This is a genomic window from Tessaracoccus sp. MC1756 (assembly GCF_014164735.1).
Classification (GTDB): Bacteria; Actinomycetota; Actinomycetes; order Propionibacteriales; family Propionibacteriaceae; genus Arachnia.
This window is the reverse complement of sequence record NZ_JACJFZ010000004.1, coordinates 227,783-282,120: the sequence shown is the minus strand read 5'-3', so window position 1 is coordinate 282,120 and position 54,338 is coordinate 227,783. Positions and strand designations below refer to the sequence as shown.

Here is a 54,338-nt window from a genome sequence, read left to right as displayed (position 1 = left end):
TCATCGTGGTTGATTTCCTTTGAGAGAGCTTTGGTAGGTGAACTCGAAGGATCCCACGGTGACCGCCCTGCCGTCATCGACGGCCACGGCCACTGTGGGAGCTACACCACTCTAGGGGGCTCTACTAGGAGCGTGAGTTCTGGGACGAGGTAGACACGGGAAAGCTGCCGCGGGAGTGTCGCGCGGGTGCCGCCGGTGCGCGCTTTCGATGCTGTGGTGGATCTGCTCGGCGTCAATCGAGCTATGGATGGCTTCACCGGGCGCAAGTAGCCCCTGCTTCTGCGATGTCCCGCTCAGGGGTCTGGACTTCCCACGCCCTGTCTTGTAACGTTTCACTCGACGTCTCGGCCGGTCCCCGCTGAGACGCGCCGGCGCCCTGCACAAAGGAGTGGCATGCGCATTCAAGACGCATTCGTGACCTCAAAAGCAGCACGGATCAGGCCTCGAGCCCGGTGGCGAGCCCTCGTCTCCACCGTTGTCGGGGCGGCGCTCGTGCTGTCCGGCGCCGTGGCTGCCGCGGTACCCGCCAGCGCCGCCACCAACAGCGCCCCTTCCGCGCCCAGCGGCTTGCGTACCGAGTTGCTGACCGACGCAGTGGTGATTGACACCCGGCAGCCGTCGCTGTCCTGGGTGGTCAACGATCCCGACCCCGACGAGGTCCAGACGGCCTACCGGGTCGCCATCTCGTCAACGAGGGCGAAGGCCGCTGCCGGCGACTACGTCTATGACACCGGGTGGCAGGAATCCGCCCAGTCCACCTCGGTCGCCGTGCCGGAGCTGGGCGACACCCTCGCCGCCAACTCGCTCTACTACTGGCAGGTGCAGACCCGGGACCGGGCGGGTGCCGCCAGCCCGCTGTCGGAACCGGAGCCGTTCAACACCCCGGTGGCCTGGGAGGACAACCGCGGCGCCTGGTTGCAGTACAGCGAACAGGAGATCCCGGAGGAGGCCGACAAGTACCTCAAGGTCCCCAATGGGCAGTCGTCGCCGGGTTCCCTCTTGAGCCTGGCGGACGGCAGCGGAAGCGGCCACGACGGGCCGGCGGTTCCGGGCACGCTAGCCCCGGCCCGGGCCAGCCAGTGGACCAACTACTCCGTCGAGGGCGACCTGTACACGGCCACAGCGCTCGGCGTGGTGTTCCGGCGTTCCGGGACCTCCGACTACATGTGGCAGTTCCGCTCCGAGGCGATCGCGTCCAACAAGAACCAGGTTTGCGCCCACATCGGCACGTCCTACGTCTCGGCGGGCTGCTCGCCGGCCACCATCCCGGCGAACACCTGGGTGGGCTTCAAGATCGTGGCACTGAACAACGTCATCACCACGTACGTCGACGACACTCTGGTCGACACCCGGCGGCTCGCCGGCTCGACCGCGGGCACGATCGGCTTCCGCACCGGCGGATCGGAGAGCGGGCGGGTCGACAACCTCGTCGTTCGCAACCTCAGCACGGGCAGCTACCTGTACGCCGAGGACTTCAGCACCGCCACGGGCAGCGCCAGCTACAGCGGCACCGTCAGCGTCACCGACGGCTACCTCAACGTGCCCACCGGACGCGGCGCCGGCGACGTCCTGACCCTGGGCGACAACGCCAGCCGCACTGGCCTGGCCGCCTACCCCGACCGGCTCGCCCCGGCTGCTGCGTCCGAATGGACGAACTACGCCATCGACGCGGACATCTACGTCACCAGCGCTGCCCTCGGCATCGTCTTCCGGGACGACGGCACGAGCAACTACATGTGGCAGTTCCGGCCGTCCAACAACACCCTCAACTACCACGCCGGTCGCGACTATGCAGGAGCATCACCGGCCAACCCGGCGTCGCCATCCCTGCCGGCCGGCACGCTGACGCTCAACACCTGGGCGCACGTCAGGATCGAAGCCAGCGGCTCGACCATCACGACCTACATCGACGGTGTCCTGGTGGGCAGCGTCACCGATACCAACGCGGCGGCCGGCACCATCGGGCTGCGCACCGGTGGTTCCGAGACGGCCAACGTCGACAACCTCGTTGTCCAGAACCTCGACACCGGACGGTACCTGTACGCCGAGAACGCCGACACGCTTGCCGTCGGCGCCTCGCCGGACTTCCCCAACGTCTCGGTCGAGGTGGCCGGGGTCAGCTCGACAGTGTTCCCGTCCTTCGTGTTCCTGCGGCACGCCTTCGATCTCGAGCAGACTGGCGACATCGAGCGGGCGATAGTCACCGCGACCGGCTACAACACCCAGTCGAGCCTGGTGTCGATGGCCGACCTGTTCGTCAACGGTGAGGCGCTCGGCACCTACCCTGCGCGCAACCACCCCAACGCCCCGAAGGGCAGCGTCCAGTTCTACAACAGCTACGACGTCACGGTGCTGCTGCGCGAGGGAGAGAACGTCCTCGCCTCGCTGGCCTACAACCGGGACGCCGCCCGCGCCGTCCTGCTGCAGCTGACCGTGTGGCGCACCGATGGCAGCAGGGAGGTCATCGCCAACTCCGGTCGCGACGCCGCGAGCTGGCACGGCCTGGACGGCACACCGGTCTTCGGCGACACGCTGCTGACCCGCAACGGCGGGTACTACAGCCAGCACCAGGAGAACCTCGTCGCCGGCAACTACCCGTTCGGGTTCGAGCAGCCGGGCTATCAGGAGAACGATGACTGGCGCCCGCTGCGGACCACCGCCGCGATCAACGGCAACCGGGTTCTCGCGCCGTACGGCGCCGAGAACACCGAACGCCACCTGATGCCTGCGGCATCGGTGGACGACCGGGGCTCCGGAACCTACGTCGTCACCCTCGACAAGGCGATAGTCGGCTCGCTGCAGCTGGCCATCGACTCCCCGGCCGAGCACAGCATCACCGTGAAGTACGCCGAAAGCCTCAACTCCGACGGCTCCATCCGGATGGGCGGGGTGGGGTCCGGGTCGTACCCGCTGTATCAGGAGACCTGGTCACTGAAGCCGGGTGAGCAGACGCTGCGCACCTTCCTGATGAAGAGCTTCCGTTACGTCCAGATCGAGGACTCGCCGGTACCGATCACCGCCGACATGGTGCAGGGCTGGGCGATGCGCACCGCGTTCGACGAGGACGCGTCGTCGTTCACGTCCTCGGAAGCGCTGCTGGACCGGCTGTACGACTATTCCCGGTACTCGATCCAGGCCACCAACCAGGACCTGTGGGTGGATTCACAGGCCCGGGAACGGGGCGCCTACGAGGGCGACATCATCATCAACAATGATGTCGCGACAGCGGTCAGCGCCGACTACGCGCTGGGCCGGCACTCCGCGGAATGGCTGATCGACAACCCGACCTGGCCCGCTGACTACCGGTTGTTCTCGGTCGAGCTCGCCTGGCGGGACTACCTCTACACCGGCAACGCCGACTCGCTGGTGGAGTACTACGACAAGATCAAGGCGAAGCTAAACCCCTCCACCAGCGCCTCCGGGGCCGGCACTTTCGTCCCCGAAGCGGGGATGATCCGGACGCTCGGCGACACGGGCTCGGGCAACCGCGTCCTGGTCGACTGGCCAGTCGGGGAGCAGGACGGCTATCAGTTCCCCAACCCCGGCTTCAGCACCCCCTACAACGCCGTGTATGTCGGGGCCGCGCAAGCGATGGCCAATATCGCAGAGGTGGTGGGACGCGAGGCGGACCGCGCTGCCTGGCAGGAGCGGGCCGACACAGTCAGGGCGAACATGATCGCCAGGCTGTACGACCCGACGGTGGGCGCGTTCGCTGACCACCAGAAGGACGACGGGACGGTTTCCACCCACTTCGCCCAGCACTCCACCGCGTATGCGCTGGCATACGGCGTCTTTGACTCGCCAGAGATGGCCGAGCGACTGACCGCCTTCGTGGCCGGGCAGGGCGGGTTCAGGGGCTCGATCTACGCCTCGTACTTCGTCCTCCGGGGCCTGTTTGAGGGGGCGGACGGCCCCACGGCGCTGAGGTTCCTGCTCAATCCTGACAGCGCCGACCGGCGCACCTATGCCCACGTCCTCGACGTGCTGAAGGCGACCATTTCGCCGGAGGCGTGGGATCCGTCCCTGAAGGCGAACATGACGATGTCGCACCCGTGGGGAGCCTCCCCCGGGGGCGCGCTAGCCCACGGCATGTTCGGGATCGTCCCGACCAAGGCCGGGTTCGAGGAGTTCCAGGTGCGGTTCCAGCCCGGTCCGGTGGCGACCGCGGCAATCACGGTGCCGACGCTGCGCGGGCCGGTTGGTGCCTCGTCGGACACCACCGGTGCCCGGTTCTCCGGAAACGTCACAGTGCCCGCCAACACGACGGCCGTGGTGTCGCTACCCGAGCCGAACCCCGCCTTCGTCAACGTCGAGGTCGACGGCCAGGTGCTGGCCGCCACCAGGGATGGGGACTTCCTTACCGTCCGGGTGGGCTCGGGAAGCCACGCCGTCGCTGTCTCGGCGGAGGGCGCGCAGTACTACGACGTCGCCCTGTCCGGCGCCGCCACAGTTGTGGTGTCCGGGACGGCCGCCACCACCGTGGTGGTGACCGATGAGAGCGGGGCGGCTGTCGACCCGTCCGAAGTGTCGGTGATCTACGAGAGCGCCAACACTGCGGTCGCGACGGTGTCGGACAGCGGCATAGTCACCGCTGTCGCTGAGGGCGACACGACGATCACGGTCACGGTCTCCAACGGAAACCGGATCGGCGTCGCCACGCTGAGCCTGCGGGTGACACCTGCGCCGCGCATCGAGTCGCTGGAGATCAGGGCCGACCTCACCACTGTCGGGGACGAGGACACCCCGCGTCTGGTGGGGATCGCCGAGGACGGTAGCGAGGTGGAGTTCACCGATGCCGAGTTCGAGTCGTCTGATCCCTCGGTGGCCGAGGTCCGGGCCGACGGCGCGGTCAAGCTACTCAGCGATGGTGAGTTCACCCTGAAGGCGCGCACCAGCGAGCACTTCGCCGACCTGGTGGCCGACTTTGACTTCGCGGCCTTCGAGATCACCCCGATCTGGTCGGCGGACTTCGACGACGGCACCAACCCGTTCACCACCGGTCCGGCCAACCCGTCGGTGGTGGACGGCCGGCTGTTCGTCGACAAGTCTAAGAATGCGATGCTGCCGATTGGAGCCGACTGGTCCGACTATGTGGTCAGTTTCACCGGTCAGGCCGTGGCGGGGACGTCCGCCAACCCGCTCGGGGAGGGCATCTCGCTGCTGCTGCGAACGCGGACGAATACTCCGCCCGGCCAGAACTACTACTGGCAGCTGTTCCCGTCCCAGACGATGAAGCGGGGAGCGGGGATCGCGGAGGTGGCCCCGGTGACGATCACCGGCGTGAAGGCGGCGGGTGAGGAGAACAGGATCGCCATCGCCGCCGAGGGCGACAGGTTCATGACCTACGTCAACGGCAACCTGGTCGATGTTTGGACCAATGCTGCCTACCGCGGCGGCACCCTCGGGGTCCGGACCGGCTCCAGTGATGCCCGCTACTACCTGGACGACCTGGTGGTGGGGACGCGCATGCTGACCCACACCCGCGAGTTCACAGCGGCGGCGGTGGCGCCGGTCAACATTGCGGCGCCGTCCATCACCGGAGAGGCCACGCCGGGCGGGCTGCTGATCGCAGATCCCGGACGCTGGGACACGGAAGGCCTTGAGTTCGGCTACCGGTGGCTCGCCGACGGCGAGCCGATCCCGGGCGCGACCGGGCAGTCGCTGACCGTCACTGCGGCGATGTCGGGCGAGGCGGTCACGGTGCAGGTCACCGCCAGTGTGGCCGGACGCCCGGACGGCGTCGCCGTCTCGGAGGCAGTGACGGTGGCGGCATTGCCGACCTGGCAGGCGAAGACTGCCTACACCGTGGGCGATCTCGTGGTGCATGAGGGCCGGGTCTTCGAGGCGCTGTGGTGGACGCAGGCCCAGGTGCCGGGGGCATCCTCATGGAGCGCCTGGTCAGAGGTCGGCGTCACGCTTGGCTGCGAGACCGGGCCGACCAGGCAGTGGGCGGCAAGCACCCAGTACGACGCCGGTGCGGCGGCCGCCTGGGACGGCAAGGTGTGGACTGCCAAGTGGTGGACCCGCAACCAGCAGCCCGGTGGCAAGAACGGGCCGTGGCAGGCGACGGGAACCTGCCAGGCGGCGGCCTGATTGGTGGCTGACCCGGGCAGGCCAGGTTCGCCCCTGGCCTGCCCGGGTGCCGCAGCAGTCAGGCCAGGAATTCGAGCAGCACGCGGTTGTAGGCGTCGGAGTTCTCCAGGATGGGGTGGGCGCCGCCCGGGATGACCGCCAGCCGTCCCCGGGGCAGCTTCTCCGCCAGGCTCTTCGCCGAGACCTGCCCGGTGGCGTCCGACTGTCCGACGATGACGAGGGTCGGGGCGGTGATGGCCTCGAGCCGGGACGAGAAGTCGGCCTCCGCCATCACGTCCAGCACACGGACGAGGTCGTCCTTGTTGAGCCCGGTCTGTTCGAGGCCGCGCACCGGCAGCATCCGCAGGGCGGCCTTCTGCATGCGCAGCGCGAGCTTGCCGGGTAGCAGCAGGGCGCCGGAGACGACCAGCCGGGTGATCCGGTCGGGATGGTCGGCCGCCGCCTGCAGCGCCACCATCGCCCCCAGTTGGTGGGCCAAGACGTGGGCCGACGCATAGCCGGACCGGTCGAGGACGCCGATTAGCTCGGCGCTGGCGGCCTTGAGCGACAACTCCGAGCGCTTGCCCGGCTACTCGATTGATTCACGGATGATGGCCCGTATCGCCGTCAACGCGCTCGAGATGGCGGTGGCCCACCGAGGCCGGCCCGCTGGGGTGATCGTCCATTCCGATAGAGGGTCCCAATTCCGGTCGCGCCGCTCCCGCAAGGCGCTGAAGCGTCAGGGCCACGTGGCTCGATGGGCAGGGTCGGGGCATGTGGCGATAACGCCGCGATGGTGTCGTTCTTCGCGCTACTGCAGAAGAACGTCCTCGACTGTCGATCCTGGGGCACACGAGAGGAACGGGTTGTCTGCAAGATCAAGAACATGTCCCGATTCGACGTCTTGCTGCCGTGCCGACGGCGACTATTGCCAACGTGGCTCTTCATAACTAAGGGTTTGGATCCTCCGGCTTCTAGGGGCACCGTTCGAGCAGCGTTCTTCGGCGACGCAGTCCGCCAATGGGTGGCTCGTAGCACATTCGTAGCACGGCCAAGCCTGCTTCTCGGTAAGATCCTAGTCAAACGCGTTTCGACAGGGGTTCGAGTCCCCTATGCTCCACGGCTGAACTCCCTGGTCAAACATCTGGCCAGGGAGTTTGTGTTCTCTCTCGGACTCAAGCGCCCCAATAGAGACCGCAGGGCTTCCCGTGGAACGTTCGTGGAACGTCATAAGCCCGTGATGGCGGGCAACGGTTCCTTGATCCCGCGCCCGGTGATCAGGCGACCGGGATAGGTCCGGTCTGGCCGGGGAGGGTTCCCGTGGCGCGCTGGCCCGGGGCTGGGGGCCGGCTGGCGGACATCTCCGCCTGACTGGGCAGGAGGTCGTCCCATGGCACGTCCTGCAACACCAGCAAGGTGGTCGTGCCGTGGAGGATGAAGCTGGTGGCGAGTCCGCCGTGGGGCCAGTAGCGCTGCCCGGACTGTCCGTGCGCGCTGACCAGAACCAGGTCCACCCCCTCGTCGGCGGCCAACGCGTGCAGTGCGGCCGCGGGGTCACGGTCGCGGAGCACCCGCACCTCGGTGGGCGACTGCAGCCCTGAGGCCACCTCATCCAGATAGGACTGCGCCTCGGAGATGAACTGGTTGATGGCCCCGTCGACGATCGACTCGACCACGCTCTCGCTGCGTCGATGGATGTACCTGGGCGGCTGCACCACATGGGCCAGCACGATCGTCGCACCTGTCCCGGAGGCGATGGCATCTGCCGCGCCCAGCACGTGCTCCGCCCGCAGAGACCCGTCCATGGGCACCAGGATGCGTCGGTACGACTCGGAGGCCAGCGTCTCATCGGGTGAGTCTGAGCTGAACTGGTAGCCGCGCACGAGCAGCAGGGAAGTGCCGGTCCGCTGCGCCACCTTGAACGCCACAGAGTTGAGGTTCCAGGCGTTCAGGCCCCCCGCCCCGTGGCTGCACAGGGCGATCAACTGGGCGTCCCACTCGCGCGCCACGGCCAGGATGCGGTCCGCAGCGCAGCCCTCCTCCACGCGGGAGACGGGGTGCAGCTCGGTGTCCAGGCCGATCCGCCGCGCGACGTCGTCGAGGTAGACCTCTGCGACGTCGCGGCGCATGCGCCACTCGAGGGGATCGTTCAGGGTGGCCTCGACGTTCTGTTCGAGAACTCGAAGCAGCAGCGTCTGCGAACCTGCGGGAGCGATCCTGGCCACATGCGGCAGGACGCTGGCGGCCAAGGCGGAACCGTCCAGCGGAGCTAGTACGCGCTCGAACATAGTGCCCCCTGTCGTGGAGTGCTTGCCATCGTACGCCTGGCGCCGTCGTCGGTTCGGGGCCGTTCCCTGTTAGTCATCGGTCTGCTCATCCTGCTCCACCTTCCACCCGTCGCCGTCGCGTCGGACCGTCACGTCGATGCGCCGCCCACTGCGACGCACCGTGGCGCGGTACCCGTCCCAGTCGCGCGGCAACTGCGGGGCGACGCGGAGCGTGTTGCCGTCCCAGGAGAGGCCCAGGATGGCCTCCACGCCCACCCGGTAGAGCCAGGAGCTGGACCCCGTGTACCAGGTCCAGCCGGCCCTGCCCACGTGCGGCTCACGGCTGTACACGTCGGCGGCCAGCACGTAGGGCTCCGCCAGGTATTTGGCCACCCCGTCGGCGTCGGCCGTGCGGCGGACGGGGCTGATGAGGTCGAACAACCGGTGCGCGGCGTCGCCGTCACCCGCCTCGGCTGCAGCCCACGCCAGCCAGGCGGCCGCGTGCGTGTACTGGCCGCCGTTTTCTCTGATTCCAGGAAGGTAGCCCTTGATGTAGCCGGGGTCGTCGGGGGTGTGCTCGAACGGAGGGGTCAGCAATAATGCCAACCGGTCCTCCCACCGCACCAGGTTCTCGACGGCGGACGCCAGGGCTGTCGCCGTCCGGTCGCTTCTGGGCGCGCCCGAGAGCAGCGCCCAGCTCTGCGCGATCGAGTCGATCCGCGCTTCTGCCTCCCCTGCCGAGCCGAGCGGGTGCCCGTCGTCGTAGAACGCTCGCAGGTACCACCGGCCGTCCCACCCGTGGGCCTCGACGGCGGCGAACAGCTCGTCCGCCCGGGCCCGGTGGGCGGTGGCCTCGTCCGCGCGCCCCGCGCGCTCGCAGAGATATGCGAACTCGCGGCTGGCCGCGCCGCCGAACCAACCCAACCAGACGCTCTCGCCGAGACCCTCGGCTCCCACCCGGTTCATGCCGTCGTTCCAGTCCCCGGTGCCCATGAGGGGCAGCCCGTGGGCGCCGGAGGTGATCCCGCGCCGCACCGCCCTGCGGCAGTGCTCGAGCAGGTCGCCCTCGCGGTGGGACGCCCGGAACGAGTCGTACCGCTCGGCTTCGTGGGCGGCGAGGGGGGCGCCCCGCAGGAAGGGCACGCTCTCCCGGAGGACGTCGACGTCACCCGTGGCGCGGACGTAGTTCGCGGTCACGTACGGCAGCCACAGCAGGTCGTCGGAGATGCGTGTGCGGACACCGCGGCCGGTGGGCGGGTGCCACCAGTGCAGGACGTCGCCGTCCTCGAACTGGTGAGCAGCCGCCCGCAGCAGGTGCTCCCGGGCGAGATCCGGCCTGGACCACAGCACCGCCATGACGTCCTGCAGCTGGTCGCGGAAGCCATAAGCGCCGCTGGACTGGTAGAACCCGGTGCGCCCCCAGAGCCGTGCGGACAGGCTCTGGTAGGGCAGCCAGGTGTTGAGGAGCAGATCCATGGCCGGGTCCGGCGTCTCGACCCTCACGCCACCGAGCGCCCCGGCCCACAGCCGGCCGACCTCGGCGTGCGTCGCGTCGATCGCCCCTGGCTCGCGTAGCCGTGCGATGGCCTCGGCCGCGGCCTCCGACGAGTCGGCCTGCCCGAGCAGGAACGCGACCTCGTCCGATCCGCCGGGCGGGAGGCTGAGGTGCACCTGCAGCACCGCGCACGGGTCCACCCCGGGCCCGTCGCGCCGCGACAGCCCGATCAGGGACAGACCGGCCGGGCTCGCCAGGCTGCCCATGCGGCCGATGAACCCCCTACGATCGGCCGTCCACCCGTGCAGCGGGTGCGGGGTGGCCACCCACGCCACACGGTCCGCCAGGTCGGTGTGGAACGGGTTCCGGGCAGTGATGGCGCCGGTGGCCTCGTCGTACCGGGCCGTCACGTGATGTCGCGTCGTTTCGTGGGTGCCACCCAGCACCAGGTCGGCGAAGTAGGTGAGCGTGATACGGCGGGGGCGGTCCGCCACGTTGGCCACGTGCACCCGCACCACCACGGCCGCCGGATCCGGGCTGGCGAAGACTGTGGTGGTCAGCCGCAGCGCATGGCTGGAGTACTCGTAGGCGGTGTACCCGAGGCCGTGGCGCACCAGGGTGGGTCGCTCACCGCCGGCCGGTTGCGGGGTCGTCGACCAGAAGGCCCCCGTCTCCTCGTCGCGTACGTACACCGCGTGGGACGCCTGGTCAGCCAGCGGGTCGTTGCGCCAGGCGACCAGCCGGTTCTCACCGCTGTTGACCGACCAGGCGGCGCCCAGGCCCGCCTCTGTGGCCAGGCATCCGACGTCGGGCGTGGCGATCACGTTGGACCAGGGCGCAGGTGTGGTCACGCCCGGCGGGAGGAAGATCTGGTACTCCCGCGCGTCGACGTCGAAGCCGCCCAGACCATTGTCGAACGAGAGCCCGGTGGGGCGGATCACCGATGCGCCGGCGGCGGCGGACAACATGCTGCTCGTCTGGTCCCCGGGTCGAGGATCGAACGGTGGCAGTGCGGCGGGCGCGGGGCCCATCAGGCGTCCAAGCCGGGCGGGAAGGTCGCCTTGGCCCGCGTCGAACACCACACGGGCGGCATGGCGAAGCCACCCGAGCGCGTGGCCGCCGACGTGGTCGCGGTTGAGCATGAACACGCCGCCGCGACGGCCCAGCCACCGGTCGGCGCCCAGCCGGCCGACCACAGCGAGCGCCGAGTCGCGCACGTCGGCCGCATAGCCGGTGGGCTCCTCGTCGACGACAGCGAGATCCACTTCGATGCCGCGGCGTCGCCAGTAGGACTGGGCGCGCAACAGCTGTTCCAGGAGGGCCAGGTCGCCGTCGTCCGCGATGCCGAGGTAGACGATGGGCAGGTCACCTGAGATACCCAACCCCCACAGCGCGCCCAGGGCCTCACCAGGGCCGGCCGCCTCGGGGCCGGCGACCCTCAGGCCCGACGGTGGGAAGAGGAGCAGGCCCAGCAGCCGCTGGGTGTGCGCCAGATCGCCGCCGGCGAAGCCGAGTTCGCGCAGTTCGCGTTGAGCGTGGGCGGCCGCGACGCCAGCGGCGTGCTCGAGGTGCGCCCACACCCGGTAACGGTCGGCGAGCTGGAGGGCCTCCTCGCGACTCGCCGCGAAGGCGGTGACAACGGCCAATCGGACGCGCCCGTGGGCTTCCAAGAAGACCTCCTGCCCCAGCGCCAGCGCGGGGTCCAGGGGCGCCTCGGGGAACTCCTCGACGCCCCGCCACCACCCAGTGCGGTGGTCGAGGGCCCGGGGGCGTGCTGGGGTCCGGTGCCGGCCGAGGAACCTGGCCCGGTCGCTGGTGGAGCGCACTCGGCCCCATTCGGCGCCCTCAGGCTCGGGCCCGCGGACCAGGAAGTGGACGACGAACCGCTCCGCCTCCTCGGCCGAGCGCGGCCTGCGCCGCAGCAGCAGCCCGGGCAGGTCGGGCAGGTCCTCCGCCTCGACGAAGAGCCGGCTGAATGCGGGATGTCGCTGGTCGTCGCCTGCCGGGGCCAGCGCGACCTCCGCGAAGCTGGTCAGCCCGAGCCGGCGGGACTCGGCGGACTCGTTGCGCACGTCGAGCATCCGGATCTCGACGTCGTCCCGGGCGGCGACCGTGATGTCGAGGTGGCTGTGGATGCCGGCGTGTCCCTGCCGGTACTCCGCCCGTGAGGGGCTGAAGACGGTCTCCGCCGGAATGGGCCCGCACGGGCGGGCCGCCGCGGACCACAGCGTCCCACTGGTCAGATCCTGCAGATAGAGCCAGGATCCGCTGTCGTCCAGCGCCTCGTCGGCGCGCCAGCGGGTCAGCGCGACACCCTCGTGGGTGCTGTGGCCGGCGCCGCTGTCGGTCAGCAACACCGTGTAGCGGCCGTTGGAGAGGCAGTGCACGGCCACCGTCTGCCCCTGCGGCGGGCCGACGGTCCACGGCGCGGTGGGCACGCCTCCCGCCGCGTCGTTCCCGGCACCACCCTCGGAGCCTCCGTCGTCCTCGTGCTCCGGCGTGGGCAGTCGGATGCTGCCGCCCTCCGGCACCTGCTCGGCCAGGAGCAGGCTGATGGCCGCCGTGAACGGCTCGCGCGCGAACCGCCTCACCATCCGCGGCCCGTCGAGGTGTGCGGCCAGGGCGAGCATGATCATGCCCTGGTGATGGGCCATGTGGGACCGGACGATGCCGAAGTCGTGGCCCAGCGGCACCCTGGACGGGGTGAAGTCCACCGCCTCGTACATCCCGTAGCGACCGAGGGCACCCAGTGCCTCCAGCCGGTCCAGGTTCTCGACGACGGCCGACGGGTCGTAGGGCAGGCCCAGGACGCTGGCGTAGGGGGCTACCACCAGGTCATCGGCGAGCCCGCGGGTGAGCCCCGCACCCGGCACCCCGAACGCCCGGTACTGGTAGCCGGAGGCCGCGTCGAAGGCGTAGAAGCCGGACTCTGAGATGCCCCACGGGACACCGCGCCTCCGGCCGTAGGCGATGTGGTGGGCCACGATCGCGGCGCAGCTGTGGCCCAGCAGGCTCGCGCGCGGCGTGGGCACCACGAGGGTGGGCATGAGGTACTCGAACATCGTCCCGCTCCAGGACGTGATCGAGTAGTCGCCCGCCAGCGTCCTAGTCATCGGGCGGCCCAGGTGGAGCCAGTGGTCCTGCGGGACGTCGCGCTTGGCGATGGCGATCAGGCTGGCGATCCGCGACTCGGATGCCAGCAGATCGTAGTAGCTGTCGTCGAGGAGGCCGGAGTTGATGTTGAAGCCGATGTGGAACACCCCGCGTCCCCGGTCGTAGAGGAAGCCGAAGTCCATGTCGGCCACCATCGCCCGGGCGCGGGTGGCGAGGGCCTGCAACGAGTCCAAGGTCCGGTCGGCGGACACTGCCGCCTCATCGAGCGACACCGTCAGCGCCAGCGCCCACTCGCGTGCCGGGGGAGGCGCGTCGGCGAGCGCCGCGACGAGGTCGCGGGCCCCGGCGGCGGCCTCGCGGCTCGCCCGAGGCAGGTCGGCCCAGGTCAGCTCGAGAGGCAGAGCCTCGCGGACACGGTGCCAGGCCACGGCCGCCGGGCCGCGGCCGAGCGCGTCCTCCCAGGCCGGATCCGGTCGCGACGACAGCCACGGAAGCGCCAGACCGGCCTCCCGCTCGAGCGCTTCGAGGTGACGCTGGAGGAGACCGGCGTGGAGGCGGAGGGCCGCGACGGCTCCGGGATCCAACCCGCGCCCATGCTCCACCAGGTCCGCCAGGAGCAGCGAGACGTTGGCCCGCACGTCGGCCAGGAGGGCAGGGAGGGCGTCGAGCCAGCTCGTCGGGTCGGCCTCCACCGTGGCCACCCGCCGGTCCAGGCCCGCGAGGTACTCGACGAGGGCCGGCTGGCCGGAGCCCAGAGCCGCGGCACCGTCGCTCACCAGCGCGATGGCATCGCGCAGACCCTCCCAGGCCGCGATGGGCCAGACGGGGCCGTCGGGCAGTTCGTCGCACCCCTGGGCCACGACGATGAGGCAGGCCGCGAGGTTGCCGCTGTCCACCGTCGAGACGTAGCTGGGGGGCAGTGAGCCCAGGCTCCGGGTGTCCACCCAGTTCACCGGATGGCCTCGATAGTGCTCGATGCGGTCCAGGGAGTCGAAGCCCGATTGCAGGCCCGACACGAAGCTCTGTGTGCCGAGGTAGCCGCGGTCGTGCGCGGCCAGCGCGGCGATGAAGTACAGCCCGACGTTGGTGGGGGAGGTGCGGTGGGCGACGATCCCCAGGGGCACCTCCTGGTAGTTGTCCGGCGGGAGCCAGTTATCCTCGGGCCCCACGAACTGCTCGTAGAAGAGCCAGGTCCTGCGCGTCAGGGTGCGTAGCTTCCGGTCGTCGGCGGCGGTCAGGCTGGGCTTGACCCAGCGGTCCGGGCGGCCCACCAGGTAGTGGATGAACGGGGCCGCGAGCCAGGCAACGAGGAATGGAGCCGCTGCCGGCAGCGCCGATGGGCGCAGGAGCACGACGGCGACGCCGAGAGTGAGGGTCAGCAGGGTGGCGGGGAGAGCGGCGCGGACCGCCGTGGTGAGCCGGACGTCCTTGCCCACGAGGCCGACGGCCCCGGCCGCCGTCGTCCACTCGAGGAGGTTGCGCCGCGAGACCTTCATCCGCCACAGGGTGCGCACGATCGCCTCGAGGCTGATGACCGCGTCGCCTGCCAGCCCCGCCAGCTGCAGCCCTGCCCTGCTGAACTGCCGCCTCAGTGGGGCAACGCTCGTCCTCCACAGCCTCGTCCGATCCGCACGGACCAGGGCGGACGCGGCAGTCGCCAGTGCACCCACCACGCCGGCCGCGAGGCCCACGACCGGGGCGAGCAGTGCCAAGAGCGTCCATGCCCAGGGTGACCCGGGCAGCCACAGCCATCCGGAGGCCAGCAGCGCGACGATGGACGCCGGGACGAGGCTGCGGCGCAGATTGTCCGCCATCTTCCAGCGCGCGACCATCGGCAGGGTGTTGGGAGCGTGACCCCGCTCCGTCGGCACCCGCGAACCCAGCCAGGGCAGCAGCTGCCAGTCGCCCCGGACCCAGCGGCTGAGTCGCAACGCGGCCACCAGATAGTTGGGGGGGTAGTCCTCGTAGACGGTGACGTCGCTGACCAGCCCCGCCCGCCCCTGCGCACCCTCGAACAGGTCGTGGCTGAGCAGGGCGTTCTCGGGAACGAGGCCCTCGAGGCTGCGTTCGAAGGAATCCACGTCGTAGATTCCCTTGCCCATGTAGTTGCCCTCGCCGAAGAGGTCCTGGTAGACGTCGGAGACGGCCATGTTGTAGAGGTCGACGGTGGAGTCCCCGGCAAGCGCCCGCGTGAAGGCGGAGCGGCTGGCGCTCACGGGATCGGTCTCGGCGCGCGGCTGCAGGACGGTGTAGCCGGCCACCACCCGTCCCCGCTCGTCGAACGTGGCCTGATTCAGCGGATGTGCCAGCGTGCCCGCGAGCCGCCCGGCGGCGTCAGGGGGGAGCACGGTGTCGGCGTCGAGCGTGATGACGTAGCGCACACCGTCCAGCAGGGTGCGGTCTCCGGCCACCAGCTCGAACGACGTGTCAGTGGCGCCGCGCAGCAGCCTGTCCAGCTCCTGCAGCTTCCCGCGCTTGCGTTCCCATCCCATCCAGGACCTCTGGGTCTCGTTCCACATCCGGCGCCGATGGAGGATGAGGAAGGGGGCGCCGGCGGTTGCGGCGTTCAGTTCGGCGAGGGCGCGCTGAGCGTGCGCGAGGACCTCGTCGTCGCCTGGAGCGGTGGGGCCCTTGGCGTCCGGGAAATCGGTGACCGCGGCGAAGGCCAGGCCCGGATCCGGGTTGCGTAGGTAGTGGGCGCGGATGTTGGCCAGGAGGGAGTCGACGTCCGCCGGGCGGGACACGAGGCCGGGCACCACCACCAGGGTTCGGTGCTCAGTCGGGATGCCGTCGCGGAAGTCGAGCTTCGGCAGCACCCGCGGACGCAGGGTGCGCCCGAGCGCCCAGTTGACGAAGTGGACCGCGGCCGTCAAGGCGGGCACGAGCGACAGGATCGCGGCGGGGACCGCGGCCCACGCGGCCCGGGTGCCCGAGTAGAAGGCGGCGGCCAGCACGAGGGCGGTGGTGGTCACCAGGATCGGGACGAGGTAGGTGGCGGTGGGCCTGCCGAGGAGCGCCCGGCGGACCCGCTCACCGAGCCCGGGCCGGCCGCCGACGGACGTCTCCAGCCGCCGCCGGCCGGCGTCGATGAGGAAGTAGCCCACGTGGCGCTCGCGGGGGGTGGTGGAATCGGCGGCCAGGGCAAGGGCAGCCTGGGCCACCTCGACCTCGGAGCGGCCGGCCGTGCGTGCCGCCTTCTCGATCACGGTCCGGTAGCGGTTCCGGCTGTCGTAGTCCATGACGGGGTAATGGCCGGTGGGGTCGCCGTCGACGAGCATCCGGTGCACGACGCTCAGCCGTTCGGCGGAGGGTTTCCAGTCCCACCTGTCGAGCTTGCGCAGGCTGACCACCGCGGTGGCCATGATGTCGTCGTCGTCCTCGCCTACGGGCGGATCTGCGACGGGTGGCGCGCTCCTCGCCGCGGGGAGCCCTGCGAGTCGCGATGCGGCCCCGATGATCGCCTGCAGCAGCACCACCCGCAGCATGGTGGGCAGCGCCCACACGTCCCCCTGGGTCAGGACGCTGTGCTGCTGATAGAGATCCACGAAGCCGAACAGCTGCTCCGGATCGAGCTGGAGCTCGTCGGCGCCGAGGACGGCCTCGGCCAGTGCGAGGGTCCTCGGGGGGCACGTGGCGCCACCCTCCCTGGCCAGCCAGGGCAGCTCCCGGTAGTACACCGCAGGCAGGTCCTGCCGCACCTGGCCGAGGGCCTGTTCGATCAGGTAGTAGTTGTCGAGGAACCACTCCGACCCCGACGAGGGCGTCTTCGCCCCATCGCTGGAGAGCGCCGATCGGGCCGCGCGTAGCGTCCGAAGGAGTTCGGGGAAACGGGCCGGCAGGTTGACAGGACTGCCCCTGCGTGTGGTGGTCAGGACCTCCGCGTGGGCGCGGCCAAGCGCCGTCGCACTGCCATGTTCAGTTATCACCGCGTCCCCCTTCGGAGGCCTTCCACCGATGGTAACCCGTGCGGCGTGTCGGCCGGGGTGACGGGGTGAGGTTCAGCGCCATAGCTCGGCCGGGGTGGCCTCCGCTATGCCCTGATTCAACCCGCGACCAGGTGCGGCCACCCGGTCGAGAAGTAGTCGACGAACGCCTCGCCCACGCAGTTGTCGCGCAGGACCTCCTTCGTCACCGGGAAGGCGGGCCCAGGGTAGTCGGGGTCCGCCAGGATCCGCTCCGCGATCCGCTGGTCGGCGACAGCCGCCCGGCCGATGGTGACGAAATCGGCGCCCGTGGCCAGCGCCGCCACGGCGGCCGGTCCGCTGCCCACTTTGCCGGCGACCCCCAGGCGCGTGGAGCCGCGGGGGAGTTCGATGAAGTGGCTGAGCAAGGGCGCCGCCCCTGGCTCGGCATCCTCGGGGAGCTTCGTGACGTCCCACAGGGACAGTTCCAAGTGGTCGAGGTTGCCCTCGGACATGAGCTGGGCGCTGAGCTCCGCCATCTCGGCGGTGTCGAGACCTAGTCGTTCGGTGGAGATCCGCAGCCCCAGGTGGAAGTCAGACGACGTGGCCGCCCGGATCGCGGCGATGGCCTCGCGGATGATGCGCGCCTTTCCCTCCGGGTCACCGCCATACCCGTCGTCGCGGACGTTGCGTGAACTCAGGAACTCGCAGAGCAGGTAGCCATGGGCGCCGTGGAGTTGCACCCCGTGGAAGCCGGCGCGTTCGGCGCGGACGGCGGCGGCGGCGAAGTCGTCAACGACTCGTCGCACCTCGTCGGTGGTCAGTGCACGCGCGCCGTGGTCAGCGTCTGCGTAGGGTCCGACGCGCTCCTCACCGGAGACTGAGGGGTTGGCCTGTGTACCGCCGTGATGGAGTTGGACAATCGCGGCGGTCCCCGCGTCGCGGAGGCCATCAGCCAGCCGGGTGAGGCCGGGGAGGTGCGCGTCGTCGCTGATCCCCAATTGCCCCTGCCACGCCTTCCCGGCGAGCGCGACGTAGGCCGCGGCGGTCATCGTCATGCCGAAGCCGTGTCTCCCGCGCGCGAGCAGCCACCGGATCTCGTCGTCCGAGAGGGTGCCGTCGGGATGGGACTGCTTGTTCGTCAAGGGGGCCAGCGCAAGCCGGTTGCGCCAAGCGGGCCCGTGTGGAAAGACGAGGGGATCGGAGAGCTCTGTCACGCACACGAGGCTACTTCGTCCGCATGACCTTGCTGAAACGGGGCGCCGTCCACGACCCCCGGGCGATGCGGGCAGCGGCCTCAGCCCCCGACGTTGACGACGCCCAACTCGTAGGCGCGGATGACGGCTTGGACACGGTTGGCCAGCTCCAACTTGGCAAGGATGCGGCCGAAGTGTGCCTTGACGGTGGACTCACTGAGATACAGGCGGTGCGCGATGTCCGCGTTGGTGAGGCCCTGCCCCACAAGCACGAACACTTCGCGCTCGCGGTCGGTCAGCACAGCGAGTTCCTGCTCGGCCTCGCTTCGGTCAGCGCCGGACAGGTGCGGCACCGCGACCTCGATCAGCTTCGCGGTGATCCGCGGAGAGACCACCGCGTCGCCGGCCACGATCGTTCGCACCGCCGCTACGAGTTCGGCCGGCCGGGTGTTTTTCAGCAGGAACCCGGCGGCACCGGCCTGCAGCGCTCCGAAGGCGAAGTCGTCGCGATCATAGGTTGTCAGCACCAGCACACGGGTGCTTGGCAGTGTCGCGTTCAGGTAGGTGGTGGCCTCGATGCCGCCCATGCCGGGCATGCGGACGTCCATGAGTACCACGTCGGGGGAGAGCCGCCGGGCCGTGCGCAGGGCCTCCTCGCCATCGGAGGCTTCGCCGACGACCTCGATGTCGGGTTGCGCCTCGAGCACGAGCCTCAGTCCGTACCGGACCAGTTCCTGATCGTCGACCAGCAGAACACGGATGGTCGCCGCTGTGGCGGAGCCCTCGGTCATCGTTCCTCCATCGGCAGTCGGACATCCACCCGCCAGCCCCCACCGGCGCGGGGACCCGCGTTCACGCGACCATGGTAGAAGGCCGCCCGCTCCCGAATACCCACTAGCCCGCGCCCGGGTTCCGTGTCTGCCTGGACGGGGGCCGATGTGTCCTCGATGAGGACCGTCACCGCGTCATCGTCGTGCACCACCCGTACCAGTACGTCGCGTACCTCGCGTGCATGTCGGAGCACGTTGGTGAGCGACTCCTGCGCGACCCGGTAAACGGTGAGGCCGACGACGGCCCCAGCGTCAGGGTCTCCCTGAAGGTCCAGGCGGACCGGAAGGCCGGCGGCCCTGAACTCGTCCACCAGGGCGGGCAGGTGCTCAACGCTCAGCGAGGACGGCAGCGTCGCCTGGGGTGAGCCGTCGCCATCACGCACCGCCCCCAGCAGCCGACGGACCTCCCCGAGGGTGCGCCGTCCGGTCTCGGCGACGCGTCCGATCGCGCGGCGCGACTCCTCCGGCCGCGACGAGGCCGCGGCGTGGGCGCCGTCGGCCAGCGCGATCATCACCGACAGACTGTGGGCGATGACGTCGTGCATCTCCCGCGCGATGCGCTCGCGCTCCTGAGCACGCGCAATGCTGGCCTGCTGGTCGCGTTCCCGCCTCATCTGCTCCGCGTGCTCCACGAGGGCAGCGATGTGGCGACGTCGATGGCCGACGTTGATGCCGATGAGGACGGTGATCAGGGCGGCTGCGACGAAGACGGTAGTTGCGCTGAGCCAGTCCGTGGGCCAATCCTGCAGGTCGACGCGTGGGGCCAGGCCCAGCAGAGGGGGGCCGAACCGCACCCGGAGCGACAAGATGAGCGCGCCCAGCGCGCCGGCCGTCGCCGCGAGGCCGAATGCTCCCCACGCCCGTCGAGTGGTCCGCGTGGCGCCGACCTCGTACAGGGCGGGAAGGACCAGCACGGCCTCCGCGCCACTGCCCCAGCCCGCCGTCAGTGGCAGGGCGGCCAGCGTCGCCGCGAAGGCGACCGCAGGGCGGCGACGCCGGGTCAGGACGGTCGCGATGCCACCCGCGCCGAGGAGCAGGATCGGCGCGAGCGGCGTCCTCAACGGCGACTCGAGAGACAGGTACGCGAGGAAGAGGGCGAGCACGGCGTAACCGGTCAGTATGGCCAGATCGCTGCAGTCAGGCCGGTAGCGCTCGGCGCGGTCATTCATGCGTCGCGCCTCTGCAGGGCAACCGCCCCCCCGGCCAGGGCCAGAGCCGCCCAGGCTGCCACCAATAGCCAGCCGGCTGCAGTACTGATGTGGCCACCCCAGACGTCGAGGAAGGGGCCTCCCGGGGTGCCGATCCGCGCCATCGCGTCGCCGGCATTGCCGAGCAGTGCCACGCGTGCAACACGGGAAAACAAGTTGAACGGCAGCGCCGAGGCCAGAATCGGCCCCAGAAGGGTGGCCGTGAACACGACTACGGCACCGATCGTCGTGGACCGCACGAGCATTCCGATGCCGACACCGAACACCGCGCAGAGCCCGAGGTACACCGCGGAGCCCAGCAGCGCGAGGAGGACGCCGGGCGCGGTCAGAGGGGCATGGAGTCCGTGCTCCGCATACAGGGGGTAGGTCGCCAGCCAGGCCCCGAAGACGGTCGTCAGGGCGACTCCGGTCGCCGCGAGGAACGCGACAATCGCCTTGGCCCACAACACCCGCACCCTCGTGGGCACGGCCATGAGCGTGGTCTGGATCGACCCGGATGAATATTCGGCGCCCACGGACGAGACCCCGGCGATGCCTGCGATGATCTGGCCGAGAATGACCATCGGGAGGGTGACGTCACCGATGGTGCGTTCGACCGACGCGACCGACGGCACCCCGGAAGACTCGAGGGTGAGGCCGAGGAAGAGGCTGCCTCCCAGCCCCACGGCCAGGATGCCGCCGAGGGCGAGGAACGTCGACGGCAGGCTCAGCAACTTGATCCACTCCGAGCGCAGGGCGTCGCGGAAGGCCGGGCGGCGGACAGCGGGATCGGCGCGTCGGGTCGTCGGCGCGGTGGTCATGATCGGGCTCCTTCTCCTGCGGCGGAGACCGCACGGTATTCGGCGGCCTCCGCCGTGAGGGTCAAGTATGCGTCCTCGAGGGAGCCTTCGGTGGAGGTGAGTTCGTGAAGGACCACCCCCGCGGCCGAGGCGGCCTCGGCCACCTCTTCGGCGGTCAGCCCCGAGATCTCGACCGCACCGTCTGAAGTGGGCGTGACGGTCACGGCCTGGGCCGCGACGGCGGCGCTCAACCCCTGTACGTCGCGTGTGCGGGCCCTGACGACTGTGCGGGTTGCACCGGAGATGACCTCGCGTATCGGGGCGTCGGCCAAGATCTTGCCGCGGCCGATCACAATGAGGTGATCGGCGGTCTGCGTCATCTCTCCCATCAGATGAGAGGAGAGCAGCACCGTTCGGCCCTCGGCTGCCAAACGACGCAGGAGCGCCCGGATCCAGAGGATTCCCTCAGGGTCGAGGCCGTTGACAGGCTCGTCAAGGATGACGGTCCCAGGGTCGCCGAGCAGCGCCGCAGCGATACCCAGACGCTGGCCCATGCCCAGCGAGAAACTCCCCACGCGCTTGTCGGCCACCGATTCCAGACCGGCGAGTTCGATGACCTCCCGGACCCGGTGTTTCCCGATGCGGTGGGTGGCGGCGAGACCTAGCAGGTGCTTGTAGGCGGTGCGGCTGGGGTGCGCCGCCCGGGCGTCCAGGAGCGCGCCCACCTCGTGGAGCGGTGACTGCAGGTTCCGGTAGGCAGTTTCGTTGATCGTGGCCGTTCCCCCGGACGGTCGGTCGAGCCCCACGATCATCCTCATCGTCGTCGACTTCCCTGCACCGTTTGGGCCCAGGAAGCCGGTCACCCGGCCCGGCCGGACGGTGAAGTCGATCCGGTCGACCGCCACCTTCTGGCCGTACCGTTTGGTCAGGTTGTGCACTTCAATCATGTAGCGCCTTTCGTTCATTTCCGACGCTACGTGACGACCCCCGACGGGCTCGTTGTCCTGCAGTCCCCTCATCCTGAGGGGGGCAGTACCCAGGTCCACATCCTGGATCCGTTTCAGGCGCTCGCCCAAGAGCCGCCGCGACAGCAGCACCCCGACCCCGCCCTGTGTCACGTCGCTGTGGCGTGAGCCAATTTCCGGCTCAGGCTAACGGCCGAAGGTAAACTCCCATCCGAGACGGACCTGCCGCAGGCATGGCCGCGCGTCGGAAGGCGGCTTGTGGACAGCATCAGCAGAAGCCGGGACGGTAGCGCCCATGTGACTGACGAGCGGTTCAACACCCTCTCGCACCTCGTGGCCCTCTGCTTCTCAGTGATGGGAACGGTGCTGCTCGTCTCCCAGGCCGTCGCTCAGGCTGAACCTTGGAAGATCGTCGGTTTCAGCATCTACGGCCTGTCCCTCATGACGCTTTTCGCGGCGAGCACACTCCACCACGGGATTGATCGTGGGCCCCGGATGAATGAGGCGTTGCGGACGCTCGACTACGCATCCGTCTTCGTCCTCATAGCTGGCACGGTCACCCCCTTGGTGTTGGTGCTCGCGCGCAACGCGTTCGGGTGGGCGGTGTTCGGCGCGGTGTGGGGCGTCGCGATCATGGGCGTCGTCCTTCGTTCCGTCTGGCGCCGGCTTCCGAAGTACATCACCAACACCCTCTACATCACGCTGGGCTGGATGACCGTCGCGCTGCTGGGAGCTGACGTCTCGCTCCCGCCGCTGGCACTCTTCCTCCTAGCGGCGGGCGGGCTTGTGTACAGCGCGGGCTTCGTGATCTACGTGATCGAACGGCCCAATCCCTGGCCCGGCCGGTTCGGCTTCCATGAGATCTGGCACGTGCTCGTAGGCTTAGCGGCGCTCCTGCATTTCCTCTTGATGTACGTCTTCGTCCTCCCTGCCTGATCCGAAGGAGTGACGGCGTCGAGCGGCCACGCACCTGCGAGCGACGATGGCACCGTGCGCGTCGACCACCGGCCCTGGTAGCCGGACGAGTTGCGACACCAGGATGTCGCTCAACTCATCGTGTCTGGCGCCCGGACCAAGAGCGCAGAAGCGCTCAGCCCTAGCCGATGCTCCCGCGGCTCTCGCGCGGCGGTTGCGCCGCTGGGCTCCCCGGCCGGCAGTCCACCGTGAGCCCACCGTCGGCGCGGACGGCCTGCCGCAGTACCTCGTCGGCCCCCACCGTGCAAGCCGGCCAGACGACGCTGTCGATCAGCGTGCCCTCAACGACGGCCCCGTCGCCCACCACGCTGCGGCCGCCGTTGGCCAGCAGGTTCGCCCGGAGGTAGTCGGCCGGCGTGCCGCAGTCGACGACGTCGCCGCGCACGCGCACGAACTCGAGTTCGCCGCGCTCGAACGCTGGCCCCCACACCAGCGGGTACAGGGCCGCGAAGCGATCCGGCAGGGCCGCCACGTAACGGTGGGGCAGCAGGCTGACTCCGACGAAGCGCCACGGCCCGAAGTCCGCCGGGCCGTCGCCGGCCTCCGCCACCAGGAGCCTCGGGTACTCGCCCGACCAGCCGGCAACGAGCTCGGACAGGTCGTCGGTCAGCCAGCTGTCGGAGTTGTGCAGCAGCACGTCGGCGTCCCCGATCCAGCCGGCCAGGTGGCCCAGCGCGCCGGCGCTGCCGAGCAACTCCGCCTCGTGCGACACGGTGACCCCCGTGCCTTGCAGGTAGGAGTCGATCTGGCCGGCGAGGTGGTAGGCGTTGACGGCCGTCCGGGAGACATGGGGGCGCACCCGGTCGAGCGCCCAGTCGAGCAGGGGCCGGTTCCCCACCGGGCACAGCGGCTTGGGCCGCAGGTCGGTGAGCGGCCGGAGCCGGCGCCCCTCCCCGGCCGCCAGCACCACACCCAGCAGTTCACGCTTCGTCACGCCGGCCATTCTGCCCGCCGCCGAGACGAGCCGCCAGGATGGGGAAGGGTAAGGTCCACACGAGCCGGGCAGTCGCGGTTTGCGGGGGGCGAAGGGAGGAGCATGGCGGAGGTGCTGGCGGTTGTCATGCCGCTGTACGTGCTGATCCTGCTGGGGCTGCTGGCCAGCAGGGCCAAGGCGTTCGGGAAGGCCGACGTCGGCCTGAACTCCTTCGTGTACTGGTTCGCGCTGCCGGCGTTCCTGTTCGACGCGATCGTGAAGGCCCCGTCGGGCGCCGGGCTTCCCGTTTCCCTGTTCCTGGTGGCGTTCGTCGTCACCCTCGGCTTCTCGGCCCTGGTCTACCTCGCCTCGCGTTTGGCCGGGCTCCGGCCGATCGCGGGCAGGCTGTCGCTGGCGGCGGGCTACGGCAACGTGGGCTACTTCGCCTTCCCACTCATTCTGAGCGTCCTCGGGCCGCGGGCCGCGCTGCCGATGGCGTTGACGTCCATGGTGCACAACCTGATCTTCATGGTGGGTTACCCGGCGTTGGCGACGGCGGGGAAACCCCAGCCGGGGCGGCTGCGGCGGGCGCTGCTGAAGGCGGGCCCGCTCAACCCCGCGGTCATCTCCGTGGTGGCCGCGCTCATCGTGCGCGGCCTCGGGCTGGAACTGCCCGAGATGGTGGCCGTCCCGGTCACGCTGCTGGCGCAGGCCGTGATCCCGGTAGCGCTCTTCGCCATCGGCCTGTCGCTCGGCCCGGCCGTCAAGCAGGTGTGGACCCGTGGTTCGTCCCTGGTGGCGATCGTGTCGGTTGCCATGGCGAAGCTCCTGGTCCTGCCGCTCCTGACGTGGGCGGCGGCCAAGCTGTTCGTTCCAGACCCCACGGGCCTCCTCACCGCGGTCATGGTGCTGCTCGCCGCCATGCCCACCGGCGCGACCACGTTCACCCTGTCGCAGGAGTTCGACGGCGACGGGCACCTGGTCGCCGCCGTCGTGGCGGTCTCGACGCTCTTGGCGCTCGTGACCGTCTCGGCCTTCAGCGTCCTGGTGGTGTAGAGCCGGAGACCCCCGGCTCCGGTGTCCTAACGCAGCTGTGACCCCGAGGGTTCCACCGAGGGTCCGACTCTGAAAGGATCAAGCATGGTGATTGATCCCACCGCATTCGACGCCGCCGTCACCCGCCAGTCGTTCACCGGCGTCGTGACGGTCGACGTCGGCGACCAACGGGTCTTCGAGCGCTGCGAGGGTTTCCTCAACCGGGCTCTCGACGTGCCGATGACACCCCGAGCGCGGATCGCCATCGCCAGCGGGAGCAAGAGCTTCACTGCTCTGGCGGTGATGCGGCTCGTCGAAGACGGCGCCGTGCAGCTGGGGCAGCCGGTGCGCGGCCTCCTCGGGGACGACCTCCCGCTCATCGACGACGCGGTCACGGTGGAGCACCTGCTGACGCACACGTCGGGCATCGGCGACTACCTGGACGAGGACACCGACTGGGAGGTTGCAGACTTCGTGCTGACGGTCCCCGTGCACCGGCTGATCACCGCGGAGGCGTTCCTCCCCATGCTCGACGGGCATCCGCAGAAGTTCGCACCGGGCGAGCGATTCGCCTACTGCAACGGTGGGTACATGGTGCTGGCCGTGCTGCTGGAGCGGGTGACGGGGGAGACCTACCACGACGTCGTGAGGCGGCTCGTGTTCGAGCCGGGGGGCATGGCAGCCACCGACTTCCTTCCGCTCAACGAGCTGCCGTCGGACGCCGCGGCCGGCTATGTGGCCAACGAGGGCCACCTCATGAACACGCTTCACCTGCCGATCCTCGGCAACGGCGACGGCGGTGCGTTCACCACGGCCGACGACCTGCATAGGTTCTGGCGCGCGCTGATCGACGGCAGGATCGTGCGGCGGGACACCGTCGACGAGATGCTGCGTCCCCGCCACGACGTGCCGGAGGAAGAGATGCGCTACGGCATGGGCTTCTGGCTGCACCGGTCTCACCCGGTGCCCATCCTCGAGGGCTATGACGCCGGCGCCTCCTTCCGGTCGACGCACATCATCGCGAGCCAGACAACCGTCAGCATTCTGGGCAACAGCTCCGAAGGTGGGTGGCCGGTGATCAGGGTCATGAACGCCGCGATCGAAGCAGCAGGCCTGACCTCGTGAGCCGCCCGGCACGCCCCTTCACTGGCGTGCCGGGCGGTTCTCGTTGGGAGCACGGCACTAAGGTCGACCGTGTGAGTAGCTCGGATGGATTCTTTGGTCAGTACGGTGGACGGTTCGTGCCACCCCAGCTCGAAACCCCCCTCGCCGAGGTGGCCGAGGCGTACCAGGAGGCCATCAAGGACCCGGCCTTCCTCGCCGAGTACGAGGCCCTATTGACGGACTACGTCGGCCGGCCGTCCCCGTTGTTCAAGGCGCAGCGCCTCAGCGAGGAACTGGGTGGGGCCACCATCTACCTCAAGCGCGAGGACCTCAACCACACCGGCGCCCACAAGATCAACCATTGCCTCGGCGAGGCGCTCCTCGCCAAGCGGATGGGCAAGAAGAAGCTCCTCGCCGAAACGGGCGCAGGCCAGCATGGGGTTGCCCTGGCGACCGCCGCGGCGCTGGTCGGGCTTGAGTGTGAGATCCACATGGGGTCCATCGACATCGCCAAGCAGCACCCCAACGTCGTGCGGATGGAGCTGCTCGGCGCCAAGGTGGTTCCCGTCACCAGCGGCGGGGCGTGCCTGAAGGACGCCGTCGACTCGGCCTTCGGGGTCTTCGCCGCGGACTACCACGACACCTTCTTCGCCATCGGATCCGTCGTGGGCCCCCACCCGTACCCGACCATGGTGCGCGACTTCCAGTCGATCGTCGGGCGCGAGGCCCGGGAGCAGATCCTGGCGAAGGAGGCCCGCCTGCCCGACGCCGTGATCGCGTGCGTGGGCGGCGGGTCCAATGCCATCGGGATCTTCAGCGGCTTCCTCGACGACACGGACGTGCGCATCTACGGCGTCGAGCCCGCGGGCCGCGATCTGGGTACGGTGGGAGAGCACGCCGCCACCATGACCCTGGGGTCAGACGGCATGCTGCACGGCATGAAGACCGTGATCCTGCAGGATGAGGCCGGCGAACCGACGGCGGTGCACTCGATCGCCTCCGGCCTCGACTACCCGGGCGTCGGACCGGAGCACGCCCACCTCCGGCAGACCGGCCGAGTCGACTACGTGCATGCCTCCGACGACGAGACGTTGGAGGCCTTCAAGCTCCTGTGCCGCACGGAGGGCATCATCCCCGCGCTGGAGTCGAGCCACGCGCTCGCGCACGCCATCCGCATCGCCCCGTCGATGGGTGCCGACCAGATCATCCTGGTCAACCTGTCCGGGCGTGGCGACAAGGACATCGACTACGTCGCCGAGAGACTGGCGGAGCGCGCGAACGACGCTGGACTGGAGTCCACACTAGAAGCCTGAGCGGAGCGCGGGGGAACCGGGGGCCGGCGACGATGCGGGTCTGGCTCCCGGTGGTCCCAGCTTCGGCGTCCGAGTGCACGCCACGGCGGTTATTAGGCTGACCCTGCGCCCCCCGCGAACCGCCCGCTCGTCCTCGCCGTCGACTCCTCCACGACCGCGACCAAGGCCCTGGTGGTCGACGACTCGGGCCACGTCGTCAGCCAGGGCGTGCTCGGGCAGCTTGCGCAGTCCCGTGACGATGGCGTCCGCGGTGAGTTCGAAGCCCAGCTCGCGGGCTGCGTTCTATGCCACATGGCTGCCGATGCTTGTCGTCGGTGCGGGCACCGTTTCCGGCTCCTTCCGTGAGCACGGGCCGTTGGCCGAACACCTGCGCCCCCGCGCCCTGGACCCATCCTGGTGTATTCCTTGGGGGTCGTTTCGCGTCGTGATCCTTCGCGAAAGCGCGATGCACTTCGCGTTTGACCCGTACCATCGCAGTACTGCTGTTCCCCATGGGGCCGATGACGATCACACCACCAGGAGGATCGATGACAGTTGGCGAGCACCGGAGCGCGTCGCGCCGAAGTGGCAATCCATTGAGCGGTTGGGTGATGCTCCTGATCGGACTCCTGGCAGGGATCGCGCTGGCCGCAGCCGCCGGCGTCGTCCTCCTGGGGATCGGTTGGGCCACCCCACTGGAGGCACAGTCCGTGATCAGCGCAAGCCCCACCCCGTCGGCGTCTCCCACCGCGGATGCCTCCACTGGGTCGGGCGACGTCTCTGAGGCGTGCGTGCGGGCGGCCGAGTACAACGTCGAGGTCGACAAGGCCGTCGAGGATCTCGCCAAGGGCGCCGAATCACAGGACGCACGCGCCCTGCAGGAGGCCCTCGACCGCCTCCAGGATGCTCGCGAGGTGGCCGACGGGGCGTCAGAGGAATGCCTTGAGCAGGCCGGGAAGTCGCCGCAGGCCAGCGAGTCCGGCTCTCCGTCGCCTACCCCCAGCGAGACCCCATGACCCACGCACCTGCGCCGCTCGAGGGGGAGCCCCGGCGCGGCTTCATGGCCACTGTCTGGTACGGCTACGCCCGGGCGATCGTCGCCCTGCGCTGGGTGATCGTCATCGGCTGGGTGGCGGCGGCTGTCGCGGCGACACTGCTCCTTCCCCCGATGCAGGGCACCGCCAACGACATCGAGGCGCTCGGCGCCGACGACGACAGCTTCGCGGCCGAGCAGCGGTCCATGGAACTGTTCGAGTTCCCCCTCCTGAGCCGGGCGGCGATCGTGCAGCGCAACCCGGAGGGCCTGCCCCCAGTGGTCCAGGCCGAGGCCGTCATGCGCGGCATCGCCATCAACCAAGGCAAGTACGACACCCCGCTGCTGGGCGCGATCCCGGTCCCCAATGCCGAGGGAGCCTTCCCCGGTGCCGCCGAGAAGAACACGACCGTCCTCACCTACGTGTTCGCCGACCCCACGCTGAACTTCTTCGAGCAGACCCGAATCGTTGAGGACTTCGCGGCGGAGCAGCTGACGGACCCATCCGACGGGTACGTGGGCGTCACCGGTTCCATCCCGGCGCGCGCGGCCCAGGGCCTCGTCCTGAACTCCTACGTCCACATCGTCGAGGCGGTGACCGTCCTCGCGGTGTTGACGATCGTGGCGCTGACGTTCGGCTCGCTGGCAGCGCCCGCCCTGACGCTCGTCTCGGTGGGGGCTGCGGTGTTCGTCACACTCGGCGTCTCGGGCTGGGCCGCGACCATCATGGATGTGTCGATCCCGGCAGACCTGCGGCCGCTGATCGTCGCGCTGCTCCTCGGCATCGTCACCGACTACTGCATCTTCTACCTCTCCGGCCTACGCAGCAGACTGCGGGAGGGCCACGGCCGCCTTGAGGCGGCCCGCCTGGCCACCGCTTCCGTCACGCCCATCGTCGCTGTGGCCGGCATCACTGTCGCGGCGGGAACAGCCTCGCTCCTCGTCGCCCAGTCCCCCCTCTTCCGGGGGTTCGGGCCCGCGCTCGCGCTCACCGTCCTGACCGGGCTCGTGGTGGCCGTCACCCTCGTGCCCGCCCTGCTGGCCATCCTCGGTCGAGGCGCGTTCTGGCCCCGAACCCTGGCAGCCACACCCACGAAGATGCGTGAGAGGCCTTCCCTCCTCACCAGGGCCGTGGCGAACCGTGGCTCCGCCCTGGTCCTGGTGCTGGTGTGTGTGGCCGGTCTGGGCGTCGCCGCCTACCAGGCGCGCAACCTCGACCTCGGCCTCGGATTCGTCCAATCCCTGCCGGAGACCACCAGCGCGCAGCAGGCAGCAGACGCGGCGGGCAAGGGATTCGCTCCGGGCATCGTGTCCCCGACCGAGATCGTGGTCGAGTCACCGGGGGTGGGGGAGAAGCCCGATGAGGTGGCCCAGTTCGGTGAGGCCCTCAAGACCCAACCAGGAGTGGCCGGCGTGATCGGCCCCGGCGACCTCCCGGCCGCGGACGACGTCGGCGCCTTCACCGCGAAGTCGGGTGACGCCGTGCGCTTCCTGGTCATCCTCGACAGCACGCCACTGGAGGCGACGGCGATCGACACGCTGGGGCGCGTGGAAGCCGCCCTTCCACAGCTCGCCGCTGGTGCGGGGCTGGGCGAGGTCACCACGCACGTCGGCGGCGACACCGCGTTGGCTTCAGGAGTCATCGCGGACACCACCAACGACCTCTTCCGGATCGCCATCGTCGCGATCGCCGTCAACCTGCTCCTGCTGGTCATCTTCCTGCGTGCCCTGATCGCCCCGCTGTACCTCCTCGCCTCCAGCGTCCTGGCGCTCGGGGCGACGCTGGGTCTGTCGGTGCTGTTCTTCCAGGACTTCCTCGGGCACGACGACCTCACGTTCTACGTCCCCTTCGCCGCGTCGGTGCTCCTGCTGTCGCTGGGGTCTGACTACAACATTTTCGCGGTCGGCCACATCTGGCAGGAGGCACGCAACCGGTCGATGAGGGACGCCCTCCTCGTCGCCACCCCGGAGTCGACCCGCGCGATCACCTCCGCGGGCCTGGCGCTGGCCGCCAGCTTCGGGCTCCTGGCGCTCGTCCCGCTGGGCCCGTTCCACGAGCTGGGCTTCCTGCTGGGGGTGGGAATCCTGATCGACGTGTTCATCGTCCGGGCGCTGCTCGTCCCGTCGCTGATCACGCTGGTGGGGACCTTCAGCAGTTGGCCGTCGGACATCCTGCGCGAGAGGCGCCCGCGCGTCAGGAAAGCACGTGCAGTTTCCTGACGGGCCGCCACAGACGCACGGCAGCCACGCCTACTCGCCCGGCGCTGTTACGGATGAGCCGTTCGGGGGAGGGAGCCACCTGGTTCCCGCTCCGCGACGCCGGCTCCGATCACGCGTGCTCGACTGGGCCATCGGCGCCCTCGCGATGCTCTGCATCGTGCTGCTCGCACTCGTGTTGTTCTGGTTGTCGGTGACGCGACCGGTCGACCCCACCGGCGCCCCGCCGAGCGACGACACGTCGACGACGGCCGGACCAACCGGCGAAGTCACTCCGCCTGCAGACCTCGAGGAGAACGAGGTGTGGCTCGGAGACATCTTGCTCAACGCCGGTTCGGTCTTCGCCGCGGGCACCCCGTTGCGCGACGTCGTCGGCACCGGCACCGACGTCACGTCAGGGCCTGAGGGGCTCGTCGCGCGGCACCTCGACCTGACGGCAACGGTGCCGTTCCATGTCGTGGCCGCGCAGATCAACCCGAACACCACGCTGAGCGCGGCCGGTGGAGGTGAGGCGCGCGTCGACACCACGGTGGAGGCCCTGGGCCGCAGCCTCCCCGTGGCGGCCACCGGCACCGTCGATGTCGTCGGAGGCAAGCTCGTGATGGTGCCGACCTCCATCGACGTCGGCGCCCCACGCTTCGTCTCCGACCTGCTGGGAGACGTGGTGCGGGAACTGATCACGTTCGAGTACGCCATCGAGGGCCTGCCCGACGGGGTGGTGCTGCGGAGCGTGACGGTGGTCGACGGCGGCTTCCGCGCCAACCTCACCGGGGACAACGTCCGACTGGTCCAGTGACCCCATCCAATTGCTCACGCATAGCTCGGATCCTGGCGACGCTGGCTCCGTCCGCCGGATCGGCCAGGCCTTGAATCAGGCCGATCCGCCGGTGGGTGCAGGGCCTGTGCTCTCGCGCACCGTCAGAGACGTGGCGAGTTCTATGTGCGACGACGCGGGCCGATGGCCCTCCGCCATGGCGAGGCACGCTCCGACCGCCATGCGCCCCATGCCGTCGAGGTGCTGGTGGACTGTGGTCAGCGGTGGCGTCGTCCACGCGGTCTGGGCGGTGTCGTCGAAACCGATGATGCTGAGCTGTTCCGGGACGTGGACGCCCAGGAGGCGGGCGGTCGCCAGAACACCGAGCGCGAGTTCGTCGTCGGCGGCCAGGATGGCCGTGGGGGGTTCAGGCGAGGTGAGCAGTTCCCGCGCGTGCCGGGCGCCTTCCGCGGCAGCGAACGGCCCGGACGTCACGAGCGCTGGATCGACCTCCAGGCCGGCCGAGTCGAGAGCCGCTCGGTAGCCGTAAAGGCGGTCCTGTGCCGCGTCGGAGGCGTCCGGCCCGCCGATCCAGGCGATGCGCCGGTGGCCCAGACCGACGAGGTACTCGGTGGCCGCTCGTGAGCCCGCCCAGTTACTCGACCCGATGCTCACCAACTTCTTGTGACTGGTGTCGACTGGGTCGACGATGACGAAGGGGATGCCTGCGTCGCTCGCCGCGGTGATGAGCGCGCCGGGCTGCGACAAGGTGAGGCCGATGACGCCGGCGACGGCGCGCTGGTCGGCGATCCACTCCCGCGCAACCGCATGTCGGCGTCGCGATTCCAGCTCGGGCGCCAGCCGCATCAAGAGATCGACCCCACGGTCCGTGGCTTCGCCGAGTACCCCGTCGAGGACGCCCATGATGTAGGGAGAAGCCGGCAGATCGAAGACGACGACCAGCGCCCCGCGGTCCGGCGCAACCCTTGGGGCAGTCGTCGACCGGTACCTGAGTTCCGCGACGGCCGTCAGCACGCGTTCGCGCGTGGCCTCCGCTATGTCACCGCGGCCGTTGAGCGCCTTGGAGACCGTCGCTCTCGAGACCCCGGCGGCCACGGCCACGTCCGCCAGCGTGGGCCTCCGGCCGCTGCCGTCCCTCGACCTCGTGTGTTCGCTCGACATATGCCGATGGTATCCGAAAAAGTTTCGCATTGCGTTTGCCAGGTCGACGCCAAGCGAACGAATTCCTCAGAAGTGTGGACAGTGAACCGTTGGCGATATAGGGTTGCGACGAAACAAAAGCAGAAAAAGTTTCGAAATAGTTTCCATCCAGCGGCAGAGGCGCCGCGGATTCACAGAGGAAGTACCAATGCCGGTAGACGCCCCCGCCGCCACCGTTCTGATCGATGGACAGACGCCCCACGTTCGGACCCTTCGCCATATCTGGAATGAGTGCGTCGGAGCCGGGCGCGCCAACGAGGCGTTGCGGGTGGACTGGCAGGCGCACTTCCGTGAGGCGGTTGAGGTACTGGGCGCGCGCTACGTCCGGTTCCACGGCGTCTTCCACGACGACATGTTTGTCTACCGCGCATCCAACGGGGGTGGCTTCGGCCCGCCCACCCCTCTTGCTAAGCCGGTGTACACCTTCGCCTACGTCGACAAGGTCTTCGACGCCATCCTCGACACCGGTGCCCGTCCGTTCGTGGAGCTGGGCTTCATGCCCCGCGAACTCGCGACGCAGACGGAAACCCTGTTCTGGTGGAAGGCGCACTGCAGCCCGCCGAAGGACATGAGTGCCTGGGTGGAACTGGTCACCACGACCGTCAACCACTGGATCGAGCGCTACGGCATCGACGAGGTGCGCACCTGGCCGTTCGAGGTGTGGAACGAGCCGAACCTCGTGCCGCACTTCTGGACAGGGACGAAGACCGAGTACTTCCAGCTCTACGAGGCCACCGTCCGGGCGATCAAGGGGATCGACCCCCGGCTCAAGGTGGGGGGCCCGTCGTCGTCGGTGTTCGTGCCCGATGCCCGCTACGACGGCGAGTACCACGATAAGTCCGTCGAGGCCGCCACCGCGCAGGCCCCGGACCCGGATGTGTTGCCGTGGAAGCCCGTGTGGATCAATGAACTCATCGACTACTGCGCCGAGCGGGACCTGCCGATCGACTTCATCTCCACCCACCTGTACCCCACGGACTACGCGTTCGACACCCAGGGCGTCGGCCGCTCGATCAGCCGCAACCGGGACGCGACCCGTGACGACCTCCTCATGCTCCGCGACCTCATCACCGCCAGCCCCTATCCGGAGGCCGAGGTGCACATCACCGAATGGTCGACGTCGCCTTCCAGTCGCGACTTCATGCACGACACGCTCTTCGCGGCGACCTACATCACGCGCGCGTTCCTGCAGTCCCATGAGCTGGCCGATTCCATCTCCTACTGGACCTTCACCGATGTCTTCGAGGAGGGGGGCGGGGGGATCGGTCCCTTCCATGGTGGCTTCGGCTTCGTCAACGAACAGGGCATCCACAAGCCGACGTTCCATGCCATGAGGATGCTGAACCGGTTGGGTTCCGCGTTGCTGCTGCAGACCGAGCACGGGGTCATCACTCACACCGACGGCGGCGTCGCGGCGGTCTTCTTCAACTACCCGGACTCCATGGGTGCGAAGTCGGTCGGCGGTGCGAACAGCTACTCAGACGCCCGTCGGCACCACGAGGAGGGTCCCGCCCGGCGGATCTCACACACCGTCTCCGGCCTCGCTCCGGGAAGCGGCTACGAGGTGGAGATCCTCGCGTGGGACCACGGCAACGCCCCCGAGGCATGGCACCAGATGGGCGAACCCCTGAACCTCTCCCGCCAGGAGGTTGCGGACCTCAAGGCCGTCGCTGACGGTCTGGACCGCCGCAGCCTGAAGGCTGACGCCGACGGTGTCCTCGCCATCGACATAGAACTCCCGGCCTGGGCGGTCGCCTCGATCGCCCCTGCCGGAACGCACTGATTCCATCCCTCCCACAGACGAAAGGAACGAAATGATGCGGATCAAGAAGAAGCTCATCGGAGCAGTGACGCTCTCAGCCGTCGCTGCCCTCATGCTCACCAGTTGCGGGGGAGGTGGAAACGACGGCGGGACGGCCGGTGAGGCGAACGATGCCAACAAGCCGGAGGAAATCACGGTGGCGGCGTGGATGGACTTCCCGCAGGAACTCCTCGACTCCTTCGAGGAGGAGAACGGCATCAAGGTTGTCGTCAACTCCTTCCCCGACGGCGCGTCGGCACAGGAAGTACTCCGCAACGGCCTGTCCGCCGACGGTGCAGGACTCTCCGACGTCCACCTCATCGAACTCGACTGGTGGACCGAGATGATGTCGGTCCCCGAGGACTGGGTGGAACTGCCCGAGATCCCCGACCGCTGGGTGGACTGGAAGGTCAAGCAGGGCTCGGTCGACGGCAAGATCACCGGCTACGGCACGGACATCGGCCCGCTGGCGATCGCGTTCAACCAGAACATGACCGAAGCCGCCGGTGTGGCCACTGATCCCGAGTCGTTCGGCGAGTTCATCGGCGGGGACAGCGCCACCTGGGAGTCGTACCTCGACGCGGGCCGCGAATACGTCGCCAACAACGACAACTACTTCATCGACTCGCTGACCAACGCCTTCCAGGCGGCGATCAACCTGCTGCCGGCCGCCTTCGAGGACCCGGAATCCGGCAAGCCGTACAACCTCGCGGACAACGAGGAGGTCAAGGACCTCTTCATGATGTTCGCCGAGGCCGCCCAGGACGACATCTCCGCGGGCATCGCCATCGGCCACAACGACTGGGGCGCAGGTTTCCAGAACGAGCAGTGGGCCACGGTCGTCACCCCGGCCTGGATGGCCGGCATCATCGCCGAGAACGCCGATGGCATCGAAGGTTGGCGCATCGCCAGCTCGTTCCCCGACGGTGGGGGCAACTGGGGCGGTTCGTTCTTCGCCGTCCCCGCCACGGGCGAGAACACCGAGTGGGGCGTGAAACTCGCTGATTACCTGACCTCGGCTGATGCCGCCGTCGCATGGTTCAACACGACGGGCCAGTTCCCCTCGCAGCTCGAAGCGATGTCCAGCCCGGAGATCGCCGAGGCGGAGAACCCCTTCTTCGGCGGCCAGCGTGTCGGCCAGATCTACGGTGAACTTGCCGAGAAGGCCGGCGACGCCGCCGCGGGAGGTTTCCGTGGCGAGAACTTCGCCGGCATCCAGACCCTGGTCACCGACGGCATCCGACTCGTCGAATCCGGCGACACGACGCCCGAGCAGGCCTGGGACTCGGTGGTGAAGAACTTCGAAGCCCTCGGCTTCGACACGGCCGGCTGATCGACCGCGGCGCGGCCCGTGACCCACGTCCACGGGCCGCACCTGGTCGGGCCGGGACTCCGCGCGAGGCCCGGCCCGGCCGGCGGCACCTTGGACCATCACCTCGGAAAGGCCCTCAACAATGGCATCCACTCCTGCTTCAGCGCGGGTCATCAGACGCGTGGGGTGGGGACAGCAGCTGTCCCGGTGGGACTTCAAGGTTGCGCCCTACCTGTACGTTTCGCCCTTCTTCATCCTCTTTGCGATCTTCGGGGTGTTCCCTCTCTTCTTCAACATCGTCGTCGCCCTCCACGATTGGCATCGCCGCGCCGGTATGGGTGATTTCGTCGGTATCGACAACTTCACCTGGGTGCTGCAGCAGCCCCTGTTCTGGCGGTCTCTGGAGAACACCTTCTCCATCTTCCTGTGGGGCGGGGTGCCGCAGCTCGTGCTGGCCCTGCTGATCGCGGTGGTCCTCGACCAGAACCTGCGCGCCCGGACCTTCTGGCGGATGAGCGTGCTCGTACCGTTCGTCGTGATGCCCGTCGCAACCGCGATGATCTTCGGCCAGGTGTTCGGTCAGTTCGGCCTCCTCGTGCCCAACCTGCAGGACATGGGGCTGTTGACGGGCCTGAACTCACCGTTCTTCCAGGATCGCCTGCTGTCGCACATCGCCATCGGCTCGATGGTGGTGTTCCGCTGGACGGGCTACAATGCCCTCATCTTCCTGGCCGCCATGCAGGCGGTGCCGCGCGAGTTGTACGAGGCGGCAACGGTCGACGGCGCGAGCCGCTTCCGCCAGTTCTTCTCCGTCACCATCCCCGGTATCCGTCCGACGATGATCTTCGTCATCCTCACCATGACCATCGGCGGCCTCCAGATCTTCGACGAAGCCCGCATGTTCGATGGTTCGGGTACCGGTGGCGGCCAGGGCGGTGCCGACAATCAGTGGACCACTATCGTGCTCTACCTCTTCAACCTGGGCTTCGGTGACTGGCAGGACCGGCTGGGTCAGGCGGCGGCCGTCGGCTGGATCTTCGCCTTCATCATCGCCATCGTCTCCCTCATCAACTTCCTCTTCACCCGTTCCATCTCCTCATCGAAGGCGACGGTCGGTCGCGCGTCGAGGGCCCAGCACAAAGCAGTGGTGGCCCGGCTCCGCACCGAAGCGGCGTCGTCGCAGGGCAACGCCCTAGGGGTTGGCGTGGTCGCACCCGCCGAAATCGACACCAAGAAACGAGGGGACCGATGAGCACGGCCTTCATTGAGAACACCGCGGGGCGTGGCGCCGCCAGGTACGCCCGCAAGCGTGCCGCGAAGGGGCGACCCGTCCCGGCGCACACCTCCTCCGGCCGCGGCCCGGGCTGGATCACCTACGGGCTGCTGACGATCGTGCTCCTCGTGTCCGTCTTCCCGCTGTACGCCTCCGCGATGTACGGCTCGTCGACCACCCAGGAGATCTCGCGGGCAGTCGGCAACCTGCCCAAGTGGTTGCCGACCCTCACGCTCCTGGAGAACTTCGGTGAGGTCTTCAGCGCTTCCCAGTTCAGCTTCTGGATGGCATTCGCCAACTCGGTACTCGTCGCGGTGTCGGTGACATTGTCGACGGTGTTCTTCTCCACACTCGCCGGGTTCGCCTTCTCGAAGCTGACGTTCCGCGGCCGGCAGGCGCTCTACGTCACCGTCATCGCCACCCTGGCGATCCCCTCCCAGATCGGCACCGTGCCCATGTTCATCATGATGAACGAGTTCGGGTGGATCGACTCGCTCATCGCACTGACGGTCCCCGTTCTGGTCAGCGCATTCGGTGTGTTCTGGATGACGCAGTACCTGCAGGAGGCGCTGCCGTTCGAACTCGTCGAGGCGGCTCGTGTCGACGGCGCGTCGATGTTCCGCACCTTCTGGTCGATCGCGATGCCCGCCGCCCGTCCGGCGGCGGCGACGCTGGGGTTGTTCACGTTCGTGGGCTCCTGGAACAGCTTCTTCTGGCCGGCGATCGTGATGCGCTCCAAGCTCACGATGCCCCTCGTCATCCCGCAGCTGCGTGGGGCCTTCACAACGGACACCGGCCTGGTCATGTCCGGCGTCTTCCTGGTTGCCGCACCGCTGCTCATCGTGTTTGCCCTAGCAGGGAGGCATTTGGTCTCCGGAGTCATGGCCGGCGCCGTCAAGGGCTGACGGCTCCCGCGAGACCGCGTCGGGCCGGCAGGGCCGGGAAAGAAATCTCGAATCTTTTGTTGCGTGACCGGACAAATCTAGGTAACTTGGGCCGCACGTGGCTGAAGCAAGGAAGCTTCCAAGGCTGTACGTCACGGACGCCAACCAGGCCGACCGCCCCCAATCACACCGCTCCGCACGGCGGCCCGCAGCGGGCCGATCAGTCCACCGAGATCCTGAGAACTCATCCATCGGAATGAGGTGATCCATCGATAACTGCTGAAGAGTACTCGTCCAATTGGTTACTGAAAACATCATTGAGAAGGAGTTGCTTGTACATGTCAAAGAAAAGACTGGGCATATTGTCCCTGATTGGTGCATTACTGTTCGTCAACCTGTCCGTGCTTTCCGCCGCGGGAGAGGAGGGCTCTGCCCTTCCCTTCATCCTGAGGAATGAGAACTTCGCCTTCGAGGAGCGCGTCGCTGCTGTCATCATCGACGCCGGCAAGCCGGTGGACGGCTCCTCGTTGTCTGCCGACGACTTCGATGTCCATGTGGTCTCCACGCGGAAGGTAGACCCGACGGTCGTCATCTACGACGGCCCCCGTGAGGTGGCCGGCGTCTACACCAGCGAGGTCAACGACTGGGGCCACCCGTCCGATTCCGGCCAGTACATCGTGCTGGATTTCCCCCACGTCGGATGGGGTGACGGCGGAACGACGATCGACAACGGGTACACGCTCGACGCGTCGTACACCGTCACGTACCAGGGTGAAGCCATCGCCTACGTGGACGGATCCACCCTCGTCCCCGAGGCGTTCGAGCAGGTCGGCGTCGTCAGCCCGGTGCTGGACCTGTACCAGTACGCCACCAGCGACGACGGGCTGGACTACGCCTACTTCATCAACGAAGAGGCCGAAGGGCCGCTGCCGCTGGTGGTCTACTTCCACGGCGGTGGGCAGGGCAACGACAACTACACGCCTGCCCGGTTCAGCAACGGTGGAACGGTGTGGGCCAATCCCGAGAACCGGACGGAATTCCCCGCCCATGTCCTCGTGCCTCGCACCGCCGGCTTCGGTGGCACCAATGTCGCAGCCGTCAAGGAAGTGATCGATGAGTGGATCGCCGAGGGGAAGGTGGATCCCAACCGCATCTACATGACCGGCTACTCCATGGGTTCCTCCTCCACTTGGGCCTTCGTGCGGGCCTACCCCGAGTACGTTGCGGCTGCGGTGTACGGCGCAGGCACCGGACCCGGCACCCCGGAGTTCGCCGACGCGGTGTCCCACATGCCGCTGTGGGAATGGGTGGACATGGGTGACTTCGCCTACAACGGCGTGATCAACCGCTTCAACGCCGTCGGACATCTCCTGACGGACTACGAGCTGACGATCCTTCCTGAGGTGACTCTCCACGAGTACCCGTACAACGGCTGGACGTTCAGCGGGCACTCCTCCTGGTTGGTCGCCTACAACGAATTCATCCACGAGGATCGCGGCACGGTGTTCGACTGGTTCTTCGGCATCAGCAGGATCCGGGGCATCGAGGCAGTCACTGTGGACACGGTTTCCGGCGTTGCGCCTGTGCTTCCTGAGACCGTGACGGTGGACGTCAACTACAACGCCACCGGTGTCGTCTCCGAGGAGCGTTCCGTTGTCTGGGACGCCATCGATCCGTCCAGCTATGGCAACGACGGGCCCGGTGTCTTCACGGTGGAAGGAACGATCGACGGCGTCGTCGAGAAGGCCGTGGCCACTGTGACCGTCGAGTACAGGAACCGGATCGCGGACCTGAAGGACCTCGTGGCCGATGCTGATCTCAACAAGGGCAATGCACATGCTCTGACGGTGAAGCTCGACAACGCCGCGAAGTTCGTCTCGCAGGGAGACGCAGAGCAGGCCGGCGAGATGTTGAACGCCTTCATCAACCAGGTCACTGCATTCACCAACAACAAGTTGACCGAAGCCCAAGCCGCTGAGCTGATCCATGCAGCCAGGGAGACGGTGAGGAGCATTCAGGAGTAGCTGACCTGAAATCGGACGGGTTGGCGGCAGTTCATTGGTGAACTGTCGCCAACCCGCTGCTTGACGTCACTCCGCGCCAGGTCAGGCGGCGGTGCTCACGCCCGTGGCCAGTGATGGACGACCTGCGCTTCATCCGCCGCGACCGTCAGGGCGGCCGTGTAGCCGGCCAGTGGAGGATCCAGCTGGAGCACGGTGCCGGCGCCTTCGGGAAGGCCCGCCTTGAACCGCGCCTCTGCCACAACCCAGTCCCACGTCTTCCCGGCAGCCGCTGTGCGCTGCACGTCGACGCCGACAGCCGCCTGGTAACTGGCGGCGACCGCGACGAGGAGCCCCGAGTGGCTGACCGAGACGAAGGGGCCCAGGCCGTCGGAAGGTCTCGGCCGGCCATGGGGACCGCCGCAGGTCTCACACGTCCTGTCGAGCTCGACGGCGGCTCCCGGCGGTAGGCCGCGCGCGGTACGTAGCGCTTCCTGGAGCAGCAACGCGCCCAACAGGCGGCGCCCGCGATCTGCCGACGCGTCGAGCTCCTCCAACCGTGCCCGCTCCGCCGCCGGCAACTCAGCGGCGCGCTCCACGTCGGCGGAGCGCAGGTCTGCCCACCACACGTCGACCGCCACCGTGATCAATTTAGTTACCCCTAGCTTGTGTAAATCACTTTTGTGAGGTTACCCTAACCCGGTGCAAGAAGCGTGGACGCTGACCAAGGGTCGGGCCCTGAGTCCGCTCCCTCTGTCCCAGCGCGTCGCCGGCGCGGCGCCGGCGCTCATCGCCAGGGACGGGGAGGTCGTCGACCACGCGACGCTGCGTCGGCGGGTGGACGAACTGGCGGTCGGCCTGCGTACGGGCGACCGACGTCTCGCCCACGTCCAGCTGCGCCCCACCGTCGACGACATCGTCGGCTACCTGGCCCTGCTCGAGGCCGACCACGTCGTGCTGCTCCTGCCCGAGGGCCACGCCGCAGAAGCCGTGCGCCGGGCCTGGCCGGCCGACCTGCAGCTGGTCGACGGTGACATCGCCGCCCTCCACAAGGATCCGGAGCCGCGACACCTCCTCCACCCGGATCTCGCGCTGCTCCTCAGCACATCCGGCAGCACCGGTTCCCCCAAGCTCGTGCGGCTGTCGCACGCCAACCTCACCTCCAACGCCCACGCCATCGCGGCGGCGCTCGCCCTGACGGCACACGATCGCGGTGCGACGAGCCTCCCGCTGCACTACTGCTTCGGGTTGTCCGTCCTGCACAGCCACCTCGCGGTGGGGGCGTCGGTCGCCCTGACCCGCGGCTCCGTGCTCGACGACGACTTCTGGAGCGCCGTCGACGCGGGCGTCTCGACGCTGGCCGTCGTCCCCCACATGGTGGAACTCATGGAGACCACCGGGGTCCTCGATCGCCCGCACCCGTCCCTCCGGCTCGTCACTCAGGCCGGCGGCCGCATGGGGGAGGACCGGGTGCGACGCACCGCCCAGCTGGGAGCGCGCCACGGCTGGGGGGTCGCGGTCATGTACGGCCAGAGCGAGGCCACCGCGCGGATCGCCATCCAGTCGCCGAACGCCACGTTGTCGTCGCCGGGCACCGTCGGCACCCCTGTTCCCGGGACCGAGGTGCGGCTGGACCGTGCGGTGCCCGAATCCGACGGCACCAGCGGCGAGATCGTCGTGACCGGCCCCGGCGTGATGCTCGGATACGCGCAACACCCCGACGACCTCGCCCTGGGCCGCATGGTCACCGAGCTGCGGACGGGCGACCTCGGAGTGCTCGACGGCGGCCTGCTGCGCATCGTCGGGCGACGCTCCGGATTCGTCAAGGTGCTGGGGCTGCGCATCGACCTGGCCCGTGTCGAGACCACCCTCGAGCACGACGGCCTGGTGGTGTGCGTCACCGGGGACGACACCGGCCTGCGCGTCGCCGTCGAACCCGTGCCCGGAGAGGACGCGGGGGCCACCGCCAGCCGGGTCCGACGCCTCGCCGGCCACGCCGCCGGAGTCGGCGTAGGCCACATCCGGGTGGGCGTCCTCCCCTTGGCCCGTCTGACCAACGGCAAGGTGGACCGCGCCGGCTGCGACGCCCTCGTCCGGGCCACGGACCCGGAGGAATGCGCGGATTCGCGGCAGCGGATCGACGCCCCCGGTGTCGCCGTCCGTGTCGCCGGGGTGCTGCGCGACGTGCTGGGCCTGCCCGACGTCGACCTCGACCGGTCCTTCGTCGCCCTGGGCGGGGACTCCCTCACCCACGTCCAAGCCTCGGCCCGGCTCAGCTCGCTGCTCGGCGACCTGCCTGCGGATTGGCACCACCGCCCCGTGCGCAGCCTCGTGGACTCCGCCGCTCTGGACGACGCCCCGCCCGCGTCGCGCCGGCGCTGGCCGCGCGTCGAGATCTCCGTGGTCCTGCGCGCCATCGCGGCGATCATCATCTGCGGCTCGCACGCCGAGCTGTTCCGGGTGCTCGGCGGTGCCCACACCCTCATGGCCGTCGCCGGTTACAGCACGGCGATGTTCGGCCTCTCCGCAGCCGGGGCCGTGGCCCGCTGGCGCGCCGGCGCCAGGCTGCTCATCGGCGTGGCAGTACCCACCGTCGTCACCGCCCTCATCGGCATGGCCTACGGGCGCTACGGCTGGGGCAACGTCTTCCTGGTGAACTGGGCCACCGGCAACATCTCCACGCCCGGCCGCAACGAGTTGTGGTTCGTCGATGTCCTGGTGCTGGCGGTGTTGGTGGTGACCGCGCTGCTGTCGTGGCCCGCCATCGCCCGGCGCTGGACTGAGGACCCCTGGCGGGTCTCGATGGGGCTGCTCCTCGTCGGTCTGTTGGCGCGCTTCATCATCCTCAGCTTCGAGCACGACGGCCCGATGCGCGGCGTGCTGCCCACCGTCTTCTGGCTGTTCGCCGCCGGGATGGCGTTGGCCGTCGCCCACACCCGTCGTCGCACGGAGCTGACGCTGGCGCTGGCGCTGCTGGGCACCCTCGGGTACTTCCCGGACGACACGGCCCGCAACCTGGTGATCGCGGGCGGCATCATCGCCCTGGCGCTGGTGCGCAGCGTCCCGCTGCCCCGGCTGGTCGTCCCCGTCGTGACGGTGCTTGCCGCCGCCAGCCTGCACATCTACCTCATCCAGTTCCACGTCCTGACGTTGGTGTCGCGGACCATCACCGACCACGGGTTGGTGCGCACCGTCGCCGCCCTCATCGTGGGCGTGCTGCTCTGGCGCGTCACCGCCACCCCCATCGCCCGGCTCCAGGACCTCCTCGTCCCCCTCCGCCGTACTTCCCCCACCCCCGAGAGGACCACCCCGTGACCCCCCATCTCAGCCGACGCCTCCTCCTCACCGCGTTCGCACTCACCCCGCTCGCGGTCGCAGCGTGCAGCCGCGACGACGGCGGTGAGGAGTTCGTCGCGGACCCCGAGGCGCTCCTCATCTACTCCTCGCAGCACGAGAACGTGACGAAGGCCTGGGCGGAGGCCTTCACGGCGGCCACCGGGGTGAAGACCCAGGTGCGCAGGGGTTCCGATTCGTCCATGGGCCACCAGATCGTGCAGGAGGGGGACCGCAGCCCCGCCGACGTCTTCCTCACGGAGAACTCCCCGGCCATGACGGTGGTGCAGCGCGCCGGCCTCCTCGCGCCCGTGGCCGCCGCCACGCTCGAGCAGGTGCCGAGCACCATGGCGCCGAGCAGCACCGACTGGATCGCGATCGCGGCCCGCTCCACGGTGCTGTGCTGGAACACCTCTGAGATCGGCGAGGCGGAACTGCCGAAGTCGATGATGGACCTGGCGGATCCCGCCTGGGACGGCCGCTGGGGCTGCGCCCCCGGCGGGGCCGACTTCCAGGCGATCGTGGCCGGCATGCTCGCCGACCGCGGCGAGGAGGAGACCGCCGCCTGGCTGGTCGCCCTGCAGAGGGGCGCCAACGCCTACCAGAACAACATCGCCACGATGAAGGCGGTCAACGCGGGCGAGGTGCCGGTGGGCGTCATGTACCACTACTACTGGTACCGCGACCAGGCCGGCTCCAAGGAGGGCTCGGGCAACACACAGCTGCACTACTTCGGCAACCAGGACCCGGGCGCCTTCGTCTCCCTGTCGGCCGGCGGCGTGCTGGCCAGCAGCGACAAGGCCGAGCAGGCCCAACAGTTCCTCGCCTACATCACTTCGCCCGAGGGCCAGAAGGTGCTTGTCGACTCGAAGTCGATGGAGTACGCGGTGGGCGTGGGCGTCGCCTCTGACCCTGCGCTCCCGCCGCTGGAGAGCCTGGACAACCCGCCGGTGGACCCGTTCACGCTGAACTCGGATGAGGTCACCAAGCTGATGACCGATGCCAGCATCCTCTAGCCGCCCCTGGCTCCAGGTGGCCGCCGCCCTCGTCGCGGCGGTCGTCCTCCTCCCCATCGTCGTGACGGTGGCCAGTGGGTTCGGGGTGGGCTGGTCAGTGGCGGCCGCCTATCTCTTCCGGCCGCGGATCGGGATGCTGCTGACCAACACGGCGGCGCTCATGGCCATCACCCTGCCGCTGGCGGTCGTGATCGGTACGGGGGCGGCCTGGCTGGTGGAGCGCACGGACCTCCCCGGCGCCGGCGTCTGGCGCGCCCTGATGCTGGCGCCCCTCGCCGTCCCCGCCTTCGTGGCCAGTTACGCCTGGATCTCCTGGCAGCCGGCCCTCGTCGGTCTGGGCGGTGCCGCGCTGGTCACCACGCTGGCCTACTTCCCGTTCGTCTTCCTGCCGGTGGCCGCGTTGCTGCGGGCGCTCGACGAGGGCGAGGAGGAGGCGGCGCGCTCCCTCGGGTTGGGCCCCTTCGCGGCCTTCCGTCGGGCCGTCCTCCCTCGTCTCCGCCCCGCCCTGAGCGGCGGGGCCCTGCTGGTGGCCCTCCACCTCCTCGCCGAATACGGCGTGCTGGCCATGATGCGCTACCAGACCTTCACCACGGCGATCCTGCAGCAGTACGCCGTCGGCTTCAGCGACGCCCAGGGCTCGCTCCTGGCCTCCGTCCTCCTCCTGCTCTGCCTCGGCCTGCTGACGCTCGAGGTCGTGGGCCGCGGCTCGCGGCGCGTCGCCCGGATCGGTGCTGGCAGCATGCGGCCGCCGTCGCGGGTGCCGCTGGGTAGGTGGACGTGGCCGGCGCTCGCCGGGCTCACGCTCCTGACCGCCCTGTCCACTGCGGTACCGGTGGTGCTGGTGCTCCGGTGGCTCCTCACCGGGACGAGCCAGTCGGGGGCCGTGGCCGACGACCTCCTCCGCGTCACCGGATCGACGCTCGGGCTGGCGGTCCTGGGCGGCCTCACGGCGGTGGTGGTGGCTCTCCCCGGAGCGTTGCTCCTGAGCAGGGGCGGCGGCTGGGTCGCCACACTCCTCGAGCGCGCCACCTTCGTCGGTAGCGCGCTGCCCGGCGTGGTCGTGGCGCTGGCGCTCGTCGGCCTCGCCGTGACCTGGGCCCCCGGGCTCTACCAGACCGTGGCCCTCGTGGTAATGGCGTACGCAGTGCTCTTCCTGCCCCGTGCGATGGTCTCCCTCCGCTCGGGGCTGGCGGCGGCCCCACCGGAACTGGCGGAGGCCGCGCGCTCGCTGGGACAGGGCGGCGCGGGCGTGTTCCGGAGGGTGGTGCTGCCCCTGGCGGCACCGTCGGTGTTGGCCGGTTTCGTGCTGGTGGCACTGGCGATCTCCACCGAACTCACCGCGACGCTGCTGCTCGCCCCCACCGGCGCCGACACGCTGGCGCTGTCGTTCTGGGCGGCCAGCGACGAACTCGACTATGCGGCCGCCGCGCCGTACGCGGCGGTGATGATCGTGCTGTCGGTGCCGCTGACGGTCGTGCTCCGGCGCCAGATCACCCACGACAGAAGGGCCACGAGATGAGCGAGGTGCTGGTGCGCGAACTCCGCGCCGGATACGGGGCCAGCGAGATCCTCCACGGGGTGAGCCTGCGCGTCGCCGAAGGGGCGATCACCGCGATCCTCGGCGATTCCGGATCCGGCAAGACGACGCTGCTGCGCGCCGTCGCCGGCTTCCTCCGGCCGACGGCGGGGGAGATCAGCGTCGGGGGCCGCATCGTCGCCGGCCCGCGCACCTGGGTGGCGCCCGAGCGACGCGGCGTCGGCTACGTCCGTCAAGAGGGGGCGCTGTTCCCGCACCTCAGCGTGGCGGGGAACGTCGCGTTCGGCCTGCCCCGTGCCGGTCTCCGGGGGCGCGAGCGGGCCAACCAGGACCGGGTCGCCGAGCTGCTGGAGCTCGTCGAACTGCCGCCCGAGGTCGCCGGCCGCTACCCCGCCCAACTCTCGGGCGGACAGCAGCAGCGCGTGGCCCTGGCCAGGGCGCTGGCGCCGCGGCCGAGCGTCGTGCTGCTCGACGAGCCGTTCTCCTCCCTCGACACCACCCTGCGGCACGCGACGCGGGAAGCGACCGCGCGGGCCCTCCGCGCCGCCGGCGCGACGGTCATCCTCGTCACCCACGACCAGGGGGAGGCGCTGTCCTTCGCCGACGAGGTGGCGGTGCTGCGCGGGGGTCATGTGCTCCAGGTGGCCGCGCCCCGCATCATCTACGGCGAGCCGATCGACCCTCAGGTGGCGGCGTTCATGGGCGACGCCGTCATGGTGCGCGGCGAGGGCGTGGGCCCGGAGGTGCGTTCAGGCCTGGGGACGCTCTCGGTGGTCGGGTTCGTGCCGAGGGGACCCGTCGACGTGCTGCTGCGGCCGGAACAGATCCGGCTCACGCCCCCCGAGCAGGGGGCGGTCACCGGCGTCGTCACGACCGTGCGCTTCTTCGGTCACGACGCGGTCGTCGACCTGGATGTCGCCGGCGACGTGCAGGGCTGGGCCGGCGGGCCGCTGTCGGTGCGGGCGCGCGTCCACGGGAACGAGACCCCGGTGCTCGGTGCCCGGGTGGGCCTGCGGGTCGTCGGTCCGGTGCGGGTTTTCAAGCACTGAGGCGTGCACGCCGTCACCAGCGGTCGTGGACGTGGCTCCTGATGTACTCGTCGTAGATCCGTTCGCACGCGTCGAGCTGTTCCCGGGTCAGGGGCGGCAGGGAGCCGGCGGCCGCGTTGGCCTTCGCCTGGTCCGGCCGGCTGGCGCCGGGGATCACGACGGAAACACCGGGCTGGTCGATGATCCAGCGCAGCGCGAACTGGGCCGGGGTGACGCCCTGCGGCACGATCGACGCGAACTCGCGGGCGGCCGCGACCCCGACGTCGTAGGGCACGCCGCTGAACGTCTCGCCCTGGTCGAACGATTCGCCGTGCCGGTTGTATGTCCGATGGTCCTGCGGCGCGAAGGTGGTGGATTCGGTGAACCTGCCGGTCAGCAGGCCGCTGGCGAGCGGGACCCTGGCGATGATGCCGACGCCGGCCTCCATCGCCGCGGGCAGGACCTTCTCCAGTGGCTTGCGGCGGAAGACGTTGAGGATGATCTGGATGCTCGCCACGCCGGGGCGGGCGAGGGCCGTCATCGCCTCGTCGACCGTTTCGACGGACACGCCGTAGTTGCGGATCCGTCCTTCCTCGACCATCTCGTCGAGCACGTCGAAGACCGTGTCGTCGGAGTAGACGGGCGTCGGCGGGCAGTGCAGCTGCACCAGGTCGATGGTGTCCAGCCCGAGGAGAGCGCGGGAGCGGTCGTTCCAGGCGCGCAGGTTCTCGCGGGTGAACGTCTCCGGCACGTGCGGGCTGGCGCGGCGGCCGAGCTTCGTCGCGACCATGATCGAATCGTCGGCGCGCTCCTTCAGGAACCGGCCGACGAGTTCCTCGCTGTGGCCGTCGCCGTAGACGTCGGCGGTGTCGAAGAAGGTGACGCCCTCGTCGGCCGCCGTGTGGAGGACGGCCATGGCCGCGTCGTCGCCGACGTCGCCCCAATCGCCACCGAACTGCCAGCACCCCTGGCCGACGACCCCGATGTCGCGGCCAGTCTTACCCAATGTTGACTTCTGCATGCCTCCACCTTGGCACAGCCGTCGACGGGGCGCTGAGGGGGGCCGCCGTTGCATGACCCCGGAGACCTCCTCAGCCGGCCCAGACGTCCTCGACGTAGCGGCCGCTGATCATCAGGTCGTGCAGCCACGCCTCGGCGTCCTCCTCGGATCCGTCGGTGTGGTCCCGGAACAGCTGCCGGAAGCCGGCGCGTACGTCGGGGGCCATGTACCGGCCGTCGCCGCAGACGCGCACGTGCGCGCCCTGCTCGAGCAGGCGCCACACCTCGTCGCCCTCGCGCGCGATCCGGTGCTGGACGTACCGCACGCCGTCGTGGGCCGCGCGCGAGAAGACGGGACGCAGGCTGATCACACCGGCCGCGTCGGCCGCCTCCAACTCCTCGCGGTGGAGGAAATCGACGTCCGGGTGCCGGCAACCGAAGTAACACAGCACGGTCCCGCGTGGGGCGTGCCTGCGATCCGCGATGGCGGCTCGGAACGGGGCCAGCCCCGTGCCGGCGCTGATCAGGATGACGGGGATCGACGGGTCGTCGGGCAGCCGGAAAGGCTCCTGACAGGAGACCGTCCTGGCATGGAGCACGTCGCCGGCCTCCACGCCCCAGAGGAAGGCGGAGGCCACCCCGGTGTACGTGCCGAGGCCCGCGCGATGCGGTTCGTCCAGGAAGGAGACCAGCAGTTCAGCCTCGTGCGGCCGGTCCAGGGGAGAGCTGGAGATCGAGTAGCTGCGCAGCCGGATGGGGCGCACGAGGTCCAGGTACGCGTCGAGGGTGAGGGCGCAGGAGGGGAATTCCTCGAGGAGGTCCAGGACGGTGCGCTCCGGCTGGGTGACCTGCTCGCGGAACTCCTCGCGGCTCAGGGCCGCGAGAGCAGCGAGCTGGTACCGCTCACCGTCGTCTGAGGCGTGGTCGGCGAGCTTCGCGACGCTGATGGCGCTGGGCGGGAAGCGCAGCTCGACGAATTCGGTGAGGAGTTGGTGCACCGTCAGTGGGACGCCGATGGGGAGCCCCCGTCGCCCCTTCTCCAGCGTGACGCTCTGCGTCAGTTCCAGGCCGAGGCGGGCCGCGACGCGCCCCACCAGGTTGTCCGGGTTGCGGGGGAGGAGCGCGAGGTGGTCCCCGGTGCGGTAGGTCATCTCGGGCGGCAGCTGGACCCGCAGGAACCGTTTGGGTTCCCCGAGGGGGTGGCGGGTGTCCACCAGGTCGCGTGCCTCGAGCACCGGCATGGGCGCCACGTGATACCGGTCGGCGAGGATCTGGAACACTTCGACAGAAGAACGGGTCGCGACCTCCTGCTGGCCGCTCTCCTCTCCCTGACCGGTCACCAGGCGTAGGCCTCCGGGGCCGGTCCGCCGGGGCCGGGGAAGATCTCGTCGAGCCGTGCCAGGGCCGACTCGTCCAGGCTGATCTCCAGGGCGTGGAGCGCGCCGTCGAGCTGCTCCATGGTGCGAGGACCGATGATCGGGCCCGTGACGCCGTCCTGGTGCAGCAGCCACGCGAGCGCCACATCGGCGGGCTGCTCGCCCAGTTCGCGGCAGAACGACTCCCACGCCTCCAGTTGTTCGCGCATCTCCGCGACGCGCCGCAGCATCTGCTCGTCGGCTCGCCGGCCGGATTCGATCTTCTGCAGGACACCACCCAGCAGCCCGCCCCCGAGCGGCGACCACGGGATGACACCCAGCCCGTAGTGCCGGGCGGCGGGCAGCACCTCGAGTTCGACGGTGCGCGCGGCCAGGTTGTAGAGGGACTGCTCGCTCACCAGACCCAGGCTGTGGCGTGCCTTCGCGGCCTCCACCGCCGCAGCGATGTGCCAGCCGGCGAAGTTCGAGGACCCGACGTAGACGATGTCGCCCGCTGCCACCAGGCGGTCCATGGACTGCCAGATCTCCTCCCAGGACGTGGCGCGGTCCACGTGGTGCATCTGGTAGAGGTCGATGTGGTCGGTCTGCAGGCGCTGGAGCGATGCGATCGCTGAACGCCGGACGTTCACCGCCGAGAGCTTGGAGAAGTTGGGCCGGTCCTCGTCCAGGGTGGTGCCGTAGCACTTGGTGGCGAGGACCACCTCGTCGCGGCGGCCGGACTTCTTGAACCAGCGACCGACGATCTCCTCCGTGCGTCCGCGGTGACCCTTGCCTCCGTAGCCGTTGGCCGTGTCGAAGAAGTTGATACCGGCGTCGAGGGCGCGGTCCATGATGGCGTGCGCGTCCTCCTCCGACGTGTGTGGCCCGAAGTTCATGGTGCCGAGGACGAGTCGAGAGACCTGGAGACCGGAGCGGCCGAGGTGCGTGGTGTGCATGGGTTGTTCCCTTCAGCGATCGTGCCTGACTGTGACTCTAGCTCTGCCATCCCTCGACCCCGATCTGGGCCGCGAGCTAGGCGCTCAGTCGCTTCTCCAACCCGGTCTTCACGGCCGGCCACTCGTCGCGGAGGATCGAATAGACGACGGTGTCGCGGAAGGTGCCGTCGGCGCGCACCTTGTGTCGCCTCAGTACGCCCTCCCGGGTCGCGCCGAACTTCTCGATGGCCGCCTGGCTGCGGAGGTTGAGGGCATCCGTCTGCAGCCGCACACGGCCGAACCCCAGGTTCTCGAACGCCTCCCTGAGGAGCAGGTACTTCGTCTCCGCGTTGACGAGGGTGCCCCACCAGCGGCGGCCGTAGACCGTCCAGCCGAGGTGCACCGCCTCGTTCTCCGGCTCTGCCTCCCCCAGGGACGAGGCGCCGACGAGCGTTCCGGCCGGGCCGAGGTCACCGTCGCCGGTGAGCCGCACCACCCACGTCACGCGGGCCGCGTGTGCGGCGGGTTGCGCGGCCCAAGCGGAATAGACGCGCCGGAGGGCCTCGGCGTAGCTCCTGGGCGGGGGATACATGGCGAAGCCGTGCTCGTGCAGGCGCGGGTCGAGTACGAGTTCGGCCAACTCGTCTGCGTCTGAGGCGCTGAACGGCTCCAAGCGGACGAGCCGGCCGCTCAGCGTCTTGGGCTCAGGCGGTGTCGCGACCATGGAGAAACGCTACACCGGACGCCGTCAGGATTGGAGGCCCAAAGATTCATGGGCCTGCTGGAGGACGGTGAGCTGGGCGGTGAGGTTGACCAGCGCATTGCGCACCTCGTCGGTGTCCTCCGCGGCGGCAGGGAGGGCCGGGAGGTGGCTGGTGCCGTGGGCGTCCAGGACAGGGGTCCACCCGCCGAGGCGGGCTTCGAGGCCCGCCTTCACCCGCGGCCAGTCCTCCGTGATGATCGAGTAGAAGACGGAATCCCTGGAGCTGCCGTCGGCGCGGATCTTGTGCCGACGCAGGACGCCCTCGCGCACCGCCCCCAGCTTCTCGATCGCGGCCTGGCTGCGGACGTTGCGCACGTCGGTCTGGATCTGGACGCGGCTGTAGCCGAGGCCCTCGAACGCCTGGCGCAGCAGGAGGTACTTGCCCTCCGGGTTCACCGGAGCGCCCCACCAGCGACGGCCGTAGATGGTGAAGCCGAGGAAGGTCGCCTGGTTGCCGGTGTCGAACGGCCCAAGCGAGGTGGTGCCCACGAGGGTTCCGGGGGTGCCCAGCCCGCCGTCGCCGGTCAGCCGGACGGCGTAGCTGAGGCGGTCTGCGCTGCCGGCGCGGGTGCGGTTGGCCCACCAGGTCCAGACGCGTTCGACCGCTTCAGCGTGGGTCGACGGGGTGGGATACATGACGTATCCGTTGGTGTAGAGGGCCGGGTCGAGCAGGAGGCTGGCCAGCTCGTCGGCGTCGGATTCTGTGAACGGCTCAAGCCGGACGAACCGCCCGGTCAATGGCTCTGTTGAGGGCGGCAGCGCGACCATGGGAGAAGAGTAGGGCCGCCCCGCGGCAGGGATGCAAATCGGCGCGTGTTGTGGGCTTTCATCCCACTCGCGCCACCGCCACGGGGCTTGTCCGCAGCGCTTCCGGGACCACGGCGATCCCGTCGTGGACCACTGTTTCGGAACCGCCCAACCAGTGCACGATCCGGGCCGAAGACAGCTCGGGCGGAAGGGTCAGCCGGCCCTCGCCCGGCGTGAGGAGATGGCAGTAAACGGCACCGTCGGCATGGGTGTAGCGCACCTGAGCGTCGCCACACCGCAGCCACGGCCGCGTCGTGAAGATCGCCTCGCCGTTGACGGCCAGCCACGCGCCCAGCTCCTCCAGCGCGCGCAGTTGCAGTTCGGGGATGGTGCCGTCGGCACGGGGCCCCACGTTGATCAGGAGGTTGCCGTTCTTCGACACGACATCGACCAGATAGGCGACGAGTTCTGCGCCAGACATGGAGGCGCGTTCGTCCTCAACGCGGTTGTAGCCGAAGGACTGCCCCAGGCCACGGCACGCTTCCCACACCTGGGGCAGAGTCTCGTTGACATGTGTGTACTCCCGGGTCACGAAACCGTGGGTGGGGATGCCCCAGCGATCGTTGACCACGCCAGAGGGCACGGCGCTCAGGTAGTCCTGGAAGAGCTGCGCCAAGCCGTAGGGCTCGTGGCCCTTGCCGCCGTCTGGCCAATCGATGTCGTTCCACAGCACGTCTGGGCTGAACCGCTCGATCAACTCCCGGAGCTGCCGCGCGGAGTACTGCGCGAACTCGGCGTCGTTGCGCCTCAGGGCGAACAGGTCTCGGTCTGACTGGATGGGCGGAAGATCGCTCACGTGCCAGTCCAGAGCCCCAGAGAAGTAGACGCCGAAACGCACGCCGGCCGCCCGGGCCGCGTCGTGCAACTCGGCGATGAGGTCACGATGGGGCCCCCGTCGGGCGGTGGAGAATGGCGTGGTCTCGGTTTCCCACAGGCACAGGCCCTCGTGGTGCTTGGTGGTGGGAATGATGTAGCGCGCGCCCGAGCGGAGGACCTGGCTCACCATGTGGCCGGCGTCGAAGCGCTCTGGGTGCCACAGGTCGACCAGATCCTCGTACGACGTGCCCTGACCATAGGTCTCCACGTGGTGGCGCTGGGTGGGACTGCCGGGAATGCGCCAGGTGTTGCCGTACCACTCTGCGTACTCGTGGAGAGCGTACGCCTCCTCGGGCTGTACGTTGCGTTCGCCGTGGAGCTGCGCCCACGCCGGCACCGAGTAGATGCCCCAGTGGATGAAGATGCCGAGCTTCGCGTCGCGGTACCACTCCGGCACGCTGAGATCCGGGTAGTCCGGGGCGACGGCGAACTGGGGCCCTATGCGCGTGTCGAAGTTCAGCATGGGAAGGCTCCTCGTGAGAGTTGGGGTTCGAACATGGGCTGCAGCCCGTTGGTGGCGAAGGGCCACGTGCCCGGCAGCAAGCGGTGATGCCCCAGCCGTTCAAGGTTCTGATCGACGCCGCCCGGCGTCAAGGCCAGGGTCCAGCCCTCCGCGAGATCGTGAAGTTCAGGCTCCAGGTAGCCGATCTTCACCACAACGATGTCGGCGTCGCGCGGATCGAGCCCGAGGCGCGTGAAGTCGGCCAGGTGATGGAACGGCTTGCGGCGCTCCGAGATGATCGCGTGCACCGCCCCCCGCTGTACGACGACCTGGGTGCCGCCCACCGGATCGCCTTCGACGACGGCCCGGACGATGCCGTCGAGCTGCGCCGGGGTTGCCGCCTCGTCGACGTTGCCCCCCACGCGTAGTTGCACGCGGGCACCCACGCCCGCCGCCGCCGCCGCCGCAACTGCTGCGGCGTCATTGATCGAGGCGTGGATGACTGTGAGGGTATCGTCCGTCAACCGAGGATCCGCGATGAGCTGCGTGAGGGACCAGGAACTGTCTCCGGCCCCGCCCGCTGTCGGGTTGTCGCCCGAATCCGACACCACATGCGGATGTTTCGCGTCCGGGGAGAGCGCGATGTCGATCGCCTCGGCGAACGTTCCGGTGGGCCCGACGAATTCGAACTCGTCGCGCACTGCCCAGAACGCCTCTGCCAATTGGCGAGCGCCGTAGCGGACGGCAGGCACGGCGTCGCCGGTCACGACGACCACCCCATGGCAGCGGGGTTCGTCGGCCCAGGCGTAGCCCACCCAGATTGCAGCGTCGAGCACGCCGTCGCGTGCCTCCACCTGCGGCACCAACCGGTAGAGCGACCTGGCTGGCTCCACCCTGGTGCTGGTCTTCTCACCCGGCAACAGTATGGGCACCCGAACCCAGGCCTTCAGGGGGCGGCGCGACTCCGGGTCGCTCCCACCGTCGGCGCGGAGCCGCGCGAGCAGGTTGCGGGCGGCGCGTTCGCGGGTGTTCTCCTCATCCTCGTGAGGTGCCATCCGGTAGCACGTCACCAGATCCACCTGCGCCAGGAACTCGGGAGACACGTTGCCGTGGAGATCCATGCTGGCCGACACCAGGGTGTCCCGGCCGAGCGCCGCCCGCACCGCGCGGGCCAGGTCGCCCTCGGCGTCGAGCATCCCGACGACGCTCATGGCACCGTGGATGTCGAGCAGGAAGCCGTCGAAGGGTCCCTCTGCCTGGATGCGCTCGACGAGTTCGTCGCGCATCGCGAGGTACGCCTCCTGGGCCACCGGGCCGCCGGGCAGTGAGCGGCCGTGCAGCAGCGGAACCCAGTGCGCCGCTTGCCGCAGGGGCTCACGCTCTCGGAGGAAAGGGTGGTACGCGAGCAACTCCTCGCCGCGTCGCTGCACGAAATCAGTCAGGGTCGCAACGTGGCGGCTGAACGTGCTCGACTCGATGGCGATGCCGCCGACGCCCACCCTGGGTTGTGAGATCCCCGTGAGGGCGACAGGTGGGAGCGGCTCAGACCGGATCTCCGATGCTTCTCTCATGCCATGTCTCCTGCCGAGTCAACCGTATCCAGCG

General features: G+C 69.3%; 36 protein-coding genes and 1 pseudogene (1 of these 37 cut by a window edge). 18 read left to right on the top strand and 19 right to left on the bottom strand.

Features of this window, described 5'->3' with window-relative positions:
* Positions 1–393: 393 nt before the first annotated feature.
* The gene (locus H5393_RS11700; protein ID WP_182766795.1) at positions 394–6,093 is read left to right on the top strand and encodes a family 78 glycoside hydrolase catalytic domain; all 5,700 of its coding nucleotides are present in this window, start codon (positions 394–396) and stop codon (positions 6,091–6,093) included.
* 58 nt (positions 6,094–6,151) lie between these two features.
* On the opposite strand, the gene H5393_RS11695 is transcribed toward H5393_RS11700, so the two are convergent.
* On the bottom strand, positions 6,152–6,643 hold the full coding sequence (locus tag H5393_RS11695) for an alpha/beta fold hydrolase (protein ID WP_182766794.1): 492 nt from the start codon (positions 6,641–6,643) through the stop codon (positions 6,152–6,154).
* On the opposite strand from H5393_RS11695, the pseudogene H5393_RS11690 reads away from it, so the two are divergent.
* Positions 6,624–6,934, top strand: a pseudogene (locus H5393_RS11690) (DDE-type integrase/transposase/recombinase); the annotation flags it as partial. The gene H5393_RS11695 and the pseudogene H5393_RS11690 sit on opposite strands and share 20 nt — an antisense overlap.
* Positions 6,935–7,349: 415 nt before the next feature.
* On the opposite strand, the gene H5393_RS11685 reads toward H5393_RS11690, so the two are convergent.
* From H5393_RS11685 to H5393_RS11655, 7 genes are all read right to left on the bottom strand, one after another.
* The gene (locus H5393_RS11685; protein WP_182766792.1) at positions 7,350–8,360 is read right to left on the bottom strand and encodes a universal stress protein; all 1,011 of its coding nucleotides are present in this window, start codon (positions 8,358–8,360) and stop codon (positions 7,350–7,352) included.
* 69 nt (positions 8,361–8,429) lie between these two features.
* Positions 8,430–16,874, bottom strand: a complete 8,445-nt coding sequence (locus H5393_RS14910) for a GH36-type glycosyl hydrolase domain-containing protein (RefSeq protein ID WP_182766791.1) — start codon at positions 16,872–16,874, stop codon at positions 8,430–8,432.
* Between the two features lie 116 nt (positions 16,875–16,990).
* A complete protein-coding gene (locus tag H5393_RS11675) occupies positions 16,991–18,067 on the bottom strand; it encodes an NADH:flavin oxidoreductase (protein ID WP_182766790.1) in 1,077 nt (358 codons plus the stop codon).
* Positions 18,068–18,147: 80 nt separating this feature from the next.
* Positions 18,148–18,837, bottom strand: a complete 690-nt coding sequence (locus H5393_RS11670; protein ID WP_182766789.1) for a response regulator transcription factor — start codon at positions 18,835–18,837, stop codon at positions 18,148–18,150.
* Positions 18,834–20,045, bottom strand: coding sequence for a sensor histidine kinase (locus H5393_RS11665; protein WP_182766788.1), 1,212 nt, complete (start codon positions 20,043–20,045; stop codon positions 18,834–18,836). The genes H5393_RS11670 and H5393_RS11665 overlap by 4 nt, the downstream gene beginning before the upstream one ends.
* Positions 20,042–20,884, bottom strand: coding sequence for an ABC transporter permease (locus H5393_RS11660; RefSeq protein WP_182766787.1), 843 nt, complete (start codon positions 20,882–20,884; stop codon positions 20,042–20,044). Before H5393_RS11660 ends, H5393_RS11665 begins: the two co-directional genes overlap by 4 nt.
* Positions 20,881–21,810 (bottom strand): ATP-binding cassette domain-containing protein, encoded by a 930-nt coding sequence (locus H5393_RS11655; RefSeq protein ID WP_182766786.1) that lies wholly within the window; start codon positions 21,808–21,810, stop codon positions 20,881–20,883. Before H5393_RS11655 ends, H5393_RS11660 begins: the two co-directional genes overlap by 4 nt.
* A 315-nt stretch (positions 21,811–22,125) precedes the next feature.
* On the opposite strand from H5393_RS11655, the gene H5393_RS11650 reads away from it, so the two are divergent.
* Positions 22,126–22,764, top strand: coding sequence for a hemolysin III family protein (locus tag H5393_RS11650; protein ID WP_220488385.1), 639 nt, complete (start codon positions 22,126–22,128; stop codon positions 22,762–22,764).
* 160 nt (positions 22,765–22,924) lie between these two features.
* Here H5393_RS11650 and H5393_RS11645 read toward each other — a convergent pair whose 3' ends face one another.
* Positions 22,925–23,737, bottom strand: coding sequence for a sugar phosphate nucleotidyltransferase (locus H5393_RS11645; RefSeq protein ID WP_076061791.1), 813 nt, complete (start codon positions 23,735–23,737; stop codon positions 22,925–22,927).
* A gap of 102 nt (positions 23,738–23,839) precedes the next feature.
* On the opposite strand from H5393_RS11645, the gene H5393_RS11640 reads away from it, so the two are divergent.
* The 6 genes from H5393_RS11640 to H5393_RS11615 all read left to right on the top strand — a co-directional run bounded on the left by H5393_RS11640 (position 23,840) and on the right by H5393_RS11615 (position 31,193).
* On the top strand, positions 23,840–24,772 hold the full coding sequence (locus H5393_RS11640) for an AEC family transporter (protein WP_182766785.1): 933 nt from the start codon (positions 23,840–23,842) through the stop codon (positions 24,770–24,772).
* 84 nt (positions 24,773–24,856) lie between these two features.
* The gene (locus H5393_RS11635; RefSeq protein WP_182763139.1) at positions 24,857–25,876 is read left to right on the top strand and encodes a serine hydrolase; all 1,020 of its coding nucleotides are present in this window, start codon (positions 24,857–24,859) and stop codon (positions 25,874–25,876) included.
* 71 nt (positions 25,877–25,947) lie between these two features.
* Positions 25,948–27,168: a tryptophan synthase subunit beta gene (gene trpB / locus H5393_RS11630; protein ID WP_370585983.1), complete on the top strand. Its 1,221-nt coding sequence runs from the start codon at positions 25,948–25,950 to the stop codon at positions 27,166–27,168.
* Positions 27,169–27,758: 590 nt separating this feature from the next.
* Positions 27,759–28,163 carry a hypothetical protein gene (locus tag H5393_RS11625; RefSeq protein WP_182763140.1) on the top strand — a complete coding sequence of 135 codons (405 nt, stop codon included), beginning with the start codon at positions 27,759–27,761 and terminating at the stop codon, positions 28,161–28,163.
* On the top strand, positions 28,160–30,400 hold the full coding sequence (locus H5393_RS11620) for an MMPL family transporter (RefSeq protein ID WP_182763141.1): 2,241 nt from the start codon (positions 28,160–28,162) through the stop codon (positions 30,398–30,400). The genes H5393_RS11625 and H5393_RS11620 overlap by 4 nt, the downstream gene beginning before the upstream one ends.
* On the top strand, positions 30,387–31,193 hold the full coding sequence (locus H5393_RS11615; RefSeq protein WP_220488384.1) for an LmeA family phospholipid-binding protein: 807 nt from the start codon (positions 30,387–30,389) through the stop codon (positions 31,191–31,193). The genes H5393_RS11620 and H5393_RS11615 overlap by 14 nt, the downstream gene beginning before the upstream one ends.
* A 75-nt stretch (positions 31,194–31,268) precedes the next feature.
* On the opposite strand, the gene H5393_RS11610 is transcribed toward H5393_RS11615, so the two are convergent.
* A complete protein-coding gene (locus H5393_RS11610) occupies positions 31,269–32,333 on the bottom strand; it encodes a LacI family DNA-binding transcriptional regulator (RefSeq protein ID WP_182766784.1) in 1,065 nt (354 codons plus the stop codon).
* Positions 32,334–32,520: 187 nt separating this feature from the next.
* On the opposite strand from H5393_RS11610, the gene H5393_RS11605 reads away from it, so the two are divergent.
* The 5 genes from H5393_RS11605 to H5393_RS11585 all read left to right on the top strand — a co-directional run bounded on the left by H5393_RS11605 (position 32,521) and on the right by H5393_RS11585 (position 39,666).
* The gene (locus H5393_RS11605; RefSeq protein ID WP_182766783.1) at positions 32,521–34,155 is read left to right on the top strand and encodes a beta-xylosidase; all 1,635 of its coding nucleotides are present in this window, start codon (positions 32,521–32,523) and stop codon (positions 34,153–34,155) included.
* A 34-nt stretch (positions 34,156–34,189) separates the two neighbouring features.
* Positions 34,190–35,506: an extracellular solute-binding protein gene (locus H5393_RS11600; RefSeq protein ID WP_182766782.1), complete on the top strand. Its 1,317-nt coding sequence runs from the start codon at positions 34,190–34,192 to the stop codon at positions 35,504–35,506.
* A 121-nt stretch (positions 35,507–35,627) separates the two neighbouring features.
* On the top strand, positions 35,628–36,737 hold the full coding sequence (locus H5393_RS11595; RefSeq protein ID WP_182766781.1) for a carbohydrate ABC transporter permease: 1,110 nt from the start codon (positions 35,628–35,630) through the stop codon (positions 36,735–36,737).
* Positions 36,734–37,663 (top strand): carbohydrate ABC transporter permease, encoded by a 930-nt coding sequence (locus tag H5393_RS11590; RefSeq protein ID WP_182766780.1) that lies wholly within the window; start codon positions 36,734–36,736, stop codon positions 37,661–37,663. The genes H5393_RS11595 and H5393_RS11590 overlap by 4 nt, the downstream gene beginning before the upstream one ends.
* A 317-nt stretch (positions 37,664–37,980) precedes the next feature.
* Positions 37,981–39,666, top strand: a complete 1,686-nt coding sequence (locus H5393_RS11585) for an Ig-like domain-containing protein (protein WP_182766779.1) — start codon at positions 37,981–37,983, stop codon at positions 39,664–39,666.
* Positions 39,667–39,761: 95 nt separating this feature from the next.
* Here H5393_RS11585 and H5393_RS11580 read toward each other — a convergent pair whose 3' ends face one another.
* Positions 39,762–40,283: a 4'-phosphopantetheinyl transferase superfamily protein gene (locus H5393_RS11580; protein ID WP_182766778.1), complete on the bottom strand. Its 522-nt coding sequence runs from the start codon at positions 40,281–40,283 to the stop codon at positions 39,762–39,764.
* Positions 40,284–40,344: 61 nt separating this feature from the next.
* Between H5393_RS11580 and H5393_RS11575 the strand changes: the two genes are divergently transcribed.
* The 4 genes from H5393_RS11575 to H5393_RS11560 are packed head-to-tail and all read left to right on the top strand — an operon-like array spanning position 40,345 to position 46,577.
* Entirely contained in the window at positions 40,345–42,957 is a 2,613-nt protein-coding gene (locus H5393_RS11575; protein WP_182766777.1) for an AMP-binding protein, read from the top strand.
* Positions 42,954–43,991, top strand: coding sequence for an iron ABC transporter substrate-binding protein (locus H5393_RS11570; protein ID WP_182766776.1), 1,038 nt, complete (start codon positions 42,954–42,956; stop codon positions 43,989–43,991). Before H5393_RS11575 ends, H5393_RS11570 begins: the two co-directional genes overlap by 4 nt.
* On the top strand, positions 43,975–45,510 hold the full coding sequence (locus H5393_RS11565) for an iron ABC transporter permease (RefSeq protein ID WP_182766775.1): 1,536 nt from the start codon (positions 43,975–43,977) through the stop codon (positions 45,508–45,510). Before H5393_RS11570 ends, H5393_RS11565 begins: the two co-directional genes overlap by 17 nt.
* Positions 45,507–46,577, top strand: a complete 1,071-nt coding sequence (locus tag H5393_RS11560; protein ID WP_182766774.1) for an ABC transporter ATP-binding protein — start codon at positions 45,507–45,509, stop codon at positions 46,575–46,577. Before H5393_RS11565 ends, H5393_RS11560 begins: the two co-directional genes overlap by 4 nt.
* A gap of 13 nt (positions 46,578–46,590) precedes the next feature.
* Here the strand turns inward: H5393_RS11560 and H5393_RS11555 are convergent, their stop codons facing one another.
* From H5393_RS11555 to H5393_RS11520, 8 genes are all read right to left on the bottom strand, one after another.
* Positions 46,591–47,577 carry an aldo/keto reductase gene (locus H5393_RS11555; protein ID WP_182766773.1) on the bottom strand — a complete coding sequence of 329 codons (987 nt, stop codon included), beginning with the start codon at positions 47,575–47,577 and terminating at the stop codon, positions 46,591–46,593.
* 70 nt (positions 47,578–47,647) lie between these two features.
* Positions 47,648–48,895, bottom strand: coding sequence for a hypothetical protein (locus H5393_RS11550; protein WP_182766772.1), 1,248 nt, complete (start codon positions 48,893–48,895; stop codon positions 47,648–47,650).
* Complete coding sequence (locus tag H5393_RS11545; protein ID WP_182766771.1) at positions 48,892–49,866, bottom strand: aldo/keto reductase; 975 nt, start codon at positions 49,864–49,866, stop codon at positions 48,892–48,894. Before H5393_RS11545 ends, H5393_RS11550 begins: the two co-directional genes overlap by 4 nt.
* Positions 49,867–49,942: 76 nt before the next feature.
* Positions 49,943–50,569: a GNAT family N-acetyltransferase gene (locus H5393_RS11540; protein WP_182766770.1), complete on the bottom strand. Its 627-nt coding sequence runs from the start codon at positions 50,567–50,569 to the stop codon at positions 49,943–49,945.
* 24 nt (positions 50,570–50,593) lie between these two features.
* Positions 50,594–51,376 (bottom strand): GNAT family N-acetyltransferase, encoded by a 783-nt coding sequence (locus H5393_RS11535; protein WP_182766769.1) that lies wholly within the window; start codon positions 51,374–51,376, stop codon positions 50,594–50,596.
* Positions 51,377–51,434: 58 nt separating this feature from the next.
* Entirely contained in the window at positions 51,435–52,754 is a 1,320-nt protein-coding gene (locus H5393_RS11530; protein ID WP_182763152.1) for an alpha-L-fucosidase, read from the bottom strand.
* Positions 52,748–54,304, bottom strand: coding sequence for a M81 family metallopeptidase (locus H5393_RS11525; protein ID WP_182766768.1), 1,557 nt, complete (start codon positions 54,302–54,304; stop codon positions 52,748–52,750). Before H5393_RS11525 ends, H5393_RS11530 begins: the two co-directional genes overlap by 7 nt.
* Positions 54,301–54,338, bottom strand: the final stretch of a protein-coding gene (locus H5393_RS11520) for an ROK family protein (RefSeq protein ID WP_220488383.1). It continues 925 nt past the right edge of the window; the window shows 38 of its 963 coding nt (coding positions 926–963); its start codon lies off the right edge, out of view; the stop codon is at positions 54,301–54,303. The genes H5393_RS11525 and H5393_RS11520 overlap by 4 nt, the downstream gene beginning before the upstream one ends.

What these genes read in the sequence shown, in the direction of transcription:
- H5393_RS11610 (WP_182766784.1), bottom strand. Translation starts at nt 32,333, where the DNA reads ATGTCGAGCGAACACACGAGGTCGAGGGACGGCAGCGGCCGGAGGCCC.
- H5393_RS11545 (WP_182766771.1), bottom strand. Translation starts at nt 49,866, where the DNA reads ATGCACACCACGCACCTCGGCCGCTCCGGTCTCCAGGTCTCTCGACTC.
- H5393_RS11585 (WP_182766779.1), top strand. Translation starts at nt 37,981, where the DNA reads ATGTCAAAGAAAAGACTGGGCATATTGTCCCTGATTGGTGCATTACTG.
- H5393_RS11635 (WP_182763139.1), top strand. Translation starts at nt 24,857, where the DNA reads ATGGTGATTGATCCCACCGCATTCGACGCCGCCGTCACCCGCCAGTCG.
- H5393_RS11530 (WP_182763152.1), bottom strand. Translation starts at nt 52,754, where the DNA reads ATGCTGAACTTCGACACGCGCATAGGGCCCCAGTTCGCCGTCGCCCCG.
- H5393_RS11565 (WP_182766775.1), top strand. Translation starts at nt 43,975, where the DNA reads ATGCCAGCATCCTCTAGCCGCCCCTGGCTCCAGGTGGCCGCCGCCCTC.
- H5393_RS11595 (WP_182766781.1), top strand. Translation starts at nt 35,628, where the DNA reads ATGGCATCCACTCCTGCTTCAGCGCGGGTCATCAGACGCGTGGGGTGG.
- H5393_RS11605 (WP_182766783.1), top strand. Translation starts at nt 32,521, where the DNA reads ATGCCGGTAGACGCCCCCGCCGCCACCGTTCTGATCGATGGACAGACG.
- H5393_RS11625 (WP_182763140.1), top strand. Translation starts at nt 27,759, where the DNA reads ATGCTCCTGATCGGACTCCTGGCAGGGATCGCGCTGGCCGCAGCCGCC.
- H5393_RS11665 (WP_182766788.1), bottom strand. Translation starts at nt 20,045, where the DNA reads ATGAATGACCGCGCCGAGCGCTACCGGCCTGACTGCAGCGATCTGGCC.
- H5393_RS11525 (WP_182766768.1), bottom strand. Translation starts at nt 54,304, where the DNA reads ATGAGAGAAGCATCGGAGATCCGGTCTGAGCCGCTCCCACCTGTCGCC.
- H5393_RS11655 (WP_182766786.1), bottom strand. Translation starts at nt 21,810, where the DNA reads ATGATTGAAGTGCACAACCTGACCAAACGGTACGGCCAGAAGGTGGCG.
- H5393_RS11700 (WP_182766795.1), top strand. Translation starts at nt 394, where the DNA reads ATGCGCATTCAAGACGCATTCGTGACCTCAAAAGCAGCACGGATCAGG.
- H5393_RS11620 (WP_182763141.1), top strand. Translation starts at nt 28,160, where the DNA reads ATGACCCACGCACCTGCGCCGCTCGAGGGGGAGCCCCGGCGCGGCTTC.
- H5393_RS11555 (WP_182766773.1), bottom strand. Translation starts at nt 47,577, where the DNA reads ATGCAGAAGTCAACATTGGGTAAGACTGGCCGCGACATCGGGGTCGTC.
- H5393_RS11600 (WP_182766782.1), top strand. Translation starts at nt 34,190, where the DNA reads ATGCGGATCAAGAAGAAGCTCATCGGAGCAGTGACGCTCTCAGCCGTC.
- H5393_RS11590 (WP_182766780.1), top strand. Translation starts at nt 36,734, where the DNA reads ATGAGCACGGCCTTCATTGAGAACACCGCGGGGCGTGGCGCCGCCAGG.
- H5393_RS11560 (WP_182766774.1), top strand. Translation starts at nt 45,507, where the DNA reads ATGAGCGAGGTGCTGGTGCGCGAACTCCGCGCCGGATACGGGGCCAGC.
- H5393_RS11660 (WP_182766787.1), bottom strand. Translation starts at nt 20,884, where the DNA reads ATGACCACCGCGCCGACGACCCGACGCGCCGATCCCGCTGTCCGCCGC.
- H5393_RS11535 (WP_182766769.1), bottom strand. Translation starts at nt 51,376, where the DNA reads ATGGTCGCGCTGCCGCCCTCAACAGAGCCATTGACCGGGCGGTTCGTC.
- H5393_RS11685 (WP_182766792.1), bottom strand. Translation starts at nt 8,360, where the DNA reads ATGTTCGAGCGCGTACTAGCTCCGCTGGACGGTTCCGCCTTGGCCGCC.
- H5393_RS11670 (WP_182766789.1), bottom strand. Translation starts at nt 18,837, where the DNA reads ATGACCGAGGGCTCCGCCACAGCGGCGACCATCCGTGTTCTGCTGGTC.
- H5393_RS11640 (WP_182766785.1), top strand. Translation starts at nt 23,840, where the DNA reads ATGGCGGAGGTGCTGGCGGTTGTCATGCCGCTGTACGTGCTGATCCTG.
- H5393_RS11540 (WP_182766770.1), bottom strand. Translation starts at nt 50,569, where the DNA reads ATGGTCGCGACACCGCCTGAGCCCAAGACGCTGAGCGGCCGGCTCGTC.